We start from the raw sequence: 56,030 nt of genomic DNA, 5'->3' as shown, positions 1-56,030 counted from the left end.
TGGTGCGACGTTGGTCGTCCTGCCAGCATCCCGCTGGCCGAGGCGCTGCTGGCGGAACCTGACGATGTTTGACCCCACGGACCGCCCCCGCGTCTTTGGCCTGCCGCCGGGTGCCGATTTCGCGGCACAGTTCGTCGCCGGATTGACCGCCCGCCACGACGACCTGTCCCGCGTGCGCATTTTCGTCAACGCGCCGCGCATGGCCCGCCAGATCAACGCGGCCTTCGACGCGGGCCCGCCGCGGCTGTTGCCGCGTGTGGAACTGGTGACGGACCTGTCACTGGAAGGGGCCATCGCGGGTCTGGCCGCCCCCGTGTCCCCTCTGCGGCGGAGGCTGGAGCTGAGCCGTGCCGTGGCAGCGCTGATGGCGCAGGCACCCGATCTGGCCCCACGCGCGGCGCTTTACGACCTGTCCGACTCCCTCGCGCTGCTGATGGACGAGATGCACGGCGAAGGGGTCGATCCCGCGCGGCTGTCCGCGCTCGACGTCGGCGAACAGTCCGGGCACTGGCAAAGGTCGCTGCAGTTCCTGACGTTGCTGCAGCCCTATTTCGCCACGGGCCGCGACGATCCCGATGTGGCGGCGCGACAGCGGATGGTGGTGGAAGACCTGATCGGGCGCTGGCAGATTGATCCGCCGCGTGATCCGGTCATCGTCGCCGGATCCACCGGATCGCGCGGGGCGACGGCGCTGCTGATGCAGGCGGTGGCGCGGTTGCCGCAGGGCGCGCTCGTGCTGCCGGGGTTCGATCACGACATGCCGCAGGCTGTCTGGGATGGCATGGACGACGCGCTCGCGCACGAGGATCACCCCCAGTTCCGCTATGTCCGCCTGTTGCAGGCGCTGGACCTGCGCGCGGGCGATGTGGCCCCTTGGACCGACGCGCAGGCACCTGCCCCAGCACGCAACCGCTTGATATCCCTGTCGTTGCGCCCTGCCCCGGTGACGGACCAGTGGCGGGCCGACGGGGCGACGTTGGGCGATCTGCGCGATGCCACCGCCGCCGTGACGCTGGTGGAAACCGACAGCCCGCGGGCCGAGGCCGAGGTGATTGCCCTGCGCCTGCGGCAGGCGGCGGCAGAGGGGCGCACGGCCGCCCTCATCACGCCCGACCGGATGTTGACGCGGCAGGTGGCGGCGGCGCTTGACCGTTGGCAGATCAGGGCCGACGACAGCGCGGGCCTGCCGCTGGCGTTGTCGGCACCGGGCCGTCTGCTGACCCATGTGGTCGAGGCGATGGGGGGCGCGCTGACCGCCGAGGCGCTGCTCGTGCTTCTGAAACATCCGCTGACACATACCGGCAGCGGCAAGGACCGGAATCAGCACCTGCTGTGGACGCGCGATCTGGAATTGCGGCTGCGTCGCCATGGCCCGCCCTTCATCACGCCCGATACGGTCCCGGCATGGGTCTCTGGACTGCGGACACCGCAACCGGGTCAGGCGGCGTGGGCCGCATGGGTTGCAGAGGTCGTCCGCCTGCTGGCGCATGACGGCACCCTGCCCATCGCGGATCACCTGACGGCGCATCGCACCGCCGTCGAAACCATTGCGCGTGGCCCTGCCGGCACTGACACCGGCGAGTTGTGGAAACAGGCCCCCGGCAAGGCCGCGCTGGGTGTCTGCAACGCGCTTGCCCGCGATGCGGATGCGGGCGGCGACATGGACCTGCGCGATTTTGCGGCCCTGTCCACCGCATTGCTGGCGGGCGGTCAGGTGCGCGATCCCGTCGCCGCCGACCCGCGCATCCTGATCTGGGGCACGCTCGAGGCGCGGGTCGGCGGCGCGGATCTGGTGATCCTCGGCGGGTTGAACGACGGCGTCTGGCCCGGTGCGCCAAAGGCCGATCCGTGGCTGAACCGGGCCTTGCGCAAGCAGGCGGGGCTGTTGCTGCCGGAACGCCAGATCGGGCTGTCGGCCCATGATTTTCAACAGGGCGCAGGTGCGGCAGAGGTCTGGATCACCCGCGCACGCCGCAACGCAGAGGCCGAAACGGTGCCGTCGCGCTGGGTCAACCGGCTGACCAACCTGATGGCGGGCCTGCCGGAGCAGCATGGGCCGGAGGCACTGGCGTCGATGCGCGCGCGGGGCGACGGCTGGATCAGGCGGGCCGTGGCCATCTCTGCCCCGGCTGCGACCGTGCCGCGTGCCGTGCGTCCCGCCCCCTGCCCGCCCACGGCGGCGCGGCCGAAGGAGATTTCCGTCACGCAGATCAAGACGCTCTACCGCGATCCCTATGCGATCTATGCGCAAAAGGTGCTGCGCCTGCGCGCACTGAACCCGCTGCGCATGGATGCGGACGCGCCGTTGAAGGGCACGGTCTATCATACCGTGCTGGAACGACTGATGGCGGCCCGGCCCGATGCCACCGACCCCGCCACGCTGGCGTTGTTCATGGACACCGCCCGCGCCGTTCTGGCTGTGGAATGCCCGTGGCCTACCGTGCGCCTGCAGTGGCTGACGCAGCTCGCGTCGCTCGCCCCGCCGTTCCTGCGGGACGAGGCGGCGCGGCAGGCGGAAGGCGCCGTGCTGCAGCTGGAGGCGTGGGGCGACATCACCGTGCCCGGACCCGACATGCGGCTGACCTGCAAGGCCGACCGCATCGACGCCACGCCGGATGGGGACGCGCTGATCTACGATTACAAGACAGGGACCGTGCCCACCGACAAGCAGCAGGCGAAGTTCGACAAGCAGCTCCTGCTGGAGGCGGCGATGGTGGAACGCGGCGCGTTCGCAACGGTTGGACCGCGTCCCGTGGTGGGTGCCGCCTTCCTCGGCTTCAACGCGGCAATGAGGGTGGTGGCGGCCCCGCTGGAGAAGCATCCCGCAGACATCGTCTGGGCCGAACTCATCACGTTCCTGACCCGGACGCAGGCCCGCGACTGGGGCTATGTCGCGCGGCGGGCACCGGCGTTGTCCAGCTATGACAGCGACTACGACCACCTGTCGCGGTTCGGGGAATGGACGGATGCGGATTACGCCGTCCCGCTGGTGCTGACATGACGCGCGATGCGGCGACGCAAAATCAGGTCACGGCGGCGGACCCGACCGTGTCCACCTGGCTGTCGGCCAATGCGGGATCGGGCAAGACCCGCGTGCTGACCGACCGCGTGGCACGGCTGCTGCTGGAAAACGTCTCGCCACAGAACATCCTGTGTCTCACCTATACCAAGGCGGCGGCCGCCGAGATGCAGAACCGCCTGTTCAAGCGCCTCGGCGGCTGGGCCATGCTGGACGATGCCAGCCTGCGCCGCGATCTGGCGACATTGGGCGTCGAAGGGACGATCCCGCCCGATACGCTGGCCGCCGCCCGCCGTCTGTTCGCCCGCGCGATCGAGACGCCGGGCGGGCTGAAGATTCAGACGATCCATTCGTTCTGCGCCAGCGTCCTGCGGCGTTTCCCGCTGGAGGCGCAGATCAGCCCCGGTTTTCGCGAGATCGAGGACCGCACAGCCGCCATCCTGCGGGCAGAGGTGCTGGACGACATGGCGGGCGGCGACGCGGCACATCTGCTGACGGGCGTGCTGCGCCATCTGGGCGGCAGCGATCTGGACAGCCTCGTGCGCGACATCACAGGGCAGGCCCCGCTGTTCGCCCGGCCCGTGGACGAGGATGCGTTGCGCGATGCGCTCGACATCGCGCCGGGGCGCACGCTGGCGGCACTGCTGACCGAGGTGTTCAACGAGGACACGCGAGAGATCGTCCGCGACCTGATCGTGGCGTGTCGGACGGGCGGCACGATGGACAACAAAGCCGCAGGCAAGCTGGCCGACGTCAATCTGACCGTGCCGACCGCAAGTGACCTGATCGCGCTGGAAGGGGTCTTCTTGTTCGGCGAAACCGCCAAGGCACCGTTCGGCCCAAAGACCGACAGCTTTCCGACCAAGGCCGTCCGTGCCGCCCATCCCGACCTGACCGACGCGCTGGTGGGGCTGATGGAAACGGTGGCCGACCTGCGCAGCGAACGCCTGTCGCTGATGGCGCTGGACCGCAGTACAACCCTGCACCGTTTCGCGCACGACTTTCTGACGCGGTATGCGGCGGCAAAGGCGGCGCGTGGCGTGCTCGACTTCGACGACCTGATCGCCAAGGCGCGGGGGCTGTTGTCGGACAAGTCGGTGGCGGCATGGGTTCTGTTCCGCCTCGACGGCGGCATCGACCACCTGCTGGTGGACGAGGCGCAGGATACGTCCCCCGCGCAATGGGCCGTGGTGCAGCACCTGACGCGCGAATTCGTCAGCGGGGACAGCGCACGCGACGTGCGGCGCACCGTGTTCGTCGTGGGCGACAAGAAGCAGTCGATCTATTCGTTCCAGGGGGCCGACCCGGCAGAGTTCGACCGGATGCGCGCCTATTTCGACCGTGCGCTGGGCGAAATCGACGATCCGCTGCAGAGCCGGACGCTGGCCCATTCGTTCCGGTCGTCGCTCGCGATCCTGCGGGTGGTGGACGCCACGTTCCAGCGCGAACGGGCCGCGGGTCTTGGCGATGCGTCGCAGCACATCCCGTTCTTCGACGCCATGCCGGGCCGCGTCGATCTGTGGCCGGTGATCGACGCGGACACCACCAAGGAGGACCCCGACGCGAACTGGCTGTCGCCGGTGGACGAGGTGAGTGCCACCCATCATCTGGTGCAGCTCGCCGACCGCGTGGCCGCGCAGATCACCCGCATGATCCGGCACGAGACCTTGCCGGTGCACACGAAAGATGGCTGGGCGCGGCGGCCCGTGCGGGCTGGCGACCTGCTGATCCTTGTCCAGGGGCGGCAGACGCTGCTGTTTCCGGAACTGATCCGCGCGTGCAAGGCGGCGGGCCTGCCCATCGCCGGGGCCGACGTGCTGCGTGTGGGCGGCGAGCTTGCGGTGCGCGACATCGCGGCGCTGCTGCGGTTCCTGGCGCTGCCAGAGGATGACCTGTCGCTGGCCGCCGCCCTGCGGTCGCCGCTGTTCGGGTGGAGCGAGCAGGACCTGTTCACGCTGGCGCATCACCGCGCCGACGGGGCGTTTCTGTGGTCCGCCCTGCGCGAGAGTGCTGCCCACGCCGACACCATGGCGGTGATCGACGATCTGCTGTCGCAGGCGGACTTCCTGCGCCCCTACGACCTGATCGCGCGCCTGCTGGTGCGCCACGGCGGGCGGCAGCGGCTGCTGGCGCGGCTGGGGTCAGAGGCCGAGGATGGGATCGACGCGCTGCTGGCGCAGGCGCTGGCCTATGAAAGCGACAACGTGCCCAGCCTGACGGGATTCCTCGCGTGGATGGACACCGACGATCTGACGGTGAAGCGTCAGATGGATGCCCAAGGCGACCGCATCCGGGTGATGACCGTCCACGGCGCCAAGGGGCTGGAAGCGCCCATCGTCATCCTGCCCGACGCCGCCGAACGCGCCAATCTGGTGCGTGCGCAGGTGCTGCCGGGCGATCCGCCGCTATGGAAATCCGCCAAGGCCGACCAGCCGCCTGCGATGGCCGCCCGCGTCGATGCCATGGTCGCCGCACAGGCGCGCGAACGTCTGCGGCTGCTCTATGTCGCGATGACGCGGGCGGAACGTTGGCTGATCGTGGCGGCGGCGGGCGAGGTCGGCACATCCGGCACCGCGTGGCACGACATCGTGCGCGAGGGGATGGAGCATGCGGCGATGGTCGATGCGATGTCCGGTGATCTAAGCGTGCAGCGAGTCGAGCATGGTGAGTGGGATGCCGGCGCGGTGCTTGCGCACGTGTCAGCCCCGCATGTGCCACAGGTGGCAGAGGTGTTGGACCCCCTGCCCCCGATCGTCGCACCGCGCACCGTCTCGCCCTCCGACCTTGGCGGGGCCAAGGTGGTGCCCGGCGGCGTCGAGGACGACGACAATACCGCCCGGCTGCGCGGCACGCTGTTCCACATGCTGCTGGAACACCTGCCCGCCCTGCCCCACGACCAGCGCGCCCCCGTCGCAGCGCGCCTGATTGCCGCCAAGCCCGAGGCGGACGGCATCCCGACCGCCGACCTGATCGCCGATGCGCTGGCGCTGATAGACGCGCCGCATCTGGCCGCACTCTATTCAACAGACACGCTGGGCGAGGTCGGGATCACCGCCGACCTGCCCTGCCTTGGCCGGATGAATGGCAGCATCGACCGGTTGATCGTGACACCCGACCGCGTGACGGCGGTGGATTTCAAGACCAACCGCCTGACCCCTGACACCCCCGAACAGGTGCCAGACGGGCTGTTGCGCCAGATGGGGGCCTATGCGGCGGCGCTGGCGCAGGTCTATCCCGACCGTCAGATCGCCACGGCGATCCTGTGGACGCGCAGCGCGGTGCTGATGGACCTGCCCCCTGCGCTGACGACCGCGGCGCTGGACCGCGCGCGGCAGGATCCCATCGTGCAACAGCTGCATGACCGTCCTGCGTCACCGCGCCTTGACGATGCCGACCCCGGTTCATAGGTTCGCTGCCTAGACATCAAGCCTTATTGGAGAAGTCCCATGGCCACCGTTGCCGTCACAGATGCCACCTTCGACGCCGAAGTGCGCCAGTCCGACATTCCCGTCGTGGTCGATTTCTGGGCCGAATGGTGCGGCCCGTGCAAGCAGATCGGCCCGGCTCTGGAAGAACTCTCCGAGGAAATGGCCGGCAAGGTCAAGATCGTGAAGGTCAACGTGGACGACAACCCGAACTCGCCCGCCCAGATGGGCGTGCGCGGCATCCCGGCGCTGTTCGTGTTCAAGAACGGCGAAGTCGTGTCCAACAAGGCCGGTGCCGCCCCCAAGGCCGCGTTGAAGGGCTGGATCGAAGGCGCGATCTAAGGCGATCCGACTTGTGCTGCGAAAGGAAGGCGTCCTGCGGGGCGCCTTTTTTCATGCTGCAACGTGAATCCTATTTGATAATCAATACATCATCGAAAGGACGGTAAGTCAGAGTATGTGCTGTGATATGTATTTTGAGATTTCAACGATATTCGTTTTGCCAGTGAACTCAAACTTAACAAGGCCAAGCGTCGAGAAATAAACCTCTAATTCGGAATCAAGATCGAAAGTCCCAGATGTTTCAACGGAATAAGCAACAATACTTTTATACGGAAGTGATGAAAAATCCTTTTTGCTACCTGTAAAACCTTGGACGTTTACCGCGATTATTCTCTTACTAGTAAATACAACGCCGTCTCTCATAGACTTATACGATGCTATAACATTCTCATCAGGCATTAGAAGTTCTGAGACAATGTTAGAGTATGTTGGATCAGACTTCATCTTGAAGAAGCCCTTATTCTTGAAATCTATCATTCTTTTTTCCTAAAATATATGCTGCTTTTATCCTACATTTTAATCCGAAAAGTTAAATTTTTAGTAAGGTGCCTTTAGCATTTGTTAAAATATGTGGTAGAATAATCACCTTGGGAAGAATTTGAAGCGAGATCTGTGAATCTTATCCTCCCGTCAGACCGGCCAGCCATGCCGCCGCAGGATGCCTGCGATCTTGGCCTGCACCTCTTCTGCCGGGCGGCCCGCATTGATCGACATGTGCTGCAGGAACCACCAGATGTAGGCGTCATAGGGCTTGGGTGCCTGCCAGTCCGCGAATGCCCTGTCCGCGCCGAACCGCGATACATTGCCGGCAATGTGGTGGAAATCCACCTGCGCGAACAGCACCGCCGGTCTGTGAAAGATGTATCCCGCAAATGCGACGGACGAGTTTTCCGTCACGACCAGACGGCAGGCATTCAGGCAATCCACCATGTCGCGATCCACGACGGCGACGTTGGCATGCGCCCGCGTCAGCGCCTGCAGGGCGCGGTGGTCGGCGGCGTCGTAGTCCTCCTTCGGATGCAGGGTCACGACGATGTCGTTTTCCGCGAACCGTGCTGCCGTCTGGGCAATCATGTCGACCGGGCTGGCGGACTGGAACGACCGATGTTTGCGCAGGCGGCCCTGCAACGGAATATAGACGGGGCCATCGGGGTTGGGCGCGGTCGATGCCGTCGGAAACAACCGCTTGCGCCAGTAGTTGGCGAACCGCTTCGCCTCTGCCTCGTCGACGGCGGCGGGATCGAAATCGGCCAGCGCCACGTCCCATTCCCATCGCTTTGCCGATGCCGCGATCTGCCAGAACGGATAGAAATACGACCGCCGCATCGTCAGTGCGCGGGGATGGGCCGGATCGTCCATGTTGAACAGCGCATAGCCCGGACGGGCGGCAGAGCCGCGGCGCGCCGCCTCGGTATTTTCGGCAAAGAACACGCGCAGCCCGGCATCCGTCAGTGTCCGCGCCACGAGGCCGATGAAATTATGCTGTCCTGCCCGCGCACTCGCCAGCAGGGAGGGGTCGAGGTAGAACGTCACGTGATGCGGCTGATCCATGGCCGCGACCCTAGGCGGCGGTCCGGGGGCAATCAAGGGCGCGACCTTGTTCCAAGGCACGCCACGGGCCATATGTGCCCTGCAACACGACAGGAGGCAGGCGACATGACCCGCGACGATTTCCCCGGCTGGCACGGCACGACGATCATCGGCGTGCGCAAGGGCGGCACCGTCGTGATCGCCGGCGACGGTCAGGTCAGCCTTGGCCAGACGGTGATCAAGGGCACGGCCCGCAAGGTGCGGCGACTGGCGGTCAAGGGCAGCGACGTGGTCTGCGGGTTCGCCGGATCGACCGCCGATGCCTTTGCCTTGCTGGAGCGGCTGGAGGCGAAGCTGGAAGCGACACCCGGCCAGTTGCAGCGCGCCTGCGTGGAACTGGCCAAGGACTGGCGCACCGACAAATATCTGCAAAAGCTGGAGGCGATGCTGATCGTCAGTGATGGCACGCAGTTGCTGGTCATCACCGGCGCGGGCGACGTGCTGGAGCCGGAACACGATGTGACGGCCATCGGGTCGGGCGGGAACTATGCGCTGGCCGCCGCGCGCGCGTTGATGGACACCGATCTGGACGCGGAAGCCATCGCCCGCAAGGCGATGGGCATCGCGTCCGACATCTGCGTCTACACGAACGGCAACCTGACGGTCGAAACGATCCGCCCATGATCGACCGCGACGATCTGCGCGCCGCCACAGGTGCTGGCATCATATCAGAGGCGCAGGCAGCGACGCTTGCCGCCCTTGCCGACAGCAGGCGCGGAGCGCGCACGGACCTGGCCGAAGGCGACGAGCCGTTCGAGCTGTTCAAGGGCTTTAACGAGGTCTTCATCGTCGTGGGGCTTGTGATCCTCGCCTTCGGCTGGGTCGGGGTCGCGGCGCTGTTCGTGGATCTGGGCCAAAGGTCACAGGGCGCCGTTCTTGGCATCGTCACGGGCCTGATCGCGTGGTTGTTGTCCGAATACTTCGTCCGTCGCCGGCGCATGGTCGCGCCCGCGATGACGCTGGCCGTCATGTTCGCGCTGACGGCGCTGGGCACGTTTGCGGTCTGGTTCGCGCAGCCGTTCATGGTGGCGCAACAGGATTACAGCAGCCTGCCGTGGCCCGCGATCGCCGCGACGGCTGCGGTGCTGGTCTATTGGGCGCGGTTCCGCGTGCCCTTTGCGCTGGCCATCGTTGCCATCGGGCTGTTCATCGCGGCGATCCTGCTGGCTGCCACCGCGCGCGGCACACCGGCCACCTTCGTGGAACTGTTCCGCCTGTCCGCCGACGGGCCGTTCGCGTGGATCACGCTGGTGCTGGGGGTCGCAGTGTTCGCCGTCGCCATGTGGTTCGACATGTCGGACCCGCACCGGGTGACGCGGCGGGCCGCCAACGGGTTCTGGCTGCACGTCGTCGCCGCCCCTGCCCTCGTGAACACGGTCGCGCTGTCGCTGCTCGACCGGAACTCCGGCACCGCGAACCTGATCCTTCTGGTGGTCCTGCTGGGCTTTGCCATCGTCGCCATCGTCATCGACCGGCGGTCGTTCCTGATCGCCGCCATCGGCTATATCGTCGTGCTGTCGGCGACCGTGTTCGACGGCGACGGTGCCGCCATTCCCGTGCTGCTGTTGGGGGTCGGTCTGCTGATCCTCGGCGCTTTCTGGCAGCGCATCCGCAGCGCGTTGCTGCGCCCGCTGGCCGGTGTGCTGCCACTGCACCGCCTGCCCCCCGCCGACATCTGACAGATAGGACGCCCCATGACCGACCTGACCCCGCGCGAGATCGTGTCCGAACTGGACCGCCACATCATCGGGCAGCATGACGCGAAACGCGCCGTGGCCGTGGCCCTGCGCAACCGCTGGCGGCGGAGCCGTCTGAACGACGATCTGCGCAACGAGGTCTATCCGAAGAACATCCTGATGATCGGGCCCACTGGCGTCGGCAAGACGGAGATTTCGCGCCGTCTGGCCAAGCTGGCCCGTGCGCCGTTCATCAAGGTCGAGGCGACGAAGTTCACCGAGGTCGGCTATGTCGGCCGCGATGTGGAACAGATCATCCGCGACCTGATGGAAAGCGCCATCGTGGAAACCCGCGACTACATGCGCGAGGACGTGAAGGCCAAGGCCGTGGAATCCGCGATGGAGCGTGTCGTCACCGCCGTCGCCGGAAAAGACGCCCGCGAAGGCACGCGCGAGTTGTTCCGCAAGAAGCTGCGCGATGGCCTGCTGGACGATACGGTGATCGAGCTGGAGCTGAAGGATACCTCCAACCCCTTGGGTAACTTCGAAATTCCGGGGCAGCAACCGGGGATGATGAACATTGCCGACATGTTCAGCAAGATGGCGGGCCAGCGCACGGTGAAAAAGCGGATGACCGTCGCCGAAAGCTATGACGCGCTGATCGCGGACGAGGCGGACAAGCTGCTTGACGACGAAACCGTGACCAAGGCGGCGCTGGAGGCGGTCGAGCAATCCGGCATCGTGTTCCTGGACGAGATCGACAAGGTCTGCGCGCGGGCGGATGCACGTGGCGCGGATGTCAGCCGCGAGGGGGTGCAGCGCGATCTGCTGCCGCTGATCGAAGGCACAACCGTCACCACGAAACACGGACCGATCAAGACTGACCACATCCTTTTCATCGCGTCGGGCGCGTTCCACGTGGCGAAACCGTCGGACCTGCTGCCGGAACTGCAGGGCCGTCTGCCGATCCGGGTGGAGCTGCGGCCCCTGACCGAAGGCGATTTCGTCCGCATCCTGACCGAGACGGACAATGCGCTGACCCTGCAGTATTCAGCCCTGATGCAGACCGAAGGCGTCACCGTGACCTTCGCGACCGACGGCATCGCGGAACTTGCCAAGATCGCGGCGCAGGTGAACGAAAGCGTGGAAAACATCGGCGCGCGCAGGCTTTATACCGTGATCGAGCGGGTGTTCGAAGAGCTGTCATTCACCGCCCCCGACCGGGGTGGAGAGACGGTCGTCGTCGATGCGGCCTTCGTCGAAAAGCATCTGGGCGAAATGGCCCGCAGCACGGACCTGTCGCGCTACGTGCTGTAGGGCATATGGCACCGCCCGCGCGGAGGGGTGCGCCCCTACGAGGCGGTTACTTGCGACGGCGCAGATAGACGTAATAGGCCCCGTCGCCGCCATGCTTCAGATGGGCGGGACGCACCTCCATCACCGCCTGCGCCAGTGGGGCCAGCTGCAGCCATTGCGGCACCAGACGGCGCAGCACGCCGCGCCCGTCCGGTGCCCAACCGTCACCAAGACGGCCCTTGCCGGTGATGACCAGCACCAGACGCTTGCCGGCACCCTGCGCCTTGAGGATGAAGGCGATCAGTTCAGGATAGGCCTCGTCCTGATACATGCCATGCAGGTCGATCCGCCCTTCGGGCTTCAGCTTGCCCGCCTTCATCCGCAGGAAACTCTTGGTGTCCATCGCGATGGGCGCGCTGCGCAGCCGGTCGCGCAGGGGCGGCAGAATGTCGTGCGGGCGGGCAATCTCGGCGCGGGCACCCACCGCAAAGGACGGCAACGGCGGGGCGGGGTCCGGCATCGGGCGCGGCGGTGTGGGTTTCACATCGGACGCGGGCGCTTCGCGGCGTTCGGCGTGCAACGGCTGCACGCGGGCGCGCACCATGTCCCACACCGCCTTGTCATCGGGCGACAGATGCCGGGGCCGCCGCATCAGTACGCCAGCGGGTCGCGCAGTTTCGACAGGGCATATTCGACCGGCATCAACACGACCATGCGGCCGCCATCCTTGACGTTCCCGGCGGCCACACCGGCGGCATCGCCCGTGCCATAGTACACGTCGGCACGCTGTGCGCCCTTGATGGCGGACCCGGTATCCTGCGCCACCATCAGCCGCCGCAGAGGATCGTCACCGTCCTTTTCGATCCACACGGGCGCACCCAGCAGGGTGATCGCCGGATCGACGGCGATGCTGCGCAGCGGCGTGATGGAGCGGTTCATCGCACCCAGCGGCCCCAGTTCCGGCGGCACCTCGTTCACCATGCGGAAATAGACATAGGAGTCGTTCTGCCACAGCAACGCCTGACCCTGTTCGGGGTTGTCGCGCACCCATTGACGGATCACGGGGGCCGATACCTGATCGGCGGTGAACACACCGCGATCCACCAGCGCCATCCCGATCGACGTGTAATCACGCCCGTTCTTGCCCGCATAACCCACGCGGATCATGTGGTTGCCGGGCATGCGGATGCGACCGGATCCCTGCACCTGCAGAAAGAACAGATCGACCGGGTCCGCCAGCCAAGCGATTTCCAGATCGAGGCCGCGGAACGGTTGATCTTCCTCGATTTCGCGCCGGCTGTAGGTGCCGGCGGTGCCGTCGGGCGGCAGCGCGTAGATCGGATGGCGATAGGTCTCGTCCGGGATCAGGCTGCCCGTGATCTCCGGCTCGTAATAGCCGGTGAACAGCATGGGCGTGCCATCCTCGATCAAGACGGGCAGAAAGAACGTCTCGAAGAAGTCGCGGGCAGCGGGGCCGTCCTTGGCATGGGCACACAGGCGGGCCCAGTCGGGGCGGGCGATGTCACCGCAGGTCTGCGTAAAGACGGCAAGGGCCGCCGCATGGTCATCGGCAGCCCAACCGTCCAGATCGTCGTAACCCAGAATGGTGTATGTCGGTGCGGCCATCGTGGCGGTTCCCGTCAATGACAGCGCAACAAGGGCCGCGCGTCCGATCATTCGCCGGTGGCAACCAGACGCCAGTTCGGATCCGTGCTGTCCATCACGCGGGCAAAGGTCCAGACGTCCTTCTGTCGCTTGATCGCATTCGGATCGCCGTCGACGATCTCTCCCGCCATGTCGCGCACGACGTAGTTCATCTCTCCCGTGAACCGCACGGTCATCTCGGCCTCTTTCGTCTGCGGATCGAAGGTCGCTTCCTTCAGGCTCAGATCGCTGATGCCGACGAAGACGGCCTTGACGGTCAGGCCCTGGTTGGCGCGCTGATGGACGACTTGCTCGAACGCGTCGTGCACTTCCGGCGAGATAAAATCCCTGACGGTTTCCAGATCGCCATGCTCGAACGCAATCAGGATCATTTCATAGGCGGACCGCGCACCTGTCAGGAACTTCGTCACGTTGAACGACGGGTCCACGCGTTTCATCGCGGTCAGGGCCTGTGCGGTGTCGCTGCCGTCCGTCGCATGATCGGTGATGTCGCGGTCGGGGCCGCCCTCGATCACTTCGAAATCGCGTCGCGCCAGTGCAGTGTTGGTCTTTTCCACGGGAACCTGCGGTTTTTCGAACCCTTCGCGGGTGCCCAGAACGCCGCGCAACCGCAGGATCAGGAAAATGGCAATTCCTGCAAGGACGAGCAGTTGGATGATGGGTGCGTTCATGGGATCCTCTTTCCGGGCGGCTGGTAACCGTCGCTGTCCTTTCCTATCTAGGGTCGGTGGGGCGCCAAGTCCACACGTGCGCCCGACCCCGTGACCAAAGGACCCGGAACATGCCGTTACTGCTGGCCTTCATCGCCGTGCCACTGATCGAGATCGCCCTGTTCATTCAGATCGGCGGGCTGATCGGCTTGTGGTCGACACTGCTGATCGTCCTGGCAACGGCGGTGCTGGGCACCTGGCTGGTCCGCACGCAAGGCGCCGCAGAGCTGGGCCGCCTGCGGCAGTCGTTTGCCACGTTGCAGGACCCGTCAGAGCCGCTGGCCAATGGCGCGATGGTGCTGTTCGCCGGTATGCTGCTGCTGACGCCGGGGTTCTTTACCGATGCCTGCGGTCTGCTGTTGCTGATCCCGGCCGTGCGCGCCCGCGTGTTCCGCGCCGTCAAGGCCCGCGTCCGGTTCGCGCAGTTCCAGATGGGACCGCAGCCAACACAGACACGACCCGCACACCCCGACGACCGCGTGATCGACGGCGATTTCGAAACGCTCGACGCCGACAAGCGGCCGACGCACGGCCCGTCGCAGGGGCCATCCGGCTGGACCCGGCATTGAGAAGGCCCACTGCGCCTGATATGCACCGCCTCAAACCCGTGTGAGGAGACATCAGATGGCCGAAAACGACACCACCGACGCGCCCGACGCCCCCGTGACCAACGGCGAGGCGACGCCGGAGGCGAAACCAGCACAACCCGTACAGGTCACCAACCGCATCATCGCGCAATACGTCCGCGATATGTCGTTCGAGAACATTCTTGCGCAAAAGGGTGTGACGGGCGATCCAGCCGCCGACATCCAGGCCCGAGTCGATGTGGATGCCCGCAAACGTGGCGGCGACGACCAGTTCGAGGTGATCACCAAGCTGAACATCACCAGCAAGACCCGCGACAAGGGCGAGATGCTGTTCGTGCTGGAAATCGATTATGCTGGCGTGTTTCAGATCAAGGGCGTGCCGGACGAACAGATGGGTCCCTATCTGATGATCGAATGCCCGCGGCTGGTGTTCCCCTATATCCGCAAGCTGGTGGCCGACATGACGCGCGAGGGCGGTTTCCAGTCGCTGAGCCTCGATCAGTTCGACTACGTCGCCCTGTATCGCGCGAAACTCGCCGCGCAGATCGAGGCGCAGAAGCGGGCGCAGGCCGATCAGCCGCTGAACTAGGCCAGCTTCTTCCACACCGCGTCGTCGCCCAGTTTCGCCACGAAGGCATCATGGGCGGCGGCTTCCTCTGCCGTAAGACGCGGGGGCAGGGGCTTCTCGCGCGGTTTGGCGCGCCATTTTGCGTTCGTGGTGGTCGATGCCGCCTGCTGGCCTTGCGTCGCAAGGCCGAAATCGGGCTGACGACCGCCGATCAGCTCCAGATACACTTCGGCCAGGATCTCGGAATCGAGAAGCGCGCCGTGCAGCGTCCGCGCATCGTTGTTGATCCCGAACCGCCGACACAGCGCATCCAGCGATGCGGGCGAGCCGGGAAACTGCCTGCGCGCGATGGCAAGCGTATCGAGCGCGCGGTCGGCGGCGATCAGCGGCTTTTTCGCCCAGCCGAGTTCTGCATTCAGAAACTTCATGTCGAAGGCGGCGTTGTGGATCACCAGCCGCGCGTCGGCCCCGATGAAATCGAGGAAATCCTGTGCGACGGCCGCGAACACCGGCTTGTCGCGCAGGAAATCGTCACCAAGACCGTGCACCTCGAACGCGCCTTGCGGCATGGTGCGTTGGGGATTGATGTATTGGTGATAGGTGCGGCCCGTCGGCATGTGGTTGATCAGTTCGACCGCACCGATTTCGACGATGCGGTCGCCGTCTTCAGGCTCGAATCCGGTGGTTTCAGTGTCGAGAACGATTTCACGCATGGCTTCGGCCTGTGATTGTGTGGATCAGGGCATGCACCGCATCGCGCGTGCCGTCCAGCGTCAGTGTGTCAATCACCACATCGGCGCGGGCGCGCTTGTCGGCGTCGGGCATCTGCCGCGACAGAATGAGGGCGAAGGTCTCGTCCGTCATGCCGGGCCGGGCCATGACGCGTTGCCGCTGCACATCCGCCGGTGCACTGACCACCAGCACGGTATCGAGCCACACATCCGCGCCCGTCTCGAACAACAGGGGAATGTCGAACACCGCCAGCGGTCCGGTCTGCGCCGCGATGAACGCATCGCGGTCGGCGGCGACGAGGGGATGCACGATGGATTCAAGGCGGGGCAGGGCGCCGGGGTCGCCCGACAGGATGCGGTTCAAGGTCGGGCGCGACACGGCACCGTCCGCGATGGCACTGGGAAACACTGCACCGATGGGCTGAACGGCGGCACCGCCCACGTCGTACAGGCGATGAACGGTCGCATCCGCATCCCAGACGGGGATGCCCGCGTCACGGAACATGGTCGCGGTCGTGCTCTTGCCCATGCCGATGGACCCGGTCAGGCCCAGCAGGTGCGTCACACCAGCACGGCGGCGCGCAGTGCGTCGTCCACCTCTGGCCGCCGACCAAACCAATGTTCGAATCCCGGCACACCCTGATGCAGCAGCATCCCCAACCCGTCGACCGTGACGCAGCCCCGCGCGGCGGCCGCCGACAGCAGCGGCGTCTGTAGCGGCGCATAGACGATATCGGTGACGGTGGCATGGGGCTGCAAGGTATCGAGGTCGATGTGCAGCGGCGGCTGACCCGTCATCCCGAGCGACGTGGTATTGATCAGCAGGTTCGCCTGCGGCAACGCCACGGATACCTCGGTCCAGTCAACGACCTTGATGTGGTCACCGAATTCGGCGCGCAGCCCATCGGCCTTGTTGCGGGTGCGGTTGGCCAGAAAGATCTGCGGCACCCCCGCATCGGCCAGCGCCACGAGAATGGCCCGCGCAGCACCGCCGGCACCCAGCACGACGGCAGGGCCCCCACGCGGATCCCAGTCCGGCGCACCGGCACGCAGATTGGCCATGAAACCGTAGCCGTCCGTGTTGTCCGCATGGATCGATCCGTCATCCCGAAAGATCAGCGTATTCGCCGCCCCGATCGCTGCCGCCCGGTCGGAGACATGGTCCGCGATGCGCAGCACGGCGGTCTTGTGCGGGATCGTCACGTTCGCGCCGACGAAACCCATACGGGGCAGGGCGCGGATCACCGCGTCCAGATCGCCCTCTCGCACTTGCAGCGGGACGTAATCCCCGCGCAGGCCATAGCGTTGCAGCCAGTGCTTGTGCATCAAGGGCGACCGGGACTGGCCGATGGGGTTTCCGATGACCCCGGCAAGGGGCACGGCGGGGCGTGTGGTGGCTGCGTCGGTCATCCGGCGAGTGTCCCGCGCAACGTCAGATATGACAAGAGCTCCAGCAGGGGGAGACCAAGGACATTGAAGTAATCCCCTTCGATCCGGGTGAACAACCGCACGCCTTCGGCCTCGAGTTGATAACTGCCGACGCACTGCCGGATCTCGTCCCAGTTCCGGGCGACGTAATCGGCCAGATAGGCGTCGCTTGCGTCGCGCATGTGCAGGCGGACCACACCGACATGACGCCATTGCGGTCGGCCTTCGGCATAGATGACGGCGGCGGACAGCAGCTGATGCGACCGTCCGCGCAAGGCTGTCAGCTGTGCTGTGGCCTCGGCGGGTGAGGTGGGTTTCGACAGGATGTCCGACCCCAGCGCCAGCACCTGATCGCACCCGATGACGATGGCGTCGGGGTGGCGCGCAGCGACGCGGGAGGCCTTCATCTCGGCCAGGGTGTCGGCCACATCGCGGGGCGTGGCCTCCTCTGCCTGAAGGGCCGCGCGGATTGCATCCTCGTCGACGCGTGGCTTTACGATGTCGAAAGCGACACCGGCGTTGCGCAGCAGCGTCGCCCGGATCGCCGATCCGCTGGCGAGGATGAGGGGCTGAGTCATGTGGATAACCGGGGGTGACATGTGGGCACGATATGCCGGAATCCGGCGCACGTCCTGAGAACGGGCGTGGTGCGGGGGACAACCTTCATGATCATGAACAGATCCTTAAGATGTGGACGGGACAAGTCGGGGGTGTGGACAGCTTTCACGTGTCCGGGAGTCAACCCGAGATGGACGGGAAGTCGTTCGAAAAATATATCATATATCATTGATTCTATTACATTTAACCGATTAGCAAACCGACAATGTCTGGGTTCGGTCCGACACGTCCTGTGGACAAAGCTCTGGATGAAGATTTGATCCACAGATTCTGGTCCTACCTAAATCATCATCATCTTTTCTTTCTATCTTTATTCTTTAAGGAAGAGAGCGTGCTGGGATGGGGACAAGATCATGGGCTGGCTTCTGCCTTATTACGATTGGATCAAGGCCCTTCATGTCATGGCGGTGATCGCATGGATGGCGGGCTTGTTCTATTTGCCGCGGCTTTTCGTGTATCATGCGGAACAGGCCAAGGTGGGGTCCGACGTCGACAAGACGTTCCGGGTCATGGAACAAAAACTGCTGCGCCTAATCATGAATCCGTCGATGATCGTGGCCTGGGTCTGTGGTGGACTGATGGTCGGGATGGGCGGCCTTGATTTCGGGGCGGTGTGGGGCTGGGCCAAGCTGGGCGCAGTCATGGCCATGACGGCGGCGCATATGTGGATGGCGGGCCGGCGACGCGAGTTCGCCGAGGGGCGGAACACGCGCAGTGGTCGCACCTATCGCATGGCCAACGAGGTGCCGACGGTGCTGATGGTGATCGCCGTGATCGCCGTGATCGTGAAGCCGTTCTGAGGCCAGATTGACTTTGACCTGATGGACGACTATGCGGAAAGGGCGTTGCCCGTCCGGGCGTTGACGTTTTCCTGTCCTGTCCTTTTGCGAAGCGCCCGTCATAGCGTCTGGAACCATATCCCCATGTCCGAACACCGTCTGAACCTCGCCGACCTCAAGGCACAGAGTCCCAAGGATCTTCTGGCCATGGCCGAAGAGCTGGAGATCGAGAACGCCTCGACGATGCGCAAGGGCGACATGATGTTCGCGATCCTGCGCGAGCGCGCCGACGAGGAGTGGCTGATCGGCGGCGATGGCGTGCTGGAGGTGCTGCAGGACGGTTTCGGTTTCCTGCGCTCGCCCGGTGCGAACTATCTGCCCGGACCCGATGACATCTACGTCTCACCCGAGATGATCCGGCAGTATTCGCTGTCAACCGGCGATACGGTGGAAGGGACCATGCGGGAACCCAATGACAACGAACGATATTTTGCCCTGAAGACGGTCGAGAAGATCAATTTCGAGGACCCCGAGAAGACCAAGCACAAGGTCGCTTTCGAAAACCTGACGCCGCTGTATCCGGATGAGCGGTTGAAGATGGAAGTGGACAGCGAGCACGACAAGAAGGATCGGTCCGCACGGATCATCGACCTCGTGTCGCCGATCGGCAAGGGTCAGCGGTCGTTGATCGTCGCACCACCGCGCACCGGCAAGACGGTGCTGTTGCAGAATATCGCGCATTCGATCGAGAAGAATCACCCGGAGATCTATCTGATCGTCCTGCTGATCGACGAACGGCCGGAGGAAGTCACCGATATGCAGCGCAGCGTGAAGGGCGAGGTCGTCTCTTCGACCTTTGACGAGCCTGCGACGCGTCACGTGGCCGTGTCGGAAATGGTCATCGAAAAGGCAAAGCGGTTGGTCGAGCACAAGCGCGACGTCGTCATCCTGCTGGATTCGATCACCCGCCTTGGACGTGCATTCAACACGACGGTTCCGTCGTCTGGCAAGGTCCTGACCGGTGGTGTGGACGCCAACGCGTTGCAGCGGCCCAAGCGGTTCTTTGGTGCGGCACGCAACATCGAAGAGGGCGGGTCGTTGACCATCATCGCAACCGCGCTGATCGATACCGGATCGCGGATGGACGAAGTGATCTTCGAGGAATTCAAGGGCACCGGCAACTCCGAGATCGTGCTGGACCGCAAGGTGGCCGACAAGCGGGTGTTCCCGGCGATGGACATCCTGAAATCCGGCACACGCAAGGAAGAGCTGCTGGTGGACAAGAGCGATCTGGCCAAGACCTATGTGCTGCGGCGCATCCTGAACCCGATGGGCACGACCGACGCCATCGAGTTCCTGATCGGCAAGCTGAAGCAGACCAAGACGAACGCCGATTTCTTCGACTCGATGAATACCTGATCGGATGATGCCCTTATGGTGGCCGTGACCGATACGATCCATGCGCTGGCCACTGCGCCGGGACGGGCGGGCGTGGCGGTGATACGGCTGTCGGGACCGGATGCCGCGACGATTGCAGGCCGGATGATGGTCGGTCTGCCCCAGTCGCGCGGGCTGCGTGTCTTGCGCGACAGCGAGGGTGTCGTGCTGGATCAGGCCCTCGTCTTGCGATTTGCGGCAGGTCAGAGTTTCACCGGTGAAGAAGTCGTGGAATTTCAGGTGCATGGCAGTACCGCTGTCGTGACGGCGGTCTCGCGGTGTTTGTCGGATCGTGGGGCGCGTCCAGCTGGCCCGGGGGAATTCACCCGTCGCGCGCTGGACAATGGACGGCTTGACCTCGCCCAGGTCGAAGGTCTGGCCGATCTGATCGATGCCGAGACGGAGGCGCAACGACGTCAGGCCGTCCGTGTTTTTTCAGGTGCACTCGGGACACTTGCAGAACGCTGGCGTCTGAACCTGATCCGGGCTGCGGCATTGATCGAGGCGACGATCGATTTCGTCGATGAGGATGTGCCGGTCGACATCCTGCCCGATGTCGAAATTCTGTTGAGGCGCACGCGTGCCGATCTGACGAGGCAGATCGACGGGGCAGGGTCAGCGGAACGCATCCGGACGGGGTATGAAGTGGCGATCGTCGGGCGACCGAATGTCGGAAAATCGACGCTGCTCAACAGGCTTGCCGGTCGTCCGGCTGCCATCACGTCAGATATCGCCGGCACAACGCGCGACGTGATCGAGGTTCGCATGGATCTTGATGGGCTGCCGGTCACCATGCTCGATACGGCAGGTATCCGAGAGACGGAGGATGTCGTCGAACGCCTCGGTGTCGATCTGGCTTTGGAACGTGCGCGTGCCGCGGACCTGCGGATCTTTTTGTTGGAAGAAGGGGATCAGATCCCGCTACCCTTGCAGCCTGGCGATCTGCTGGTGCGCGCCAAGGTCGATGAGGCCGGCGACGGCGTGTCCGGTCTGACGGGGCACGGTGTGGATGCGATGATCACAACCGTCACGCAAACGTTGACCGCACGTTCTGCCAACGCAGGCCTTGCGATCCGTGAACGGCATTTGGCTGCAATGACGTCGGCTTGCGATTATATCGATGATGCTCTGGCATCCATCAATGTAGTTGGGCCGTCCGATTTGATGGCGGAGGACATCAGGGCAGCGACGCGCGCGGTTGACATGATCGTGGGGCGGGTAGATGTAGAGGACCTTCTGGACGAGATCTTTCGCAGTTTTTGCATTGGGAAATAGGCGATGTTTCACGTGAAACATTACGACGTCATCGTCGTCGGCGGCGGTCACGCCGGATGCGAGGCTGCCCTTGCAGCGGCGCGTAGTGGCGCTGTCACGGCGCTGGTGACGCTTGATCAGGCCGGCATTGGGACGATGTCCTGCAATCCAGCGATCGGTGGGCTCGGCAAAGGCCATCTGGTTCGCGAGATCGACGCGCTTGGCGGTGCCATGGGACGGGTCGCGGATGTCTCTGGCATCCAATTCCGCCTGTTGAACCGAACGAAGGGGCCTGCGGTTCAGGGGCCGCGGACGCAGTCTGATCGGGCACTCTACCGGGCCGCGATGCAGCATGTAATTGCGCGACAACCGGCGCTTGACGTCATCATCGGCGAGGTTGTCGATTTCGAATGCGACGCGACGACGATTTCTGCGGCTGTTTTGGCTGACGGAACACGGATGATGACCCGGACCATGGTTTTGACCACTGGCACGTTCCTCCGAGGCGTGATTCACATCGGCGATCAGACCCACGCTGGTGGACGCATGGGCGACCGGGCCGCGGTCCGCATGGCAGAGCGTCTGGATGATCTGGGTCTGACCATGGGGCGGCTCAAGACGGGGACACCCCCGCGGCTGGATGGGCGGAGCATTCACTGGGATCGCCTGTCCGTGCAGGACGGCGATGCCGAACCAAGTTTGTTTTCCTTCATGTCGACTGCGGTTACGGCGCGTCAGATCGCCTGCGGCGTGACGCATACGAATGAGCGCACGCACGACATCATCCGAAACAATCTGGGTCGGTCAGCCATGTACGGCGGCCATATTTCCGGTTTCGGCCCACGCTATTGCCCGTCCATCGAAGACAAGGTGACGCGCTTTGCGGATAAGTCGTCGCATCAGATCTTCCTCGAACCCGAAGGCCTGACGACGGATACCGTCTATCCCAACGGGATCTCGACGTCGCTGCCCGTAGATGTGCAGGAGGACTATGTCCATTCGATCATGGGGCTGGAGCAGGCGAAAATCCTGCAGCCTGGGTATGCGATCGAGTACGACTACGTCGATCCGCGCAATCTGACTCAGACTCTGGAACTGCGGATGTGTCCGGGTCTATTCCTTGCAGGCCAGATCAATGGCACAACAGGATATGAAGAGGCCGCGGCCCAAGGTCTGGTCGCCGGGCTGAACGCCGCACGTCAGGCGCGGGGGGACACGCCCTTGATTTTCAGCCGTGCCACATCCTATATCGGCGTTATGATCGACGATCTGACGCGTGCCGGTGTCACCGAGCCATATCGCATGTTCACGTCGCGGGCAGAGTTTCGACTGGTCCTGCGCGCCGACAATGCGGACCAGCGCCTCACGCCGCTGGGTCGCGACCTTGGCCTTGTCGATGATCTGCGGTGGGCGAGCTTTATTGACAAGATACAGGCGATGAACGATGCACGCGAGGTGCTGAGCAAAATCGATCTGTCCGCCGCCGATCTGTCCGATGCCGGGGTCAACATCAATCCCGAAAGCCCGCGCCGCAGCGCGCTTGCGGCGCTGTCGTTGAGCGACGTGACATTCGACGTGCTGACGTCGCTACAGCCTGATTTGCAAAGCATCAGCCCGATCGTCGGCGCCCAGATCCGGAACGATGCGCTCTATGCGCATTATATCAAACGGCAGGAGCGGGATATCGCCGCGCTGCAACAGGATGAAGGCACAGTGATCCCCGCAGACTTCGCATTCGAAGGCCTGTCCGGGCTGTCGAACGAACTCAAGCTGAAACTTGCCCGCACGCGTCCCGGCAATATGGCACAGTTGCGACATATCGAAGGGATGACGCCAGCCGCGACCCTGCTGATTTCGGCCGCCTTGCGCAAAGCGGTGCTGGGCCGTGCCATCTGATGGCGACGTGGGACGGACTCGCCGATGTTTCACGTGAAACACAGGACAACTTGTCGGTGTATCACGATCTGTTGCTGCAATGGACGCGTAAGATCAATCTGATCGCACCCTCGACGACGACCGATATCTGGGACCGGCACATCGCCGATTCTGCTCAACTTTTTGCTCTCTTGCCCATTTCCGCCAAACGTGTCGTGGATCTGGGGAGTGGGGGTGGTCTCCCCGGACTGGTGCTGGCGATCATGGCAAAGGTGGCGCGCCCGGATCTGTCGTTCATCCTGATCGAGAGCGATCAACGCAAGGCCGCCTTCCTGCGAACGGTGATCCGGCGCCTGACACTGTCCGCCACGGTCAGGGCGGACAGGATCGAGGCCGTCGAACATCTTGCGGCCGACGTCGTGACGGCGCGTGCCCTTGCACCATTGCCGAACCTTCTGGAATTTGCGTCGCGCCTGATGCATCATGACGGCGTCGCGCTGTTCCAAAAAGGCCGCTCCTACGATGACGAGGTTGTCTTGGCGCGTCGCAACTGGGCTTTCGACCTATCCGCTCGCCCAAGCGTAACAGACCCAGACGCCTGCATCCTTGACATCAGGAATATCCAGCGTGGCACCCATGACTAACGCCGCCCGTATCATCGCCGTTGCGAACCAGAAGGGCGGGGTGGGCAAGACGACCACGACGATCAATCTGGGTGCGGCCTTGGCCGAGCTTGGGCAATCCGTGTTGCTGATCGACCTCGATCCGCAGGGCAACGCATCGACCGGCCTTGGCATCGGGCCACAGATGCGTGCGGTAACGACCTATGACTTTCTGGCCGGCGATGCGACGCCGGACGAGGCGATCCAACCCACGACTGTTCCGCGCCTTTCGATCATTCCCGCAACCACAGACCTCAGTTCTGCGGATATCGAGCTGATCTCGAACGAGAAGCGGTCGTTTCTGCTGCACGATGCGCTGCGGCAGCTTCCGATGGACAGGTTCGGGTTCGACTACATTCTGATCGATTGCCCGCCGTCGCTCAACATCCTGACAGTGAACGCCATGGTCGCGGCACATTCGGTCATCGTACCACTGCAAAGCGAGTTCTTCGCTCTCGAAGGTCTGTCGCAGCTGATGCTTACGATCAGAGAGGTCCGACAGACCGCCAATACGTCGCTGCGGATCGCGGGTGTCGTTCTGACGATGTATGATCGGCGCAACAACCTGTCCCAGCAGGTCGAGGCTGACGCCCGCGAAAACCTCGGCGCGCTGGTGTTCACGACCGTCATCCCGCGCAATGTCAGGCTCAGCGAGGCGCCATCCTTTGCTATGCCAGCACTCACCTACGACAGTCAGTCCGCAGGCAGTCAGGCCTACCGTCAACTGGCAAGAGAGCTGATGGCGAAAGACAATCCCCAACTTCAGAAGGTCAGCTGATGTCCATGCCCCCGAAAACCCGTGGACTCGGGCGCGGTTTGTCTGCCCTTATGGCAGATGTTGCGATAGACCAGTCTGAAGATACCAGATCTGGCGCTAAACGCCCCGATCAGGTCATCGCGATCGAGCGGATCCGTCCCAATCCCGATCAGCCGCGCCGCACCTTCGATGCCGACGCATTGGCTGATCTGGCCGCGTCGATCCGCGAAAAGGGGGTCATTCAACCCCTGATCGTACGTGTCGCGCCAGAAGACGCATCGAAGTTCGAGATCGTCGCAGGTGAACGCCGCTGGCGGGCCGCGCAGATGGCGCAGTTGCACGAGCTGCCGGTCCTGGTGCGGGATTTCAACGATACCGAAGTTCTCGAAATCGCCATCATCGAGAACATCCAGCGTGCCGATCTGAACCCGGTGGACGAGGCTGCAGGCTATCGGCAGTTGATGGAGCGGTTCGGCCACACGCAGGACCAGCTTGCCACGGCACTCGGCAAATCGCGCAGTCACATCGCAAATCAGATGCGTCTTCTGAACCTGCCAGACAGCGTGCTGGGCTGGTTGTCGGACGGCAAACTGACGGCCGGTCATGCGCGGACACTCGTCGGCCATCCCGACGCCGTGACGCTGGCACAGCAGATCATCACGCGGCAGATGTCGGTGCGCGATGCGGAAAAGCTGGCACGCAAACCCAGCGAACCCGTGCGCGCCCCCGGCGAGCGTGCGGGACGCCCCCGCGTCAAGGACGCGGACACGGTGATGCTGGAACGCGAGCTTTCAGCCGCGTTGCACATGATGGTGACGATCGATCACACGCCGGGGCAGGATGGGGGCAAGCTGACGATCGCTTACCGCGACCTCGCGCAGCTCGATGATCTGATGCGTCAGCTGACCGGCGACTGATCCGCAAGGATCGCGCGCAGCACACCGTTCAGGACGGGTCGCCCGGTGTCGGTAACCCGCAGTCGGTCCGGATCATCCGCAATAAGCCCGAGGTCTACCAGATCGGTGATCGCCGTCGTTGCCGTGTCGATGCCATTGGCGTGCAATCGCGCCGTGTCGATTCCGTCACGCAGCCGAAGACCCATCAGAAGAAGCTCCGTCCGATGCGCATGCGCGTCGATGGCCTCTCTCGCGTCTTCGCCGGCGCCCATCGTCTCGACCTGCCGCAACCATGGAATCGGTGCCAGCGGCGTGGATGTACCCCAGCGATGGCCGTCCAGTGTCAGGCGGCCCTGCGCCCCCGGCCCGACCCCGACATAGTCCCCCGATTGCCAGTAGATGCGGTTATGGCGGCTCTCCGATCCGTCGCGCGCGTGGTTCGATACCTCGTACCCGCCCATGCCTGCCGCCGCGCACATTTCTTGCGTCATCAGATACATGTCGGCGCCCAGATCGTCGTCGGGCAGGCCGCGCAACTGACCGGCCGCTGCACGTGCGCCAAAGACGGTGCCATCCTCGATCGTCAGCTGGTACAGCGACAGATGATCGACCGCCAAGGTCAAGGCCTGCGCCAGTTCCGCACGCCACGCTGTCAGCGTCTGATCTTGCCGCGCATAGATCAGGTCGAAACTGACGCGCTCGAATATCCCGCGCGCCGTATCGAACGCCGTCATCGCCTCGGCCGCCGTGTGCATCCGCCCCAACCGCCGCAAATCATGGTCGTTCAGGGCCTGCACACCAAGAGAGACGCGGTTGACGCCCGCCGCGCGATAGCCCTCGAAACGGCCCGATTCGACCGATGTGGGGTTCGCTTCCAGCGTGATCTCCGCGTCGTTCGCCATCGGCCATGTCGCCCTGATCCGCCGCAGGATCGCGTCCACCAGATCAGGTGACATCAGACTGGGCGTGCCGCCGCCAAAGAACACCGATTGCAGCACGCGCCCTTCGGTCTGCGCGCCCAGCCTGTCGATCTCGGTCAGATAGGCGGCCTGCCAGCGGGCCTCGTCGATCTGTGGCGCGACGTGAGAGTTGAAGTCGCAATAGGGGCACTTCGCCTTGCAGAACGGCCAGTGCAGATAGAGGCCAAAGCCGCCCGCGCGCCAGTCGTCCGCCGGGATGCGATCCTCAGGCAAAACAACCCGCCACAAGTTTGGCAAAGGCGTCGGCCCGGTGGCTGATGCGGTTCTTTTCCCAACGATCCATCTCGCCGAAGGTCAGCTCATGGCCATCCGGCTGAAAGATCGGGTCATAGCCATGCCCCTGACCGCCGCGCCCCGGCCACACGATCTGCCCCGGCATGACACCGGCGAACACCTCGTCATGTCCGTCCGGCCACGCCATGACAAGCGTGCAGCAGAACCGTGCGGTGCGCGGGTAGGGGGCGTCGGCTGCCTGCAACGCGTCCCACGCCCGCTGCATGGCCAGGCCGAAATCGCGCCCCTGCGGCGTCTCGGCCCAGTCTGCGGTATTCACCCCGGGCGCGCCGCCCAACCCGTCGATCTCGATTCCGCTATCATCGGCCAGCGCAGGCAGACCCGTCGCCTGCGCCGCGGCATGGGCCTTGATCCGGGCGTTGCCCGCAAAGGTCGTCTCCGTCTCGTCCGGTTCCGGCAAGCCGTGATCGGCGTTCGACGACAGCGTGACGCCATAGGGCGCCAGCAGATCGGCGATTTCTTCCAGCTTGCCAGTGTTATGGGTCGCAATCACCAGATTAGAGCCTGAAAAGCGCCTCATGCCACCGCCTCGCGCTGGATGCGGTGCAGCTCCTCGATGCCGCCACCGGCGAGGTCCAACAGCGTATCCATCTGGCTGCGGCTGAACGTTGCGCCTTCGGCGGCCATCTGGATCTCGATCAGCTTGCCCGCCGTCATGATGAAGTTCCCGTCCACGCCCGCCTCGCTGTCCTCGGGGTAATCCAGATCCAGCACCGGTTGCCCGGCATAGATGCCGCAGGACACGGCCGCGACCGGATCGACCAGCGGGTCGCTGATGACCAACCCCGCCTTCATCAACTTGTTGACCGCCAGCTTCAATGCGACCCAACCGCCTGTGATCGCGGCGCACCGCGTCCCGCCATCGGCCTGGATCACGTCGCAGTCAATCGTGATCTGCCGCTCGCCAAGTGCGACGCGGTCGACACCGGCCCGCAGGGCGCGACCGATCAGGCGCTGGATCTCCTGCGTGCGGCCGCTCTGGCCGTCCTTCGCCTCGCGCCGCATCCGGCTGTGGGTCGCGCGGGGCAGCATGCCGTATTCTGCCGTCACCCAGCCCAGGCCCGAGTTCTTGAGGAACGACGGCACGCGGTTGTCGATGCTGGCGGTGCACAGCACATGGGTGTCACCCATGCGGATCAGGCACGATCCTTCGGCGTGGCGGGTCACGGCGGTGTCGATGCTGACATCGCGCATCTGATCGGTGCGACGGCCGGAGGGGCGCATGGGCAAGGTCCTTTCTAGGTTGCGTTCGTCGGATACGCCGCCCATCTATGAAATCCAAGCCCGCTCCGCGTCACGATTGACGTGACCGCATTGCGGGATTTAACGCTGCCACCCTCAGACGGACCTTCATGCCAGACCGCACGCCCCATCTCGATGCCATGACGGCCCGCTCTCGCGAGGTCTTTCGTCGCATCGTCGAGGGCTATCTCGAAACCGGATCGCCTGTCGGCAGTCGCACGCTGACCCGGACCCTGACGGAACAGGTCAGTGCCGCGACAATCCGCAACGTGATGAACGATCTGGAATACCTCGGCCTGCTGGGCAGCCCCCATGTCAGTGCGGGCCGCGTGCCGACGCAACTGGGCCTGCGGATGTTCGTAGATGGCCTGCTCGAGGTTGGCGATCTGTCAGGCGAGGATCGGTCGCGCATCGACCAGACATTGGGCAATGGGGCCGACGACGTGGCCAGTCTGCTGGACCGCGTGGGGTCCGCGCTGTCGGGTGTCACGCAGGTCGCAAGCCTTGTGCTGACGCCCAAGCACGAGGCAACGATCCGGCATATCGAGTTCGTGTCGCTGTCGCCCGCGCGGGCGCTGGTCGTGCTGGTCTTTGCCGACGGCCACGTCGAAAATCGCATCTTCACCCCGCCGCCGGGGCAGACCCCGTCGTCGATGCGAGAGGCCGCGAACTTCCTCAACGCCATCGCCGAAGGGCAGACCCTCTCTACCCTCGGCACCGTCATCGCACGTGAAATCAAGGCGCGGCGGCAGGAAATCGACACGCTCGCCGCCGAACTGGTGCAGTCCGGGGCTGTGCTGTGGGAAAACGAAGGCGAGCAGAACGAACGCCTGATCGTGCGTGGCAGCAGCCATCTGCTCGACGATGCGGATCAGGCCGGCAACATCGACCGCATCCGCAGCCTGTTCGACGATCTGGAGCGCAAGCGGGACATCGCACAGTTCCTGGAACTGGCCGAGGAGGGCGACGGCGTGCGCATCTTTATCGGGTCCGAGAACAAACTTTTCTCACTTTCGGGTTCCAGTCTGGTCGTTTCTCCTTATATGAACGCCGACCGCAAGATCATCGGCGCCGTCGGCGTCATTGGTCCGACGCGACTGAACTATGGGCGGATCGTGCCCATCGTGAACTATACCGCACAGCGGGTCGGCCAGATGATCGCCGACCGCTCCTGACAGGAAGTGACCATGTCCAACGAGAACTCCGAACCGATGAGCCTGGATGAGATGGCCGCCGAAGGCGATGCGATGGATGCGGCCGGCGACGACGTTCTGGCCCGGATTGCCACGCTGGAAGCCGAGCGCGACGACATGCGCGACAAGTTCATGCGCGCGTTGGCCGACGCGGAAAATACGCGCAAACGCGCCGACCGCGACCGGAAGGAGGCCGAGAATTACGGCTCCTCTCGCATGTCGCGCGATCTGCTGCCGATCTACGACAACCTGCGCCGCGCCTTGCAGTCCGCCGAAGAGGCCGACAAGTCGGCCAACGCGGCGCTGCTGGAAGGCGTGGAGCTGACGATGCGGGAACTGCTGTCGGTGTTCAAGAAGCACGGCATCGACCCCATCGTACCGGAGGTCGGCGACAAGTTCGATCCGAACCTGCATCAGGCGATGTTCGAGGCACCCGTGCCCGGCACCAAGTCCGGCCACATCATCCAGGTCTCGACCGAAGGGTTCATGCTGCACGACCGCCTGCTGCGCCCCGCACAGGTCGGCGTGTCGTCGATGCCTGCAAACTGAGGTTTCGCCGCGCGCGGCGCGGCGATCAAGCTGGGGGGCCAGCCCCGTCGCCGGCTGGTGCTCGGACCAGTGGTGGACCCCCGGCGGCCCCCCGGGATATTTGTGACCCGAAGAACGGGGCCCGCTGCTCTAAGACGCCTCGTCGTTCAGCAGACTCCTCAAATCGTAGATCAGCGCCAGCGCATCCTTCGGTGACAGATCGTCCGGGTGGATGTTGCGCAGCCGGTCTTCGACAGCAGATTGTTTCACGACTGCCTTCGGCGGCAGCGGCGGCGCTGCAGCGAACAGCGGCAAATCGTCGATCACTGCGCGGCGGGCGGCTCCGCCTTCGCGTTCGCCCTTTTCCAGCGCCTCAAGCACCACCTTGGCGCGGGCCACCACCGACGGCGGCAGGCCCGCCAGCCGCGCGACCTGCACGCCATAGCTGCGATCCGCCGTGCCGCGGCGCACCTCGTGCAGGAATATCACGTCACCGTCCCATTCCTTGACGCTGACCGTGGCATTGTCCACGCCAGCCAGCTTGGCGGACAGGTTGCTCATCTCGTGGTAATGCGTGGCGAACAGGGCGCGGCAGCGGTTGACGTCGTGCAGGTGTTCCAGTGTCGCCCAGGCGATCGACAGGCCGTCATAGGTCGCCGTGCCGCGTCCGATCTCGTCCAGGATGACCAGCGCGCGGTCGTCCGCCTGATTGAGGATCGCCGCCGTTTCCACCATTTCGACCATGAACGTGGACCGCCCCCGTGCGAGGTCGTCGCTGGCACCGACCCGGCTGAAGATCTGGCTGACGATACCGATGCGGGCCTGTGTCGCCGGAACATAGGCCCCGGTCTGGGCCAATATCGCGATCAGCGCGTTCTGCCGCAGATAGGTGGATTTGCCGGCCATGTTCGGGCCGGTCAGCAACCAGATCGGTGTATCGCTCAGATCGCAATCGTTCGCGACGAACGGCGTGCCGGACTTGCGCAGCGCCTCTTCGACGACCGGGTGACGGCCACTAGTGATCTGGAAATCTCGGCTGTCGTCGATCACCGGGCGCACCCAGCCTTCGGCGCGGGCCAGATGGGCAAGGGCGGCGGTCACGTCGATGTCGGCCAGTGCGCGGGCCAGCTGACCGAGGGCAGCATGTTGCGCCAGAACAGACCCTGAAAGCCTTGCATAGAGCCGCTTTTCAATCTCCAGCGCCTCACCGCCCGCGTTCAGGATGCGGGATTCGATCTCGTTCAGCGCGACAGTCGTGAAACGCACCTGATTGGCGGTCGTCTGCCGGTGGATGAAGGTCTGCGACAGCGGCGGGGCCATCATGCGTTCCGCATGGGTGGCGGTCGTCTCGATGAAATAGCCCAGCACATTGTTATGCTTGATCTTCAGCGCCGCGATGCCAGTTTGCGCGATGAAGTCGGCCTGCATCTGCGCAATGACGCCGCGGCCTTCGTCACGCAGGTGGCGAGCGGCGTCGAGGGCGTCGTCGTGGCCCGTGGCGATGAAGCCGCCGTCACGCACCAGCAGGGGTGGCTCGGCGACCAGCGCGGCGTCCAGAAGGGCCAGAATGTCGTCATGGCCGATGAGGGCCGCTTGCGCCTCTGGCAGCAGATCGGTGCCGATCAGGCTCTGATGCAGGCGTTTTGCCTGCTCGATGGTGTTGCGGATCGCCGCGAGGTCGCGCGGACCACCCCGATCCAGCGCCACCCGGGACAGGGCGCGGTCAAGGTCATGCACCTGCGCCAGATGCTCACGCAGGTCGCGCGTCAGCGCGGGATCGTCCACGAGCGTCGCGATCGCCGTCTGCCGTGCCGCGATCACCTCGATCCGGCGTGATGGGGCAGACAGCCGCCGTTCCAGCAGACGTGCCCCCGCCGCCGTTACGGTCCGGTCAATGGCGGCCAGCAGCGAGCCCGCGCGTCCACCGCCCAGCGCGTGGGTCAGTTCCAGCGACCGCCGCGTGGCGGCGTCGATCTGCATGATCGCCTCGCGTTGTTCCTGCACAGGCGGACGCAGCAGGGGCAGATTGCCTTTCTGCGTCGTCTCCACATAGGCGACGAGGCCCGCGAGGGCCGCCACCTCTGCCCGGTGGAACGTGCCGAATGCGTCGAGCGAGGCCACGTCATACAGCGCGCACAGCCTGCGTTCGCCCTGCGTGCTGTCGAAGGACGACCGCCCGAGGGTGGTCAGGCTTGCGCCCGTCTCCTCCACGATCCCGCGCAGGGTCGTGTCATCCCCATCGGCTACCAGAACCTCGCGCGGGGCGAGGCGCGCCAGTTCCGGGCCGAGGCCCGACATGGGACAAGCCATGACCCGCAGCGCGCCGGTCGAGATGTCGGCCCAGGCGAGGGCCACCTCGTCGCGGACCTGTGCGATGGCAGCAAGGAAGTTGTGCCGCCGCGCGTCCAGCAGGCTATCCTCCGTCAGCGTGCCCGGTGTGACCAACCGTACCACGTCGCGCCGGACCACCGACTTCGATCCGCGCTTCTTCGCCTCGGCGGGGTCTTCCATCTGTTCACAGACGGCCACGCGGAAACCCTTGCGGATCAGTGTCAAAAGGTAGCTTTCGGCACTGTGTACGGGCACGCCGCACATCGCGATGTCGGCATCCAAATGCTTGCCCCGTTTTGTCAGCGCGATGTCGAGGGCTGCCGACGCCGCGACCGCATCGTCGAAGAACATCTCGTAGAAATCGCCCATGCGATAGAACAGGATCGCGTCGGGATAACCGGCCTTGAGGGCCAGATATTGTGCCATCATCGGCGTGACGGTGTCGTTCATTGTCATCCCCCGGCGCTTGCCCTTCGGTATCAGGCCCGTCACCGTGATGAAAGGCGTTGAGCGGTGCAGGCCTGCACGTTACACCTTGGCGCTCATGCACGGGAGGGTGGCGATGACACGGCAAAAGCACACGCGCGAGGATGCCTTGGCGTTCCACCTGCTACCCACCCCCGGCAAGTGGGAGGTGACGGCGACCGTCCCCATGACCACCCAGCGCGATCTGAGCCTTGCCTATTCGCCCGGCGTCGCGGTGCCGTGTCTGGAAATCCGCGACGATCCAGCGACCGCCTATGATTACACCAACAAGGGCAATCTGGTCGCCGTCATCAGCAACGGCACCGCCGTGCTGGGGTTGGGCAATCTGGGCGCGCTGGCGTCGAAGCCGGTGATGGAAGGCAAGTCGGTCCTGTTCAAACGCTTTGCCGACGTGAACTCCATCGACATCGAGCTGGATACGGAGGATCCCGACGCCTTCTGCAATGCCGTGCGTCTGATGGGGCCGACCTTCGGCGGCATCAACCTGGAGGACATCAAGGCGCCCGAGTGCTTCATCATCGAGCAGCGCTTGAAGGAAGAGATGGACATCCCCGTCTTTCACGACGACCAGCACGGCACGGCGGTGATCTGTGCGGCGGGTCTGCTGAACGCGCTGCACCTGTCGGGCAAGCGGATCGAGGATGTGCGCATCGTTCTGAACGGCGCAGGGGCTGCCGGAATCGCCTGTCTGGAACTGTTGAAGACGATGGGCGCGCGGCACGACAACTGCATCATGTGCGACACCAAGGGCGTCATCTGGCAGGGTCGTACCGACGGCATGAACCAGTGGAAATCCGCACATGCCGCGAACACACCCGCCCGTACATTGGCAGAGGCGATGCAGGGTGCCGACGTGTTCCTGGGCGTCAGCGCCAAGGGGGCCGTCACGGCGGATATGGTCGCGTCCATGGCGCCCGATCCGGTGATCTTCGCCATGGCGAACCCGGACCCCGAGATCACGCCGGAGGAGGCACACGCCGTTCGCCCTGATGCGATCGTCGCCACCGGGCGCAGCGACTATCCCAATCAGGTCAACAACGTGCTGGGGTTTCCGTATCTGTTCCGCGGTGCCCTCGATATCCATGCCCGTGCCATCAACGACGAGATGAAGATCGCCTGCGCCCATGCCCTTGCGCAGCTGGCGAGAGAGGACGTGCCGGAGGAGGTCGCCGTCGCCTATGGCAAGAAGCTGGCGTTCGGGCGCGACTATATCATTCCGACACCCTTCGATCCCCGTCTGATCCACCGCATCCCGCCCGCCGTGGCGCAGGCAGGCATGGCGACGGGCGTGGCGCGGCGGCCGATCATCGACATGGAGGCCTATACCGCATCGCTGAAGTCCCGCATGGACCCCACGGCCAACATGCTGCGCGGTCTGAATGCACGGGCGCGGGCGGCACAGGCCAGCGTGATCTTTACCGAAGGCGACGATCCACGGGTGCTGCGGGCCGCCATCGCCTATCAGCGGCAGGGGTTGGGCCGCGCGCTGGTCGTCGGTCGCACCAAGGATGTCGAGGCGCTGTTGACCGCCGAAGGGCTGGCCGACGCGATCCCCGAGTTGGAGGTGGTGAACGCTGCCAACACCCCGCATCTGGAGACTTACAAGGCGTTCCTTTATGCGCGGCTGCAGCGCAAGGGACATGACCGGCAGGACGTGCACCGGCTCGCGGCACGTGACCGGCACGTGTTTGCTGCGCTGATGCTGGCGCATGGGCATGCGGACGGAATGGTGACCGGGGCCACGCGCAAATCGGCGCATGTGCTGGAACTGATCAACCACGTCTTCGACGCCAGCCCGCATGACGGGGCAGTGGGTGTCACGGCGGTGCTGAACCGGGGCCGGATCGTGCTGATCGCGGACACGCTGGTGCATGAATGGCCGGATCAGAACGATCTGGCCGACATCGCCGAACGCGGTACCGCCGTGGCCCGCGATCTGGGGCTTGAACCGCGTGTGGCGTTCCTGTCGTTTTCCACCTTCGGCTATCCGGTGTCGGAACGGGCCGAGAAGATGCACATCGCCCCCACCGTGCTGGACGCACGCGGCGTCGATTTCGAATATGAGGGCGAGATGACCGTCGATGTCGCGCTCAACCCCGCCGCACAGGCGCATTACCCGTTCAGCCGCCTGACCGGGCCTGCCAACGTGCTGGTCGTGCCCGCCCGCCATTCCGCCAGCATCAGCGTGAAACTGATGCAGGAGATGGCGGGGGCCACGGTGATCGGGCCGATCCTGACCGGCATCGACAAGCCGATCCAGATCTGTTCGACCGTCAGCACGGTGAACGACATCCTGAACATGGCGGTCATCGCCGCCTGCAAAGTCGGCTGAGCGCGATCAAAGGAGCTGAGACTATGGCCATCTGGAACCTCGGGTCCATCAACGCCGATTTCGTCTATGCCGTGCCGCATATCCCCACGGGCGGCGAAACGCTGCGGTCCACCGGACGAGAGATCTATCTGGGCGGAAAGGGCACGAACATGTCCGTCGCCGCCGCCCGCGCCGCCGCCACCGTGCACCACATCGGGGCCGTGGGCGACGACGGCGAATGGGCGGTTGACCGACTGATGGAATACGGCGTCGATACCCGTTTCATCGCACGAGTCGAGGAGGATACCGCACAGGCCGTCATCGCCGTGGACAGCCACGGCGAGAACATGATCATCCTGTTCCCCGGTGCCAACGACGCGATCCCGCAATCCATCCTGCAAGAGGCGATGGCCGAGGCGCAGACGGGCGATTGGCTGTTGATCCAGAACGAGACGAACCTGCAGCGGACCGCAGCCACGCTCGGCCGCAAGATGGGGCTGCGCGTCGCCTATGCCGCCGCCCCCTTCGATGCGGATCGTGTGCAGGCGGTGCTGCCGCATCTGGACCTGCTGTTCCTGAACCGGGTCGAGGCGGACCAGTTGCGCGCCGCCACGGGCAAGGAGCCGCAGGATCTGGGTGTGCGCGACGTGATCGTAACGCTGGGGGCTGACGGCGCCGACTGGTTCGGGCCGCAGGGGCACCGACATTTCGACGCGGTCCCCGTGACGCCGGTGGACACGACGGGGGCTGGCGACACCTTTACCGGCTATGTCATGGCGGGCCTAGACCGCGGCCAGCCGATTGCGCAGGCGATCAAGCTGGCGATGCGGGCCGCGGCGCTGATGGTGACGCGCCACGGCACCGCCGACGTGATCCCGGACCTGAAGGATCTGGAGGATTTCAGGCCCTGATGGGGGTCATGTCGGGGTCCGGTCACTTCAGGCCCCGACCACTTCAGACCTCGGTCACTTCAGAAACGGCGCATCCGGTCCCCAGACCTGTGCGATCCGGGCATCGCGACCACATCCGCTGCGATAGAAGTCATAGGCTTCGGCCTGCCGCTTGGGCCCGCCGCGCGTCAGGATCAGGTTGTCGCCCTTGTAGTAGTCCTGATGGTAATCTTCGGCCTTGTAGAACGGCCCCGCCTGCACGATGGGCGTGACGATCTGCTGACCCAGTTCCTGCTGGGCCGCAGTCTTGGCGGCCGTCGCATCGTTCGACTGCTCTTGCGTCGCCACGAAGACGGCGGTGCGGTAACTTTCGCCACGGTCGCAGAACTGACCGCCCGCGTCGGTCGGATCGACGCTGCGGAAGAACAGGTCGAGGATCTGGCGATAGCTGATGACGCTGGCGTCGAAGGGGATCATCACCGCCTCGTAATGACCGGTCCCGCCGCGCGTGACCTGATTGTAGGTCGGGTTTTCGGTGGTGCCGCCGGTATAGCCCGCGACCACGTCACCGACGCCGGCGACCCCCTCGAAATCGGCCTCGACGCACCAGAAACAGCCGCCCGCGACGATTGCGGTCTGTTGCTGGGCCGCAGCGGCGACCGGCGACAGGGCTGCAACGACCCCCGCAAGCATCGCCAGACCCGTGATCCGGACTCGTGTTGACATGTTGCCTCCTCCTGTTGCGCACACCTTGGAATGAGGGCGGTGACAGGGCAAGCGGGCGTTCCGGGTGTCACGTGGGTGTGACCACTACACCGGGTCGTAAAATTCGACAGAAAAATGTGGGTCCGGGTGAAACTTTGGTGATGCGTCACCCGTATCTTCGACAGTCTTGAAGATCACAGTTATCCGGGCTGCGTATTTTTGTAGTTTGACGAGTTCTGTTTCGCCCGGTTTTCACGAGTAATCGGTTTCCCAGCCTGCGCCAACGCGCAGGCGGGTCTTTCTTGTGACGGCCTCAGCCCTGCAGACGCCGCTTGCGCGCGGCCAGCAGCTTCAGGCGCAGCGCGTTCAACTGGATGAAGCCCTGCGCATCGGTCTGGTCATAGGCACCTGCGTCATCCTCGAACGTCACGTGCGCCTCGGAATACAGGCTGGAGTCGGACCAGCGGGCGACTGTGCGGGCCGATCCCTTGTAGAGTTTCACACGCACGGTGCCGCTGACATGCTCCTGGCTCTTGTCGATCAGGGCCTGCAGCATCTCGCGCTCCGGGCTGAACCAGAAGCCGTTGTAGATCAGCTCCGCATAGCGGGGCATGATGCTGTCCTTCAGGTGGCCGGCGCCGCTGTCCAGCGTGATCTGTTCGATGCCGCGATGCGCCTCCAGCAGGATGGTGCCACCGGGGGTCTCGTAGATGCCGCGCGACTTCATCCCGACAAAGCGGTTTTCCACCAGATCGAGGCGACCGACGCCGTGACGTCCGCCGATCTCGTTCAGCTTCGTCAGGATCGTGGCGGGCGACAGCGCCTCGCCATTGATTGCCACGGCATCGCCACGTTCGAACGTGATCTCGATCGTCTCGGGCGTATCGGGCGCCTGCTCGGGATCGACCGTGCGCTGATAGACGTAGTCGGGTGCCTCTTCGGCGGGGTTTTCCAGCACTTTGCCTTCCGACGACGTGTGCAGAAGGTTCGCATCCACGCTGAACGGTGCATCGCCGCGCTTGTCCTTCGCGACGGGGATCTGGTTCGCTTCCGCAAACTCCAGCAGCTTGGTGCGGCTGGTCAAATCCCATTCGCGCCAGGGCGCGATCACCTTGATGTCGGGGTTCAGGGCATAGGCGGCCAGTTCGAACCGGACCTGATCGTTGCCCTTGCCGGTGGCGCCATGGGCCACGGCATCTGCACCGACCTCTGCCGCGATTTCCACCAGACGCTTGCTGATCAGCGGACGGGCAATGGAGGTGCCGAGCAGGTAAAGCCCTTCGTACAGGGCATTGGCGCGGAACATCGGATAGACGAAGTCGCGCACGAACTCCTCGCGCAGATCCTCGATGTAGATGGCGGACGCCCCCATCATCTCGGCCTTCCTGCGGGCGGGCTCCAGCTCTTCGCCCTGACCCAGATCGGCGGTGAAGGTGACGACCTCGCAGCCGTATTCGGTCTGCAGCCATTTCAGGATGATCGAGGTGTCCAGACCGCCGGAATAGGCGAGGACGACTTTCTTGGGCGCGGTCATGGGGCTGGCCTTTGCGTTGCGGAACACTTGACGCTGCGCGATACAGGCAACGGGTCGATGGGGCAAGGTTCGGTGGGTGTCGCCGTCGTCAGACCCGCGACAGCCATGCGCGCAGGAACGCGGCATCCCCGTCGTTCGCCAGCACGTCCAGCGCAACCCCAGGGTCGACCCACAGCGCGGTATGGTTCGGCTCTGTCGGGGCCGCCAGCCGCCGCACGGGGTGGGCGACATAGACGTGGCACAGCTTTTCTGCGTGGCGCTTGTATTCGGGCATCCACGTGAACCGCCGGAACGCGCCCAGACGGCGGGGGCGCGCGATGCTCCAGCCCGTCTCCTCGAACACTTCGCGGTGCAGGGCACGCAGGGGGTTCTCATGCGGGTCGATGCCGCCGCCGGGCAATTGCAGCTCGTCGTGCGGCTCGCCCTGCCACGTGACCAGCAGCGCGCCGTCGCGCGGCAGGATCGCATAGACGCCGGCCCGCAGGCGATAGCGCTGTCCTGTTTCGGGCGTGTCGCCATACCGTCGGATCATGGCTCTCCCCTTGGACCGCTGCTTGCCTGCGCCTATATCTCTGCGGTATGCCAAATCCGACCCTGTAAGGAAAGCCCATGACCCTCGGCTCTCGTATCGCCTGGGACGACACCGTCCTGCCGTTCCAGCTCGACGCCTCGGACATCCGGGGCCGCGTCGCCCGGCTGGACGGGGTGCTGGAGGATGTCCTGCGCCAGCACGACTATCCGCCCCTGATCGAAGGGCTGGTGGCCGAGATGTGTCTGCTGACCGCGCTGATCGGGCAGACCATGAAACTGCGGTGGAAACTGTCGCTGCAGGTGCGCGGATCGGGCGGCCCGGTGCGGCTGATCGCGACCGACTACTACGGCCCGACCGACGACGGCGAGCCTGCGCGGATGCGCGCCTATGCGTCCTATGACAAGGATACGATCGATGCCTCTGCCGATGCCTTTGCACAGATCGGCAAGGGTTATTTCGCCATCCTGATCGATCAGGGCGAAGGCACGATACCCTATCAGGGCATCACGCCGCTGGCGGGCGGATCGCTGTCGGCCTGTGCGGAGACGTATTTCGCGCAGTCCGAACAGATCCCGACGCGGTTTTCGCTGACCCACGGCCGCAGCACGCTGCGGGGCGAGGGCGAGCAGTGGCGCGCCGGTGGCGTCATGCTGCAGCACATGCCAAAGGCGTCGCCGCTGATGCCGCGTGATCTGGGCGGGTCCGGCGAAGACGGCCTGATGCAGGCCGCCGACATTCTGGATGCGGACGAGGGCGAAAACTGGCGGCGCGCCAACATCCTGCTGGATACCGTCGATGCGCTGGAGCTGATCGGCCCCACGGTGCAGCCCACCGACCTGCTGGTGCGCCTGTTCCACGAAGAACAGCCACGCGTCTATGACCCGCAGCCCGTCACCTTTGGCTGCACCTGTTCGGCAGACCGTGTGCGGCAAAGCCTGTCGATCTATTCGGCCAAGGACATCAAGACGATGATCACCGACGCCGGGATCGTCACGGCGGACTGCCAGTTCTGCGGCGCGCATTACGAATTCCAGCCCGACACACTGGGGTTCGAGGCGGAAGCGGCAGCTGGCGGTGGTCACTGACCTGCGCGACAGACTGACGGCGGCGCTGGCCCGGTCAGGCCAGCCGTCCACCGACTATGACCTGAACCGTGGGGTGCTGCGCCCCACGGGGCAGATGTTGCGGCCCGCGGCCGTGCTGGTGGCCGTCCGTCCCGACGTGCAGACCGTGATCCTGACGAAACGCAGTCCCACCCTGCGCCATCATCCCGGTCAGATCGCCTTTCCGGGCGGCAAGCAGGACGCGACAGACCTGACCTTGACCGACGCTGCCCTGCGCGAGGCGGAGGAGGAGGTGGGGTTGCCGCGCACGGCCGTCGATGTGCTGGGCCTGATGCCGGCGCACGAGACGGTGACGGGGTTCACGGTCGTGCCCGTCCTGAGCCTGATCCGCGGCGACTTTACCCCGCGCGCCGAGACGGGCGAGGTTAGCGAGGTGTTCGAGGTGCCCCTGTCCCACTTTGCCGATCCCGCGCGGTTCACCGTGCAGGGGCGGCGTTGGCAGGGGCAGATGCGGCATTACTATGCGGTCCCCTACGGCCCCTATTACATCTGGGGGGCCACGGCCCGCATCCTGCGCGCGCTGGCGGACAGGCTGACCCCATGAGGATCACGCCCGACTGGCTGACCGAACCGGGCGCGCAGGCGGTCTGTACCATGCTGACCGACGCGGGACATCAGGCGTGGTTCGTCGGCGGTTGCGTGCGCAACGCGCTGATCGGGGCGGGGGCGTCGGATATCGACATCGCCACGGATGCGGTGCCGCAGACAGTCTCCGATCTTGGGGTTGCAGCCGGTTTCAAGGTGGTGCCGACCGGCATCGACCACGGCACGGTGACCGTGGTGGTGGACGGCACACCGTTCGAGGTGACGACATTCCGCCGGGATGTCGACACGGACGGGCGGCACGCGACCGTCGCCTTTGCCACGACGGTGCACGAGGATGCCCGGCGTCGCGATTTCACGATGAACGCGCTTTATGTGGCACCCGATGGCACGCTCTGCGATCCGGTTGGCGGGGCGCCCGATGCGCTGGCGGGGCATGTGCGGTTCATCGGCGACGCGGATGCGCGCATCCGCGAGGATTACCTGCGCATCCTGCGCTTTTTCCGGTTCTTCGCGTGGTATGGCGATCCGGACCTTGGCATCGACGCGAACGGGCTGGCGGCCTGTGCAGGCAATCTCGACGGCATCGACCGGCTGTCCGCCGAACGCATCGGGCAGGAAATGCGCAAGCTGCTGGCGGCCGCCGACCCGGCGCCCGCCGTCGCCAGCATGGCCGCCTGCGGTGCCCTGTGGCGCGTGCTGCCCGGTGCCGCACCCGATGCCCTGGCCGTGCTGGTGCATCTGGAAGGGGAGGCGGGTCTGCCCCCCGATGCGATCCGTCGTCTGGCGGCCTTGGGTGGCGATCCCGCGCGCCTGCGCCTGTCCAACGCCGAAGCGGCGCGGCTGGAAATCCTGCGCGACACGCAGATCTCCGCGGGCGAAGCGGGCTATCGTCACGGCGAAACCATTGCCATCGACCGCATCGCCGTCATGGCCGCCAGCCTGTCGCAACCGATCGACCCCCGCGACATCGCCATGGCGCGGCGCGGCGCGGGGCAGGTCCTGCCGATCCGCGCCGCCGACCTGATGCCGGCCCTGCAAGGGCCCGCCCTGGGTGCCGCGCTGAAGGCCGCCGAGGTGCGCTGGATCGCGTCCGGTTTCACGCTGACCCGCGCCGATCTGCTGGGTTAGGGTTTCCCTTTGCCGGTCACGGGCCTACATCAGACCCCTGACAAGACAAAGGCCGTCCCCGTGTTTGGATACTTCGAACGCCTTGTCGATCCCTATACGCCGTATCAGGAGACCGACACACCGCCCGCGCGGCTGATGCCGTTCCTGTGGGATTACACCCACCCGTTCCACCGCGTCTTTGTGGTGACGGCGGTGCTGTCCACCATGGTCGCCTTCATCGAGGTGGCGCTGATCGGCTATCTAGGGCGCCTCGTCGATCTGCTGGACAAGTCGCCGGATGTGTTCTGGGCGGATCATGGGGTCGAGCTGATCGCGATGGCGGTGTTCTTTCTGACGCTGCGGCCCTTGATCCAGACGGCGCATACGGCGCTGCTGAACCAGACGATCAACCCGAACCTGACCGCGCTGGCGCGCTGGCGGGCGCACCGGCAGGTGATGCGCCAGTCCGTCGGCTGGTTCGAGAACGACTTTGCCGGGCGCATCGCCAACCGCGTGATGCAGACGCCGAACGCGGTCGCGTCCGTGATGAACCAGTTCTTCGAGGCAGTGGCCTTTGCGGCCGCATACCTGATCGGTGCCTTCGTGCTGCTGGCGGATGCGGACCTGCGGCTGGTGCTGCCGCTGCTGGCGTGGTTCATCCCCTATCTGTTCCTGCTGCGCTGGGTGATCCGCCGTATCCAGCCCGCGTCGGAGGCATCGTCGGACGCCCGCAGCGTCGTCACCGGGCGGATCGTGGACGGCTATACCAACGTGCATTCGGTCAAGATGTTCGCCCATGCGGATGCGGAACTCGCCTATGCCAAGGACGCCATCGAAGGGTCGCGCACGACGTTGATGCGTGAAATGCGCCTTTATACGATCATGGATCTGGCCTTGGTGTTCCTGAACGGCGTGCTGGTGGTGGGCGTCGTCGGCTGGGCGCTGTCGCTGTGGCTGAACGGGTTGGCGACGGTGGGTGTCGTAACTGCCGCTGCCGCCCTCGTGCTGCGGCTGAACGGCATGAGCGGCTGGATCATGTGGGCGGTCAGCCAGTTGTTCCAGGAATTGGGCGTCGTGTCGGAAGGGTTGCAGACCATCGGCCAGCCCGTGACGCTGACGGACGCAACCACCGCGGTGCCGCTGCGGGTGACGGCCGGACGGATCGACCTGCAGGGGTTGAGCCACCATTACGGCAAGGCCAAGGGTGGTCTGGACCGCATCGACCTGACGATCCCTGCGGGTCAGAGGGTCGGCCTCGTCGGTGCCTCCGGTGCCGGGAAATCCACGTTGGTGAAACTGTTGCTGCGGTTCTACGACGCCGAGACGGGCCAGATCCGCATCGACGGACAGGACGTGTCCGCCGTCACGCAGGACAGCCTGCGGCAGGCCATCGGCATGGTGCAGCAGGACTCGGCGTTGCTGCATCGGTCCGTGCGCGAAAACATCCTGTATGGTGCGCCCCACGCGACGGAGGCCGCGATGATCGCCGCTGCGCGCAAGGCGCAGGCGCATGATTTCATCGGGGCGCTGGAGGATACCGAGGGGCGGCGTGGCTACGATGCCCGCGTGGGCGAGCGGGGGGTGAAACTGTCGGGGGGGCAGCGGCAGCGCATCGCGCTGGCCCGTGTCATCCTGAAGGACGCGCCGATCCTGATGCTGGACGAGGCGACGAGTGCGCTCGATTCAGAGGTCGAGGCCGCGATCCAGGACACGCTGGAGACGATGATGGAGGGCAAGACCGTCATCGCCATCGCGCACCGCCTGTCCACCATTGCCCGGATGGACCGCATCGTGGTGATGGAGGATGGCCGCATCGTCGAGGATGGCAGTCATGACGACCTGCTGGCGCTGAACGGGCGCTATGCCCGGTTCTGGGCGCGGCAGTCGGGCGGATTTCTGGGGGACGACGCATGAAACTTGCCGACTGGATCAACCCCTTTGCCCGCGCGGACGGCCCACCGCCCGACACGCTGATGGCCTTTCTGCGCTGGGCGCTGCGTGGCAGTTTCGGTGCGATGAGCGCGGGCGCGGTCCTCAGCACCCTGTCCGGCGTGCTGGAGGTGTTGGCCGCGCTCTATCTCGGTCGCGTGATCGACACGGCAGTCGCTGGCACGCCGAGCGCTTTCTTTGGAGAGAACCTGTGGCTGCTGATCGGGGTGGGGCTGTTCTTTGTGGTCGCACGCCCGCTGGTGCTGGGCCTGTCGGGGCTGATGCAAAGCGTGGTGATCGCGCCTGCGGTCTATAACCTCGTGCTGTCGCGGCTGCATCGTCACACGCTGGGGCAGTCGGTGACGTTCTTCGACAACGATTTCGCCGGGCGGATCAGTCAGAAGCAGATGCAGGCGGCCCGTGCGACGACCGATCTGGGCGTGGATACGATCCAGACGGTCTTCTATGCGCTGGCCTCGGTCATCGGGTCGATCATCCTGCTGACCGGCATCGATGGCTGGTCCGCTTTCGCGCTGGCCGTGTGGATGGCCGCCTATGTCGGGCTGATCCGGATCTATATGCCGCGTATCCGCGAAACCTCGAAACTGCGGGCGGGCAGCCGTGCGATGGTGACGGGGCAGGTCGTGGACACGATCACCAACATCAAGACCGTGAAACTGTTCGCACACGCGGATCACGAGGATCGTGCCGCCACCGATGCGATGGAGAAGTTCCGCGAGGATTCACTGGGCTTCGGCTGGGTCAGTGCAGGGTTCCGGTTCTGGCTGATGACGCTGGCGGGCGTGCTGCCAGTGCTGCTTGTAGGCATCACGCTGGTGATGTGGCAGGCGGGGCAGGCCACGGCGGGCGACATCGCCGTGGCTGGCACCATCGGACTGCGGCTGGCGCAGATGACCGGCTGGGTCAGTTTCACGCTGATGGGCATGTATTCCAACGTGGGCGAGGTCGAGGATGCGATCCGCACCCTGTCCAAGGCGCATGCGCTGTCGGATGCGGACGACGCCGTCGATCTGGACCTGACCGCCGGGCGCATCAGGCTCGACGATGTGACCTTCACCTATGGCGGTGGCGAGGCGGGCTTGCACCACATCGCGCTGGACATCGCCGCGGGTGAAAAGCTGGGCATCGTCGGCGGGTCCGGGGCGGGGAAATCGACGCTCGTGGCGCTGCTGCTGCGGCTCTACGATCCAGAGGACGGTGCCGTCACCATCGATGGTCAGGACCTGCGCCACGTCCGTCAGGAAAGCCTGCGGCGCAAGATCGGGATGGTCACGCAGGAAACCGCGATGTTCAACCGGTCCGCCCGCGACAACATCCGCTATGGCGCCCCCGATGCGACCGAAGCGGACGTGCGCGCCGCCGCCGCACGGGCCGAGGCGGATGGATTCATCGCAAGCATCCGCGACCACACCGGGCGGCGCGGCTATGACGCGCATCTGGGCGAGCGTGGCGTGAAATTGTCGGGCGGGCAGCGCCAGCGCGTCGCCATCGCCCGCGCGATCCTCAAGGATGCGCCGATCCTGATCCTCGACGAGGCGACGAGTGCCCTCGATTCCGAGGTGGAGGCGAGCATCCAGACAGCCCTTGATGCAGTGATGGAGGGCAAGACCGTCATCGCCATCGCGCACCGCCTGTCCACCCTGCGCCAGATGGACCGTATCGTGGTCATGGACCGGGGCCGGATCGTGGAACAGGGCGACCATGATGCGCTGCTGGCGATGAACGGGCTTTACGCGCGCTACTGGAACAGGCAATCCGGCGGCTTCATCACCGTCGAGGATGCCGCGTGACACTGACGATCCAAGGGCTGACCCATCTGGGCGCTGGCCGTGCCAACGACGACACCCTGATCCCGCGCACCCTGCCGGGAGAGGTCGTGGCCCTGCGCGACGACGGCACGGCGCAGATCCTGACACCGTCCGCCGACCGCGTGGCACCGCCCTGCCGCCACTTTCGCACCTGCGGCGGCTGTGCGCTGCAACACGCCAGCGATCCGTTCGTGGCGGCGTGGAAGCAGACGGTGGTGGAACGCGCGTTGCATGCGCACGGGCTGGAACCGCCGTTCCGGCCGATCCACACCTCTCCGCCGCAGGCGCGCAGGCGGGCGAAATTCTCGGGTCGGCGCACGAAGAAGGGCGCGATGGTCGGCTTCCACGCCCGTGCGTCCGACGTGCTGGTGGCGGTCCCCGATTGTCAGCTGGTGACGCCCACCCTGCGTGCCGCCATCCCGATGCTGGAGGCGTTGACCGTCATCACCGCATCCCGCAAGGGCGAGGTGGCGCTGACCGTGACGGGGTCCCGCGCGGGCCTCGACGTGCTGGTGCAGACGGAACAGCGCCTGACCGATCCGTTGCGGATCGAGGTTGCGGCCTTTGCCCAGACGCACCGATTGGCGCGGCTGACTTGGGGCGACGAGACGGTGGTCACGATCAACCCGCCGGTTCAGGTCATGGGGCCTGCGACGGTCCTGCCGCCGCCCGGTGCGTTCCTGCAGGCGACGCAGGACGGCGAGGATGCCTTGCGCGCCGCCGTGATCGAGATCGTGGGCGATGCACCGCGTGTCGCCGACCTGTTCGCGGGGGCTGGCACCTTCAGCCTGCCGCTGGCCGTGGGGGCAGAGGTACTCGCCGTCGAAGGTGACGCCGCGATGATCGCCGCACTGGACAAGGGGTGGCGCGCCACACCGGGCTTGCGCCGCGTCACGGGTGTCGCCCGCGACCTGTTCCGTCGCCCGCTGGAACCGGATGAGCTCGCTCCGTTTTCCGCCGTCGTGCTGGACCCGCCGCGCGCTGGGGCAGCGGCGCAGGTGGCCACGTTGGCCGGCAGCCGGGTGGACAGGATCGCCATGGTGTCGTGCAATCCCGTGACGTTCGGGCGGGACGTGGCCGCACTCGTCGCGGGCGGCTACCGCGTCGACTGGGTGCAGGTGGTGGACCAGTTCCGCTGGTCGCCGCATGTCGAGATGGTCGCATCGCTCACGCGGGCGTGAAGCCGACCGGGCCAGCGATGCTTTGATCGTGCGGCAGGCTGGTGTATCGGTCTTTCAGGTCGGCAACAGACCGACAGCACAGACCGAGCGGGACGCAGCGATGACGATGAACAGACGTATGTTGGTGCTTGGCGCCATGGGTGCCGCGCTTGCAGCCTGCGGGCGACCCCAACCGACGAGATTCAAGCGCTACGACGGTCCCAAGGTGACACGGGTGCAGGTGTTCAAGGCGCGTCGCAAGCTCCAGATCTTCAGCGCAAACGTGATGCTGAAGGAATACGACATGGAACTGGGGTTCGCGCCGACCGGCCACAAGGCCGTCGAAGGCGACGGCAGGACGCCGGAGGGCGCCTATCGCATCGACCGCCGGAACCCGAACAGCAGCTTTCATTTGTCCATCGGCATCAGCTATCCGAATGCCAACGATATCGCGCGTGCCGCGGCGATGGGGCAGCGTCCCGGTGGCGACATCTTCATCCACGGCACGCCGGCCCGCCAGATGGGCAAGTCCGACTGGACCTATGGCTGCATCGCCGTCACCAATGACGAGATGGAAGACATCTACGCCATGGTGCCGGACGGCACGCCGATCTACATCTATCCGTGATCCGGGCCTATTGGCCCAGCGACGCGTTAGCGAACGGGGCGGGGGCGGCCATCGGCACGTTGTCAGTCCCCACGTTCATCACCCACCACAATTTGCCAGCAGGTTCCTGAAACCACGCCACGCCCAACCGGCGCGCAGAGGGGTCGAGGACGACGCGGCGGGTATCCGGCTGCTCCATCCACGCGGACAGGGTCTGTAACTCGGTCTCGTAGGATTCCGAGATCGCTTCGCCCAGCAAGCTGCCCTGAAACCCGACGCGGCGGGCGCGGTCCAGCGGCGAGGAGCCGTCGGAGCCGAACAGCCACGGACGGTTCTGCACCGACATGTCGCGGGCATGGGTTGCGGCGGCGGCGTTCAACTGCGGATCGAGTGCCACCGGCGGGACACCGGCGGCAGCGCGCAACGTGTTCACGCTGTCCAGCATGCGGAACTGGATGGCGTCGGTATCGCCTGCCTCGATGCGGTAGACCTGCGGCAACGGCAGACCGTCCGGGCCGATCTGGCCCTGCGGCGCGCGGCCACATGCCGTCAGGACGAGCGCCGTCATCGCGATGAGTATGGACTGTCGTAGCATGAAGGCACCCTTTGTGGCGATGCAGCCCTCTTAGCGGGATCGTCCCGGCAGTTCAAATGCCGGTTGCGCGAATTGCCGGATGGTTGCACAGGGGCAATCCGGTCAGAACGCGTTGCCGTTGCGTTGCAGAATTAGCGCAACGCGACACGATTTCGAGAGGGGGGCAGGCCAGCCATCTCGTCGCGGTGGCCCTGCCGGATGTATAGCACTGCTATCGCGGAGCTTCGAAACAGGCGTCAGCTTGCCAAAGGGTTCTGTTGATCTGAGGATAGTGGACGATCATCAGGAACGGGGGCGCCGGTGGCGTCCCCGTTCGCGATTCTAGCGGTCCCCGATGGGTTTCGAGCCCAGTGCGCCCGACAGCGCAAAGCTGAGCACCACCAGTGGCAGGCCGATCCCGAAGGTCCAGCGCAGCCCCGCATGTTCGGCCACGAAACCCAGCAGCGGCGGACCCAGCAGGAAGATCACGAAGGAAAACTGCGCCAGTGCGGCCACGTTCACGGCGGCGGCACGGTCGCTGCGCTGGGCTGCCGCACTCATCGCAAGCGGAAAGATCGCCGAAGTGCCCGCGCCGATCAGGGCGAAGCCCAGCAGCGCGATGGCAGGGCTCGGGGCGACGAACACCACGACGATCCCCAGCATGATCCCCACCTGCATGATCCGCGCGACGGTATCCGGAGCGTGGCGGTCCACGATGCGATCTGCGTTGTAGCGGGTGATCGCCTGCGTCAGCGCCGTCGTGGCGACCGCAAGTCCACCGAGGAACGGCGCCGCATCGAAAACCGAACTCATGTAGATCGCGGACCAGTCGATGCTGGCGCCTTCCAACAGCATCGCCGACAGCGACACGCCCACCAGCACCATGATGCCCATGGTCGGCCGCGCGATGGCCGGGGTGTCATCGGCGGTTTCGGTGCTGCGCTTTGGCCCCGGCTGAAAATCCGACAGCAACAGCCAGACCACAAGGATCGTCAGCGGCAGGATGCCCGCCAGATGGATCGCGGGCGGGACGCCCAGTTGCGCCATCACCGCGCCAAAGATGCCTGCCCCGAAGAAACCGAAGCTCCAGAAGGCATGGGCGCGGTTCATGATGCGGCGACCCAATGCGGCCTCGGTCCGGTCCGCCTCGACGTTCACGATGACCTCGATCGCGCCCATGGTCAGGCCCGCGGGGATCAGCAGGAAATACAGCGCGACCGGTCCCGTCGCGTTGACCGCGATGGCAAAGAACAGCGCCATGCAGGGCAGCAGGATGAACAGCGCGGTGCGGTGCCCGCCCAGCCGCGCGATGATCTGCGACGCGAGGGTGAGCGAGATCAGCGTGCCCGTCGACGTCCCGATCAGGGCGAGGCCCAGCGCCCCTTCCTGCACCCCCATCGCATCCTTGATCGCGGGCAGACGCGGAAAGAGGTTGCCCAGCGCAAAGGCATAGATGGCAAAGGCGGCGAAGACGCGCTGGTGCGGCGCAAGGCGGGACGAGATGGACATGACGCGCTTTCGATCTGTGAACGGGCGCATATGACCATGAGCCGGCTGCAAGGCCAATGCCCGTATCGCAGAACGATCGCCCCGGACGGGGCGAGCCTTCGGCGAGAGTACTTATCAAAAAGCGAGGGGGGGCGGCGTGCGGCGCGCCGGGTCAGGTCTTGAGCCAACCGGAGAGGTTGCGGTCGATGATGCCGCACAGCGCATCGATATGGGCTGCGTCGTCGTTCAGGCAGGGAATATAGGTGAAATGCTCTCCGCCCGCATGCTCGAAGGATTCCTTGATCTCTTCGTTGATCTCTTCCAGCGTTTCGATGCAGTCGGCGGAAAAGGCGGGGGCGCAGACGGCGATGCGTTTGATGCCTTCCTCTTGCGCCAGACGGGCGACTTCCTTGACCGTATAGGGTTTCAGCCATTCCTCTGGTCCGAAGCGGGACTGGAAGGTGGTCCGGATCTCTGTCTTGTCCCAGCCCAGACGCTCGCGCAGCAGGCGCGTCGTCTTCTGGCACTGGCAATGGTAGGGATCGCCTTCCCGCAGGTAGCGTTCGGGCACGCCGTGGTACGAGCAGACGAGGACCTGCGGACGTTCCGCCGCATTGGCATACGCGCGCTCGATCGATTGCGCGAGGGCGTCAATGTAGGCCGGATCCTCGAAATAGGGATCGACGACGCGGGCGGTGGGCTGCCACTTTTCCTTCATCAGCGCCTGAAAGAACTTGTCGTTGGCGGTCGCGGATGTGGCACCGGCGTAGTGGGGGTAAAGTGGGAAGAACAGGATCTTGGTGCAGCCGTCCTCGACCATCTCGCGCACCTTGGACGGTGTGGACGGGTTGCCGTAGCGCATGCAGAAATCCACGCGCACGTCGTCGCCATAGCGGGCCTGCATCTGCGCCTTGATCAATGCGGTCTGCTGTTTGGTGATCGTCAGAAGAGGCGATTCGTTCGCTTCTTCGTTCCAGATCGACTTGTAGTTCGCACCGGACGTGAAGGGGCGTTTCGACAGGATCACCAGTTGCAGCAGGGGCTGCCAGATCCAGGCGGAATAATCCACCACGCGCTTGTCCGACAGGAATTCCGACAGATAGCGACGCATCGACCAGTAATCATAGCCGTCCGGCGTGCCGAGGTTGGCCAGCAGAATGCCGACGCGGGCGGGTTTCACCGCCGGGTGGTCGGGGGCGGCGTGCACGGGGCAGGTCGCAGGGCGGTCCGTCGGCTTGTGGTCGAACATGTCCATCTTCTTTCCTGTCCCGTATTCTGGTGCGAGATAACGGGAAATGGTCTCAGGTCAATCGCCCTGCGGTCTAAGCGGAGTTTCCGCCGTTCCCAATGCGTCAGCCAGTCGCGCCGTGGCCGAACCGGGCCGCAAGGGCTGCGGCTGGCTGTCGGCGGGCGCCCAGCCGGTCAGGGTGATGACCTCGAACGTGGCGGTGATGCCGCCGTCGGGGTGGGCGAAGTGGGTGCCATAGAGGTCGGCGGCAACCGCCATGACCGCGCGGCGGGTGGCATGACGCTGGCGGGCTGCCAGTGCGTTCCCCTCTCCCATGGTGCGCAGGTCGTGCATCAGTGCGTGCGCGTCGCGGTAGCGGATGCGCAGCGTATCGCCATCTGCGACCGGCAGCGCGAGGCCCGCGCGGTACAGCAGGCCACCCAGATCGCGGATCTCGGCCATGGGCGCGACACGGGGCGACAGGCCGCCCGTCACCTGCGCCTCTGCCTGCGCGAGGCAGGCGCGTAATTCGTGCAGCGTCTGACCACCGAAGAGGGTGCCGATGAACAGGCCATCAGGCATCAGTGCATGGCGCGCCTGCACCAGCTGGCCCACCGGATCGTCGGCCCAGTGCAGCGACAGGTCGTGGATCACGAGGTCATGAACGCCGGGGCGGACATCGAGCACGTCAGTTGGCGGCATCGTGGCGGCATCCGGCAGGATCCGCGCCCAGATCGCAGGTGTGGGCGTCACGATCAGGGGCTGCGTGAACGTCCTGTTAACCTCTTGCAGTCTTTCCTGCACATCGGCGGCGACGCGGTCCCGCAGGAACGTGGTCGTGGCGCGGGCACGGTTGCGGGTCAGGGCGGTGGAATCTGTCAGGGTCTGCATGATCCCCAGATAGGAGCGGGCGATGAAGATGCAAAGCGTCATCCGGGCGATCTATCCCGCGCAATGCGTCGCCTGCGAGGCGCAGACGGCGGAGGAGCACGGATTGTGCGGATCCTGCTGGCGCGAGACGCAGTTCATCCACGGGTTGGCCTGCGACATCTGCGGCGCGCCGCTGATGGGGCATGGCACCGCGACGCTGGCCTGCGACGACTGCATGACGGTGCCGCGTCCATGGACGCAGGGGCGGTCGGCGCTGGTCTATGACGGGATCGGGCGGCAGATGGTGCTGAATCTGAAGCATGGCGACAGGACCGACCTTGCGGTGCCCGCCGCACGCTGGATGCTGCATGCGGGGCGGCAGATCGCGACGCCCGACATGGTGGTGGTCCCGGTGCCGCTGCACTGGTCGCGGCTGCTGTCGCGGCGCTACAACCAGGCGGCGCTGCTGTCGCGGCTGATCGCGCGGGGGCTGGGGGCCACCCATGTCCCCGACGCCCTGCGTCGTGTGGTGCGGTCGCCCAAGATGGAAGCGGTCGGGCGCGAGGCACGCTTTGCCGCGTTGCACGGTGCCATCGCACCGCATGCCCGGCGGACGCACCTGCTGCAGGGGCGGCCGGTGCTGCTGGTGGACGACGTCATGACATCGGGCGCAACCCTGACGGCGGCGGCGGACGCTGCGTTGGCGGCAGGTGCCGCCCGGGTCTGCGTTCTGACACTGGCGCGGGTGGTGCGCGACACCTAGATTGGGCGCAACAGCATCAGGAGTGTGTCCATGCAACCCGTCGAGATCTATACCACGCCCACCTGCGGCTTCTGTCATGCGGCCAAGCGGTTGCTGACGACCAAGGGAGTCAGTTTCACCGAAATCTCGCTGGCGCGAGAGCCGGAGCGGCGGGCCGAGATGATGCAGCGGTCGGACGGCGGGCGCACGGTCCCGCAGATCTTCGTGGGCAGCACCCATGTGGGCGGATGCGACGACCTCTTTGCCCTCGACAAGGCGGGCAAGCTGGACGCCCTGCTGACCGCATGAGGGCCGCCCTGCTGCAACTGACGAGCGGCGACGATCCGGTGGCAAACCTTGCCGTCGTGCGCCGGATGGTGGCCGAAGCGGCCGCGCAGGGTGCCACGCTGATCTGCACGCCGGAGGTGACGAATTGCGTCAGTGCCAGCCGCGACCGGCAGAAGGCCGTCCTGTCGCGCGAGGAGGATGATCCGACGCTGGCCGCCCTGCGCGCAGAGGCGGCCCGGTTGGGCGTGACGCTGGCCATCGGGTCGCTGGCGGTGAAGACGCCCGATGCGGACGGTCGGTTCGCAAACCGCAGTTTCCTGCTGGGTCCGGATGGTGCGATCCTTGCGCGTTACGACAAGATCCACATGTTCGACGTGACCGTCTCTGCGACCGAAACCTATCGCGAGTCGGCGGGGTATCGGCCCGGCGACCGGGCGGTGGTGGCGCGGACGGACGGCGTCGGGCTGGGGTTGAGCGTGTGCTACGACCTGCGGTTCGCGGGGCTTTACCGGGCGCTGGCGCAGGCGGGCGCAGAGGTTCTGCTGGTGCCATCCGCGTTCTCTCCCGTCACGGGGGCCGCCCATTGGGAGGTGCTGCTGCGTGCGCGTGCGATCGAGACGGGGTGTTTCGTGCTGGCCGCGGCGCAGTCCGGCACGCATCCGGCACAGGCGGGAACGGCACGCAAGACGTGGGGGCACAGTCTGGCCGTCGATCCCTGGGGGACAGTGCTGGCGGATGCGGGGACGGCACCCGGTATCACGATGGTTGATCTGGATCTGGATCTGGTGGCAAGGTCGCGGGCACGCGTACCGTCGTTGAGCCATGACCGCCCCTATGAGCGCCCCTGATGTCGGACCAGACCCAGCACCTTGCCGTGACGCTGTTCAGCGAATTGCTGGCGGTCGATCAACTTGCGCGTGCCAGCATGGCACGGGTGCTGCCCAAGGGGATGGAGCTGTCGCACTTTTCCGTGCTGAACCATCTGGCGCATAGCGGGACGGAACGGACGCCCGCGCAACTCGCGCAGACGCTGCACCTGACGCGGGGTGCAATGACCAACACGCTGGCCAAGCTGGAATGGGCGGGATGGGTGCATGTGCGCCCGGACTGGGACGACGCGCGGCGCAAGATGGTGGCGATCAGTCCGTCCGGGCTGGCGGCCCGGAACGCGGCGATCGCCGCGATCAGTCCGCTGGTGGCCGACGTGGTGGCCGCGGTGGGCGAGGACCGGGCCCGCGCAACGCTGCCGGTGCTGCGGGCGTTGCGGGCGCGGTTGTCCGGTCCGGCCTGATGTGCCAGCGGACCGGGCAGGAGTGCGCGGGATTGTCTGGTCGGATCAATGGGTCAGGCGGGCTTCGTCGCGGCGGTGACGTAGTTCACCGACAGATCGTCGGGTGACACAGACCACGTGAACCCGAGCGGATTGAAGACATAGCCGGTGCGATCCACCGGAGTCAGGCCGGCGCGGCGCAGCAGGTCGAAAAGCTCGTCCGGAGTGATGAACTTGGCCCAGTCGTGGGTGCCGCGCGGTAGCCAGCGCATGACCCATTCGGCCCCGACGATAGCCATGGCAAAGGATTTGGCGTTGCGGTTGATCGTGCTGCACAGGTGCAGACCGCCGGGCTTCAACAGATCGTGGCAGGCGGTCAGGTAACCCAGCGGGTCGGCTACGTGTTCGACCACCTCCATGTTCAGGACGATGTCGAACTGCTCATGGGACGCGGCCAGTGCCTCGGCGGTGCCTATGCGGTAGTCGATCTGCAGGCCCGATTGCTGGGCGTGGATCTGTGCGACGGGAATGTTGCGGGGTGCGGCATCGACGCCCACCACATCAGCCCCCAACCGCGCCATCGGTTCGCACAACAGGCCGCCACCGCAGCCGATGTCGAGGATGCGCAGACCTGCGAAAGGACGGTCGCCGCGCAGGTCGCGGTCGAACTCTGCCGCAATCTGGCGCGTGATATAGTCGAGCCGCACGGGGTTCATCATGTGCAGCGGCTTGAACTTGCCCGTCTCGTCCCACCATTCGGATGCCATCGCTTCGAACTTGGCGACCTCGGCAGGGTCAATCGTGTTGGTAGTCATGGCGGTCTCCGGTTCGGGATGGGCATGGTTTCGCGCCCTGACGCCCTATATAGTCATCCCATGGAAAACGTCCCGAGCCAAAAGAGCACATCCGCGCATCTCTACCCGCCCATCGATCCGTTCGACCAGCGCGTGCTGGACGTGGGCGATGGTCACAAGATCTATGTCGAGCAATGCGGGCGGCCCGACGGCATCCCGGTGATCGTGCTGCATGGCGGCCCCGGCGGCGGGTGCAGTCCGGCGATGCGGCGCTATTTCGATCCTACGGTCTATCGCGTCATTCTGTTCGATCAGCGCGGCTGTGGGCGGTCGCGGCCCCATGCCAGCGTCGTGGCGAACACGACATGGCATCTGGTCGCGGACATCGAGGCGATCCGTGCCGCGCTGGGCATCGACCGCTGGATCGCCTTCGGCGGCAGCTGGGGGGCGACGCTGGCGCTGATCTATGCACAGACGCATCCCGACCGGGTCGCGGCGCTTGCCCTGCGCGGCGTGTTCCTGATGACCCAAGGCGAACTCGACTGGTTCTATGGCGGCGGGGCGGGGCGCTTCTGGCCAGACCTGTGGGAACGGTTCGTGCAACTGGTCCCGGTGGACGAGCGGGGCGACCTGATCGCCGCCTATCACCGGCGGCTGTTTTCCGGCGACATGCCTGTCGAGGCGAAGTTCGCCCGCGCCTGGTGCAGTTGGGAGAATGCGCTGGCGTCGATGGACAGCGACGGTTTGACCGGCGAAAGCCCGGTCGATTACGCCCGCGCGTTTGCCCGGCTGGAGAATCATTATTTCCAGCACAAGGGTTGGCTGGACGCCGATCACCAGATCCTTGCCCGGACCGACCGGCTGGCGGGGATTCCCGGCGTGATCGTGCAGGGCCGTTACGACATGATCTGCCCGCCGATCTCGGCCTATACCCTCGCGCAACAGTGGCGCGATGCGCGACTGGTGCTGGTGGGGCGGGCGGGACACGCCCTGTCGGAGCCGGGGATCAGCACGGAACTGGTGCGGGCGATGGACCGCTTTGCCGTGGATCGCGACCGGCTGGGGCTGTGAGGGTTGCGTTCCGCCGACGATTGTTCTAAGAGATCCATTAACAGCGGCGTGCTGGCCTCCACCCCCAGCGCCCAACCGGATTTGCAAACGGGCCGCGCGCCCGTTTTTTTGTGCTTGGAGAAACTCCATGAACGACCTGATCGCCAAGGCGGCCATCGATCGCCGGATCGCAGAGATCATCACCCCCGTCATCGAGGACATGGGGTTCGAGGTCGTGCGCATCCGTCTGATGACCGGCAAGGAATCGACCCTGCAGATCATGGCGCAGCGCCCCGACGGCACGATCGAGGTCGACGACTGCGGCCAGATCAGCACCGCCGTCGGCGCCGTGCTGGACGTGGAGGATCCGATCCTTGACGAATATACGCTGGAGGTCAGCAGCCCCGGTATCGACCGCCCCCTGACGCGCCTGAAGGATTTCGAGCAGTGGCAGGGATTCGAGGCCAAGCTGGAGACCGATCAGCTGATCGACGGACGCCGCCGCTTCAAGGGCGAGCTGGCTGGCGTCGAGGACGACGAGGTGCTGATCACCATCGCCGCAGGCGATCACGGCAAGGACGAAGTCACCATCGGGCTGAAGTTCGACTGGCTGTCGGATGCCAAGCTGGTGTTGACCGACGATCTGATCCGCGACGTGCTGCGCGGCCGCAAGGACGCGGGCCAGATCGACGAGGCGCAATTCGACGAGATTGAAACCATCATCGATGGGGATGAGGAGAACACCTGATGGCCATTACTTCCGCAAACCAGCTTGAGCTGCTGCAGACCGCCGAGGCGGTCGCCCGCGAAAAGAACATCGACGCCGGTCTGGTCGTCGAGGCGATGGAGGAATCTCTCGCCCGTGCGGCCAAGTCGCGTTATGGCGCCGAAATGGACATCCGCGTCAGCATCGACCGCAAGACGGGCCGCGCCACGTTCACCCGCGTCCGCACCGTGGTCGAGGATGAGGAATACGAGAACTACCAGTCGCAGTTCACCGTCGAAACGGCGAAAGACTGGATCAAGGATGCCAAGGTCGGCGATACGCTGGTCGAGGAAGTCCCCCCCGTCGAGCTGGGGCGC

The 56,030-nt window shown here is 65.2% G+C and carries 55 protein-coding genes (2 of these 55 cut by a window edge); 34 read left to right on the top strand and 21 right to left on the bottom strand.

Going from position 1 to position 56,030, the window contains the following annotated elements; translation table 11 throughout:
- The 4 genes in view from BMX16_RS08980 to trxA are tightly spaced (at most 39 nt apart) and all read left to right on the top strand, a layout consistent with a single transcriptional unit that may run on beyond the window.
- Positions 1–72, top strand: the final stretch of a protein-coding gene (locus BMX16_RS08980) for a nucleotidyltransferase family protein (RefSeq protein WP_089901975.1). It extends 615 nt beyond the left edge of the window; the window shows 72 of its 687 coding nt (coding positions 616–687); its start codon lies beyond the left edge, outside the window; its stop codon occupies positions 70–72.
- Positions 65–3,001, top strand: a complete 2,937-nt coding sequence (gene addB, locus BMX16_RS08975; RefSeq protein WP_089901972.1) for a double-strand break repair protein AddB — start codon at positions 65–67, stop codon at positions 2,999–3,001. The genes BMX16_RS08980 and addB overlap by 8 nt, the downstream gene beginning before the upstream one ends.
- Positions 2,998–6,426, top strand: a complete 3,429-nt coding sequence (gene addA / locus BMX16_RS08970) for a double-strand break repair helicase AddA (protein ID WP_089901969.1) — start codon at positions 2,998–3,000, stop codon at positions 6,424–6,426. The genes addB and addA overlap by 4 nt, the downstream gene beginning before the upstream one ends.
- 39 nt (positions 6,427–6,465) lie before the next feature.
- A complete protein-coding gene (gene trxA / locus BMX16_RS08965; RefSeq protein WP_089901966.1) occupies positions 6,466–6,786 on the top strand; it encodes a thioredoxin in 321 nt (106 codons plus the stop codon).
- A gap of 108 nt (positions 6,787–6,894) precedes the next feature.
- Here trxA and BMX16_RS08960 read toward each other — a convergent pair whose 3' ends face one another.
- A complete protein-coding gene (locus BMX16_RS08960; RefSeq protein ID WP_089901963.1) occupies positions 6,895–7,263 on the bottom strand; it encodes a PH domain-containing protein in 369 nt (122 codons plus the stop codon).
- Positions 7,264–7,416: 153 nt separating this feature from the next.
- Complete coding sequence (locus BMX16_RS08955) at positions 7,417–8,337, bottom strand: hypothetical protein (protein WP_089901960.1); 921 nt, start codon at positions 8,335–8,337, stop codon at positions 7,417–7,419.
- Positions 8,338–8,442: 105 nt separating this feature from the next.
- On the opposite strand from BMX16_RS08955, the gene hslV reads away from it, so the two are divergent.
- From hslV to hslU, 3 genes are read left to right on the top strand one after another with little or no spacing between them, the layout of a single operon-like run.
- Positions 8,443–9,000 (top strand): ATP-dependent protease subunit HslV, encoded by a 558-nt coding sequence (hslV, locus tag BMX16_RS08950; RefSeq protein ID WP_089901956.1) that lies wholly within the window; start codon positions 8,443–8,445, stop codon positions 8,998–9,000.
- On the top strand, positions 8,997–10,055 hold the full coding sequence (locus BMX16_RS08945; RefSeq protein ID WP_089901953.1) for a hypothetical protein: 1,059 nt from the start codon (positions 8,997–8,999) through the stop codon (positions 10,053–10,055). Before hslV ends, BMX16_RS08945 begins: the two co-directional genes overlap by 4 nt.
- A gap of 15 nt (positions 10,056–10,070) precedes the next feature.
- A complete protein-coding gene (hslU, locus tag BMX16_RS08940) occupies positions 10,071–11,369 on the top strand; it encodes an ATP-dependent protease ATPase subunit HslU (protein ID WP_089901950.1) in 1,299 nt (432 codons plus the stop codon).
- A gap of 46 nt (positions 11,370–11,415) precedes the next feature.
- Here the strand turns inward: hslU and BMX16_RS08935 are convergent, their stop codons facing one another.
- The 3 genes from BMX16_RS08935 to BMX16_RS08925 are packed head-to-tail and all read right to left on the bottom strand — an operon-like array spanning position 11,416 to position 13,684.
- Positions 11,416–12,000: a Smr/MutS family protein gene (locus tag BMX16_RS08935; protein WP_089901947.1), complete on the bottom strand. Its 585-nt coding sequence runs from the start codon at positions 11,998–12,000 to the stop codon at positions 11,416–11,418.
- On the bottom strand, positions 12,000–12,974 hold the full coding sequence (mltA, locus tag BMX16_RS08930; RefSeq protein WP_089902077.1) for a murein transglycosylase A: 975 nt from the start codon (positions 12,972–12,974) through the stop codon (positions 12,000–12,002). The genes BMX16_RS08935 and mltA overlap by 1 nt, the downstream gene beginning before the upstream one ends.
- 47 nt (positions 12,975–13,021) lie before the next feature.
- Entirely contained in the window at positions 13,022–13,684 is a 663-nt protein-coding gene (locus BMX16_RS08925) for a Tim44/TimA family putative adaptor protein (RefSeq protein WP_089901944.1), read from the bottom strand.
- Positions 13,685–13,794: 110 nt separating this feature from the next.
- Here BMX16_RS08925 and BMX16_RS08920 point away from each other — a divergent pair, with 110 nt between their 5' ends.
- Positions 13,795–14,292 carry an FxsA family protein gene (locus tag BMX16_RS08920; RefSeq protein WP_089901941.1) on the top strand — a complete coding sequence of 166 codons (498 nt, stop codon included), beginning with the start codon at positions 13,795–13,797 and terminating at the stop codon, positions 14,290–14,292.
- A gap of 55 nt (positions 14,293–14,347) precedes the next feature.
- Positions 14,348–14,899, top strand: coding sequence for a protein-export chaperone SecB (gene secB / locus BMX16_RS08915; protein WP_089901939.1), 552 nt, complete (start codon positions 14,348–14,350; stop codon positions 14,897–14,899).
- Here the strand turns inward: secB and dnaQ are convergent.
- Genes dnaQ through BMX16_RS08895 form a run of 4 tightly spaced genes read right to left on the bottom strand, consistent with a single transcriptional unit; the run spans position 14,896 to position 17,615 of the window.
- Entirely contained in the window at positions 14,896–15,591 is a 696-nt protein-coding gene (gene dnaQ, locus BMX16_RS08910; RefSeq protein WP_089901936.1) for a DNA polymerase III subunit epsilon, read from the bottom strand. The two genes, secB and dnaQ, sit on opposite strands and share 4 nt — an antisense overlap.
- Complete coding sequence (gene coaE, locus BMX16_RS08905) at positions 15,584–16,174, bottom strand: dephospho-CoA kinase (protein WP_089901934.1); 591 nt, start codon at positions 16,172–16,174, stop codon at positions 15,584–15,586. Before coaE ends, dnaQ begins: the two co-directional genes overlap by 8 nt.
- A complete protein-coding gene (locus BMX16_RS08900; protein ID WP_089901931.1) occupies positions 16,171–17,019 on the bottom strand; it encodes a shikimate dehydrogenase in 849 nt (282 codons plus the stop codon). The genes coaE and BMX16_RS08900 overlap by 4 nt, the downstream gene beginning before the upstream one ends.
- Complete coding sequence (locus BMX16_RS08895) at positions 17,016–17,615, bottom strand: Maf family protein (RefSeq protein WP_089901928.1); 600 nt, start codon at positions 17,613–17,615, stop codon at positions 17,016–17,018. The genes BMX16_RS08900 and BMX16_RS08895 overlap by 4 nt, the downstream gene beginning before the upstream one ends.
- A 393-nt stretch (positions 17,616–18,008) precedes the next feature.
- Between BMX16_RS08895 and hemJ the strand changes: the two genes are divergently transcribed.
- The 7 genes from hemJ (at position 18,009) to BMX16_RS08860 (ending at position 25,336) form a co-directional block, all read left to right on the top strand.
- Positions 18,009–18,455: a protoporphyrinogen oxidase HemJ gene (gene hemJ, locus BMX16_RS08890; RefSeq protein WP_089901925.1), complete on the top strand. Its 447-nt coding sequence runs from the start codon at positions 18,009–18,011 to the stop codon at positions 18,453–18,455.
- A gap of 123 nt (positions 18,456–18,578) precedes the next feature.
- Complete coding sequence (gene rho / locus BMX16_RS08885) at positions 18,579–19,853, top strand: transcription termination factor Rho (protein ID WP_089901922.1); 1,275 nt, start codon at positions 18,579–18,581, stop codon at positions 19,851–19,853.
- Between the two features lie 15 nt (positions 19,854–19,868).
- On the top strand, positions 19,869–21,146 hold the full coding sequence (gene mnmE / locus BMX16_RS08880) for a tRNA uridine-5-carboxymethylaminomethyl(34) synthesis GTPase MnmE (protein WP_089901919.1): 1,278 nt from the start codon (positions 19,869–19,871) through the stop codon (positions 21,144–21,146).
- A gap of 3 nt (positions 21,147–21,149) precedes the next feature.
- Positions 21,150–23,021 carry a tRNA uridine-5-carboxymethylaminomethyl(34) synthesis enzyme MnmG gene (mnmG, locus tag BMX16_RS08875; RefSeq protein WP_089901916.1) on the top strand — a complete coding sequence of 624 codons (1,872 nt, stop codon included), beginning with the start codon at positions 21,150–21,152 and terminating at the stop codon, positions 23,019–23,021.
- 56 nt (positions 23,022–23,077) lie between these two features.
- Positions 23,078–23,644: a 16S rRNA (guanine(527)-N(7))-methyltransferase RsmG gene (gene rsmG, locus BMX16_RS08870; protein WP_245731442.1), complete on the top strand. Its 567-nt coding sequence runs from the start codon at positions 23,078–23,080 to the stop codon at positions 23,642–23,644.
- On the top strand, positions 23,637–24,440 hold the full coding sequence (locus tag BMX16_RS08865) for a ParA family protein (protein ID WP_089902074.1): 804 nt from the start codon (positions 23,637–23,639) through the stop codon (positions 24,438–24,440). The genes rsmG and BMX16_RS08865 overlap by 8 nt, the downstream gene beginning before the upstream one ends.
- Entirely contained in the window at positions 24,440–25,336 is an 897-nt protein-coding gene (locus BMX16_RS08860) for a ParB/RepB/Spo0J family partition protein (protein WP_089901908.1), read from the top strand. Before BMX16_RS08865 ends, BMX16_RS08860 begins: the two co-directional genes overlap by 1 nt.
- On the opposite strand, the gene hemW is transcribed toward BMX16_RS08860, so the two are convergent.
- From hemW to rph, 3 genes are read right to left on the bottom strand one after another with little or no spacing between them, the layout of a single operon-like run.
- Positions 25,318–26,508 carry a radical SAM family heme chaperone HemW gene (gene hemW / locus BMX16_RS08855; RefSeq protein WP_245731441.1) on the bottom strand — a complete coding sequence of 397 codons (1,191 nt, stop codon included), beginning with the start codon at positions 26,506–26,508 and terminating at the stop codon, positions 25,318–25,320. The two genes, BMX16_RS08860 and hemW, sit on opposite strands and share 19 nt — an antisense overlap.
- The gene (gene rdgB, locus BMX16_RS08850) at positions 26,501–27,109 is read right to left on the bottom strand and encodes an RdgB/HAM1 family non-canonical purine NTP pyrophosphatase (RefSeq protein ID WP_089901905.1); all 609 of its coding nucleotides are present in this window, start codon (positions 27,107–27,109) and stop codon (positions 26,501–26,503) included. The genes hemW and rdgB overlap by 8 nt, the downstream gene beginning before the upstream one ends.
- A complete protein-coding gene (gene rph / locus BMX16_RS08845; protein WP_089901902.1) occupies positions 27,106–27,813 on the bottom strand; it encodes a ribonuclease PH in 708 nt (235 codons plus the stop codon). Before rph ends, rdgB begins: the two co-directional genes overlap by 4 nt.
- 128 nt (positions 27,814–27,941) lie before the next feature.
- Between rph and hrcA the strand changes: the two genes are divergently transcribed.
- The gene (gene hrcA / locus BMX16_RS08840) at positions 27,942–29,006 is read left to right on the top strand and encodes a heat-inducible transcriptional repressor HrcA (protein WP_089901899.1); all 1,065 of its coding nucleotides are present in this window, start codon (positions 27,942–27,944) and stop codon (positions 29,004–29,006) included.
- Between the two features lie 12 nt (positions 29,007–29,018).
- The gene (locus BMX16_RS08835; RefSeq protein WP_089901896.1) at positions 29,019–29,573 is read left to right on the top strand and encodes a nucleotide exchange factor GrpE; all 555 of its coding nucleotides are present in this window, start codon (positions 29,019–29,021) and stop codon (positions 29,571–29,573) included.
- 129 nt (positions 29,574–29,702) lie between these two features.
- Here BMX16_RS08835 and mutS read toward each other — a convergent pair whose 3' ends face one another.
- Positions 29,703–32,333, bottom strand: a complete 2,631-nt coding sequence (gene mutS / locus BMX16_RS08830) for a DNA mismatch repair protein MutS (protein WP_425434016.1) — start codon at positions 32,331–32,333, stop codon at positions 29,703–29,705.
- A 112-nt stretch (positions 32,334–32,445) separates the two neighbouring features.
- Between mutS and BMX16_RS08825 the strand changes: the two genes are divergently transcribed.
- Positions 32,446–34,701, top strand: a complete 2,256-nt coding sequence (locus BMX16_RS08825; protein ID WP_089901893.1) for an NADP-dependent malic enzyme — start codon at positions 32,446–32,448, stop codon at positions 34,699–34,701.
- 23 nt (positions 34,702–34,724) lie between these two features.
- Positions 34,725–35,591, top strand: coding sequence for a ribokinase (locus tag BMX16_RS08820; RefSeq protein WP_089901890.1), 867 nt, complete (start codon positions 34,725–34,727; stop codon positions 35,589–35,591).
- Positions 35,592–35,645: 54 nt separating this feature from the next.
- Here BMX16_RS08820 and msrA read toward each other — a convergent pair whose 3' ends face one another.
- The 3 genes from msrA to BMX16_RS08805 all read right to left on the bottom strand — a co-directional run bounded on the left by msrA (position 35,646) and on the right by BMX16_RS08805 (position 38,341).
- Positions 35,646–36,296 carry a peptide-methionine (S)-S-oxide reductase MsrA gene (gene msrA, locus BMX16_RS08815; protein WP_089901887.1) on the bottom strand — a complete coding sequence of 217 codons (651 nt, stop codon included), beginning with the start codon at positions 36,294–36,296 and terminating at the stop codon, positions 35,646–35,648.
- A 292-nt stretch (positions 36,297–36,588) separates the two neighbouring features.
- Positions 36,589–37,809 (bottom strand): argininosuccinate synthase, encoded by a 1,221-nt coding sequence (locus tag BMX16_RS08810; protein ID WP_089901884.1) that lies wholly within the window; start codon positions 37,807–37,809, stop codon positions 36,589–36,591.
- An 88-nt stretch (positions 37,810–37,897) separates the two neighbouring features.
- Positions 37,898–38,341: an NUDIX domain-containing protein gene (locus BMX16_RS08805; protein ID WP_089901881.1), complete on the bottom strand. Its 444-nt coding sequence runs from the start codon at positions 38,339–38,341 to the stop codon at positions 37,898–37,900.
- A 77-nt stretch (positions 38,342–38,418) separates the two neighbouring features.
- On the opposite strand from BMX16_RS08805, the gene hslO reads away from it, so the two are divergent.
- The 7 genes from hslO (at position 38,419) to BMX16_RS08770 (ending at position 46,664) form a co-directional block, all read left to right on the top strand.
- Positions 38,419–39,426 (top strand): Hsp33 family molecular chaperone HslO, encoded by a 1,008-nt coding sequence (gene hslO / locus BMX16_RS08800; RefSeq protein WP_089901877.1) that lies wholly within the window; start codon positions 38,419–38,421, stop codon positions 39,424–39,426.
- Entirely contained in the window at positions 39,416–40,009 is a 594-nt protein-coding gene (locus BMX16_RS08795; RefSeq protein ID WP_089901874.1) for a CoA pyrophosphatase, read from the top strand. Before hslO ends, BMX16_RS08795 begins: the two co-directional genes overlap by 11 nt.
- Positions 40,006–41,139, top strand: a complete 1,134-nt coding sequence (locus BMX16_RS08790; protein WP_089901871.1) for a CCA tRNA nucleotidyltransferase — start codon at positions 40,006–40,008, stop codon at positions 41,137–41,139. The genes BMX16_RS08795 and BMX16_RS08790 overlap by 4 nt, the downstream gene beginning before the upstream one ends.
- 60 nt (positions 41,140–41,199) lie before the next feature.
- Positions 41,200–43,032 carry an ABC transporter ATP-binding protein gene (locus BMX16_RS08785; protein ID WP_089901869.1) on the top strand — a complete coding sequence of 611 codons (1,833 nt, stop codon included), beginning with the start codon at positions 41,200–41,202 and terminating at the stop codon, positions 43,030–43,032.
- Positions 43,029–44,858 carry an ABC transporter ATP-binding protein gene (locus tag BMX16_RS08780; RefSeq protein WP_089901866.1) on the top strand — a complete coding sequence of 610 codons (1,830 nt, stop codon included), beginning with the start codon at positions 43,029–43,031 and terminating at the stop codon, positions 44,856–44,858. Before BMX16_RS08785 ends, BMX16_RS08780 begins: the two co-directional genes overlap by 4 nt.
- 2 nt (positions 44,859–44,860) lie before the next feature.
- On the top strand, positions 44,861–46,057 hold the full coding sequence (locus tag BMX16_RS08775) for a class I SAM-dependent RNA methyltransferase (protein ID WP_177174618.1): 1,197 nt from the start codon (positions 44,861–44,863) through the stop codon (positions 46,055–46,057).
- Positions 46,058–46,163: 106 nt separating this feature from the next.
- Positions 46,164–46,664 carry a L,D-transpeptidase family protein gene (locus BMX16_RS08770; protein WP_089902065.1) on the top strand — a complete coding sequence of 167 codons (501 nt, stop codon included), beginning with the start codon at positions 46,164–46,166 and terminating at the stop codon, positions 46,662–46,664.
- A gap of 7 nt (positions 46,665–46,671) precedes the next feature.
- Here the strand turns inward: BMX16_RS08770 and dalA are convergent, their stop codons facing one another.
- The 4 genes from dalA to BMX16_RS08750 form a co-directional block, all read right to left on the bottom strand.
- Positions 46,672–47,238, bottom strand: a complete 567-nt coding sequence (gene dalA / locus BMX16_RS08765; protein ID WP_089901860.1) for a divisome-associated lipoprotein DalA — start codon at positions 47,236–47,238, stop codon at positions 46,672–46,674.
- Between the two features lie 321 nt (positions 47,239–47,559).
- Positions 47,560–48,726, bottom strand: a complete 1,167-nt coding sequence (locus BMX16_RS08760; RefSeq protein ID WP_089901857.1) for an MFS transporter — start codon at positions 48,724–48,726, stop codon at positions 47,560–47,562.
- Positions 48,727–48,877: 151 nt separating this feature from the next.
- The gene (hemH, locus tag BMX16_RS08755) at positions 48,878–49,960 is read right to left on the bottom strand and encodes a ferrochelatase (RefSeq protein ID WP_089901854.1); all 1,083 of its coding nucleotides are present in this window, start codon (positions 49,958–49,960) and stop codon (positions 48,878–48,880) included.
- 51 nt (positions 49,961–50,011) lie between these two features.
- The gene (locus BMX16_RS08750; protein ID WP_245731439.1) at positions 50,012–50,866 is read right to left on the bottom strand and encodes a methyltransferase domain-containing protein; all 855 of its coding nucleotides are present in this window, start codon (positions 50,864–50,866) and stop codon (positions 50,012–50,014) included.
- Here BMX16_RS08750 and BMX16_RS08745 point away from each other — a divergent pair.
- The 4 genes from BMX16_RS08745 to BMX16_RS08730 are packed head-to-tail and all read left to right on the top strand — an operon-like array spanning position 50,847 to position 53,124.
- Positions 50,847–51,566: a ComF family protein gene (locus tag BMX16_RS08745; protein WP_089901851.1), complete on the top strand. Its 720-nt coding sequence runs from the start codon at positions 50,847–50,849 to the stop codon at positions 51,564–51,566. The genes BMX16_RS08750 and BMX16_RS08745 overlap by 20 nt on opposite strands.
- Before the next feature lie 30 nt (positions 51,567–51,596).
- A complete protein-coding gene (grxC, locus tag BMX16_RS08740; RefSeq protein ID WP_089901848.1) occupies positions 51,597–51,854 on the top strand; it encodes a glutaredoxin 3 in 258 nt (85 codons plus the stop codon).
- Positions 51,851–52,681: a carbon-nitrogen hydrolase family protein gene (locus BMX16_RS08735; protein ID WP_089901845.1), complete on the top strand. Its 831-nt coding sequence runs from the start codon at positions 51,851–51,853 to the stop codon at positions 52,679–52,681. Before grxC ends, BMX16_RS08735 begins: the two co-directional genes overlap by 4 nt.
- Positions 52,681–53,124: a MarR family winged helix-turn-helix transcriptional regulator gene (locus tag BMX16_RS08730; protein WP_089901842.1), complete on the top strand. Its 444-nt coding sequence runs from the start codon at positions 52,681–52,683 to the stop codon at positions 53,122–53,124. Before BMX16_RS08735 ends, BMX16_RS08730 begins: the two co-directional genes overlap by 1 nt.
- A 53-nt stretch (positions 53,125–53,177) precedes the next feature.
- Here the strand turns inward: BMX16_RS08730 and ubiG are convergent, their stop codons facing one another.
- Complete coding sequence (ubiG, locus tag BMX16_RS08725; protein WP_089901839.1) at positions 53,178–53,918, bottom strand: bifunctional 2-polyprenyl-6-hydroxyphenol methylase/3-demethylubiquinol 3-O-methyltransferase UbiG; 741 nt, start codon at positions 53,916–53,918, stop codon at positions 53,178–53,180.
- Between the two features lie 60 nt (positions 53,919–53,978).
- Here ubiG and pip point away from each other — a divergent pair, with 60 nt between their 5' ends.
- From pip to nusA, 3 genes are all read left to right on the top strand, one after another.
- Positions 53,979–54,968, top strand: coding sequence for a prolyl aminopeptidase (gene pip, locus BMX16_RS08720; RefSeq protein ID WP_089901835.1), 990 nt, complete (start codon positions 53,979–53,981; stop codon positions 54,966–54,968).
- Between the two features lie 127 nt (positions 54,969–55,095).
- Positions 55,096–55,695, top strand: a complete 600-nt coding sequence (gene rimP, locus BMX16_RS08715; RefSeq protein ID WP_089901832.1) for a ribosome maturation factor RimP — start codon at positions 55,096–55,098, stop codon at positions 55,693–55,695.
- Positions 55,695–56,030: the start of a transcription termination factor NusA gene (gene nusA, locus BMX16_RS08710; protein ID WP_089901829.1), read on the top strand. Its footprint extends 1,269 nt past the window's final position; 336 of the gene's 1,605 nt are visible here — the first part of the coding sequence; it begins with the start codon at positions 55,695–55,697; the stop codon falls past the right edge of the window. The genes rimP and nusA overlap by 1 nt, the downstream gene beginning before the upstream one ends.

Origin of the sequence: Loktanella fryxellensis (assembly GCF_900110065.1) — a bacterium.
Taxonomy (GTDB): Bacteria; Pseudomonadota; Alphaproteobacteria; order Rhodobacterales; family Rhodobacteraceae; genus Loktanella; species Loktanella fryxellensis.
Note: the sequence above shows the minus strand (reverse complement) of the source record. Positions and strands in the feature narration are given on the sequence as shown.

What these genes read in the sequence shown, in the direction of transcription:
- BMX16_RS08860 (WP_089901908.1), top strand. Translation starts at nt 24,440, where the DNA reads ATGTCCATGCCCCCGAAAACCCGTGGACTCGGGCGCGGTTTGTCTGCC.
- mutS (WP_425434016.1), bottom strand. Translation starts at nt 32,333, where the DNA reads ATGAACGACACCGTCACGCCGATGATGGCACAATATCTGGCCCTCAAG.
- hrcA (WP_089901899.1), top strand. Translation starts at nt 27,942, where the DNA reads ATGCCAGACCGCACGCCCCATCTCGATGCCATGACGGCCCGCTCTCGC.
- BMX16_RS08760 (WP_089901857.1), bottom strand. Translation starts at nt 48,726, where the DNA reads ATGTCCATCTCGTCCCGCCTTGCGCCGCACCAGCGCGTCTTCGCCGCC.
- rimP (WP_089901832.1), top strand. Translation starts at nt 55,096, where the DNA reads ATGAACGACCTGATCGCCAAGGCGGCCATCGATCGCCGGATCGCAGAG.
- rph (WP_089901902.1), bottom strand. Translation starts at nt 27,813, where the DNA reads ATGCGCCCCTCCGGCCGTCGCACCGATCAGATGCGCGATGTCAGCATC.
- dalA (WP_089901860.1), bottom strand. Translation starts at nt 47,238, where the DNA reads ATGCTACGACAGTCCATACTCATCGCGATGACGGCGCTCGTCCTGACG.
- mnmG (WP_089901916.1), top strand. Translation starts at nt 21,150, where the DNA reads ATGTTTCACGTGAAACATTACGACGTCATCGTCGTCGGCGGCGGTCAC.
- secB (WP_089901939.1), top strand. Translation starts at nt 14,348, where the DNA reads ATGGCCGAAAACGACACCACCGACGCGCCCGACGCCCCCGTGACCAAC.
- hslO (WP_089901877.1), top strand. Translation starts at nt 38,419, where the DNA reads ATGACCCTCGGCTCTCGTATCGCCTGGGACGACACCGTCCTGCCGTTC.
- hslU (WP_089901950.1), top strand. Translation starts at nt 10,071, where the DNA reads ATGACCGACCTGACCCCGCGCGAGATCGTGTCCGAACTGGACCGCCAC.
- hemJ (WP_089901925.1), top strand. Translation starts at nt 18,009, where the DNA reads ATGGGCTGGCTTCTGCCTTATTACGATTGGATCAAGGCCCTTCATGTC.
- rho (WP_089901922.1), top strand. Translation starts at nt 18,579, where the DNA reads ATGTCCGAACACCGTCTGAACCTCGCCGACCTCAAGGCACAGAGTCCC.
- mnmE (WP_089901919.1), top strand. Translation starts at nt 19,869, where the DNA reads ATGGTGGCCGTGACCGATACGATCCATGCGCTGGCCACTGCGCCGGGA.
- BMX16_RS08835 (WP_089901896.1), top strand. Translation starts at nt 29,019, where the DNA reads ATGTCCAACGAGAACTCCGAACCGATGAGCCTGGATGAGATGGCCGCC.
- mltA (WP_089902077.1), bottom strand. Translation starts at nt 12,974, where the DNA reads ATGGCCGCACCGACATACACCATTCTGGGTTACGACGATCTGGACGGT.
- ubiG (WP_089901839.1), bottom strand. Translation starts at nt 53,918, where the DNA reads ATGACTACCAACACGATTGACCCTGCCGAGGTCGCCAAGTTCGAAGCG.
- BMX16_RS08810 (WP_089901884.1), bottom strand. Translation starts at nt 37,809, where the DNA reads ATGACCGCGCCCAAGAAAGTCGTCCTCGCCTATTCCGGCGGTCTGGAC.
- BMX16_RS08865 (WP_089902074.1), top strand. Translation starts at nt 23,637, where the DNA reads ATGACTAACGCCGCCCGTATCATCGCCGTTGCGAACCAGAAGGGCGGG.
- BMX16_RS08790 (WP_089901871.1), top strand. Translation starts at nt 40,006, where the DNA reads ATGAGGATCACGCCCGACTGGCTGACCGAACCGGGCGCGCAGGCGGTC.
- trxA (WP_089901966.1), top strand. Translation starts at nt 6,466, where the DNA reads ATGGCCACCGTTGCCGTCACAGATGCCACCTTCGACGCCGAAGTGCGC.
- rdgB (WP_089901905.1), bottom strand. Translation starts at nt 27,109, where the DNA reads ATGAGGCGCTTTTCAGGCTCTAATCTGGTGATTGCGACCCATAACACT.
- BMX16_RS08780 (WP_089901866.1), top strand. Translation starts at nt 43,029, where the DNA reads ATGAAACTTGCCGACTGGATCAACCCCTTTGCCCGCGCGGACGGCCCA.
- BMX16_RS08925 (WP_089901944.1), bottom strand. Translation starts at nt 13,684, where the DNA reads ATGAACGCACCCATCATCCAACTGCTCGTCCTTGCAGGAATTGCCATT.
- hemH (WP_089901854.1), bottom strand. Translation starts at nt 49,960, where the DNA reads ATGGACATGTTCGACCACAAGCCGACGGACCGCCCTGCGACCTGCCCC.
- BMX16_RS08920 (WP_089901941.1), top strand. Translation starts at nt 13,795, where the DNA reads ATGCCGTTACTGCTGGCCTTCATCGCCGTGCCACTGATCGAGATCGCC.
- BMX16_RS08770 (WP_089902065.1), top strand. Translation starts at nt 46,164, where the DNA reads ATGAACAGACGTATGTTGGTGCTTGGCGCCATGGGTGCCGCGCTTGCA.
- addB (WP_089901972.1), top strand. Translation starts at nt 65, where the DNA reads ATGTTTGACCCCACGGACCGCCCCCGCGTCTTTGGCCTGCCGCCGGGT.
- pip (WP_089901835.1), top strand. Translation starts at nt 53,979, where the DNA reads ATGGAAAACGTCCCGAGCCAAAAGAGCACATCCGCGCATCTCTACCCG.
- BMX16_RS08745 (WP_089901851.1), top strand. Translation starts at nt 50,847, where the DNA reads ATGAAGATGCAAAGCGTCATCCGGGCGATCTATCCCGCGCAATGCGTC.
- BMX16_RS08935 (WP_089901947.1), bottom strand. Translation starts at nt 12,000, where the DNA reads ATGCGGCGGCCCCGGCATCTGTCGCCCGATGACAAGGCGGTGTGGGAC.
- BMX16_RS08750 (WP_245731439.1), bottom strand. Translation starts at nt 50,866, where the DNA reads ATGACGCTTTGCATCTTCATCGCCCGCTCCTATCTGGGGATCATGCAG.
- BMX16_RS08820 (WP_089901890.1), top strand. Translation starts at nt 34,725, where the DNA reads ATGGCCATCTGGAACCTCGGGTCCATCAACGCCGATTTCGTCTATGCC.
- BMX16_RS08960 (WP_089901963.1), bottom strand. Translation starts at nt 7,263, where the DNA reads ATGATAGATTTCAAGAATAAGGGCTTCTTCAAGATGAAGTCTGATCCA.
- BMX16_RS08735 (WP_089901845.1), top strand. Translation starts at nt 51,851, where the DNA reads ATGAGGGCCGCCCTGCTGCAACTGACGAGCGGCGACGATCCGGTGGCA.
- dnaQ (WP_089901936.1), bottom strand. Translation starts at nt 15,591, where the DNA reads ATGCGTGAAATCGTTCTCGACACTGAAACCACCGGATTCGAGCCTGAA.
- BMX16_RS08805 (WP_089901881.1), bottom strand. Translation starts at nt 38,341, where the DNA reads ATGATCCGACGGTATGGCGACACGCCCGAAACAGGACAGCGCTATCGC.
- grxC (WP_089901848.1), top strand. Translation starts at nt 51,597, where the DNA reads ATGCAACCCGTCGAGATCTATACCACGCCCACCTGCGGCTTCTGTCAT.
- BMX16_RS08955 (WP_089901960.1), bottom strand. Translation starts at nt 8,337, where the DNA reads ATGGATCAGCCGCATCACGTGACGTTCTACCTCGACCCCTCCCTGCTG.
- BMX16_RS08895 (WP_089901928.1), bottom strand. Translation starts at nt 17,615, where the DNA reads ATGACTCAGCCCCTCATCCTCGCCAGCGGATCGGCGATCCGGGCGACG.
- BMX16_RS08730 (WP_089901842.1), top strand. Translation starts at nt 52,681, where the DNA reads ATGTCGGACCAGACCCAGCACCTTGCCGTGACGCTGTTCAGCGAATTG.
- BMX16_RS08825 (WP_089901893.1), top strand. Translation starts at nt 32,446, where the DNA reads ATGACACGGCAAAAGCACACGCGCGAGGATGCCTTGGCGTTCCACCTG.
- hslV (WP_089901956.1), top strand. Translation starts at nt 8,443, where the DNA reads ATGACCCGCGACGATTTCCCCGGCTGGCACGGCACGACGATCATCGGC.
- msrA (WP_089901887.1), bottom strand. Translation starts at nt 36,296, where the DNA reads ATGTCAACACGAGTCCGGATCACGGGTCTGGCGATGCTTGCGGGGGTC.
- BMX16_RS08945 (WP_089901953.1), top strand. Translation starts at nt 8,997, where the DNA reads ATGATCGACCGCGACGATCTGCGCGCCGCCACAGGTGCTGGCATCATA.
- BMX16_RS08900 (WP_089901931.1), bottom strand. Translation starts at nt 17,019, where the DNA reads ATGACCGACGCAGCCACCACACGCCCCGCCGTGCCCCTTGCCGGGGTC.
- addA (WP_089901969.1), top strand. Translation starts at nt 2,998, where the DNA reads ATGACGCGCGATGCGGCGACGCAAAATCAGGTCACGGCGGCGGACCCG.